Below are 54,450 nucleotides of genomic sequence, written 5' to 3' on the forward strand. Positions count from 1 at the left end.
GGCTTTCATGCCAAAGTACCACTGATTGCCCTTCTTGGTTTGATGCATTTCCGGATCGCGCTTGCCGCTTCGGTTCTTGGTCGAGGACGGCGCGGCGATAATCGTGGCATCAACGACCGTGCCTTCCTTGAGGATCAAACCCTTCTCCGCCAGCACGGCATTGATGGCAGCGAAGATGCGCTCGGTCAGATGGTGCGTTTCCAGCAGGCGGCGAAACTTGAGCAGGGTGGTGGCATCTATACATGCGCAGCATGCGTTCCACGCCAATCGGCGGCCGGCCTCGTCCGGTTCCCTTCGGGTAGAACGGCTCGATCTCGGCCACCAGCGCCGACCAAGGCGTTACCGCGTCGATTTCGGCAAGAAACCGGTCGCGCCGCGTCACTTTCTTCTTGGCCGCGTATTCAAGTTCGGAAAAGCTCGCTTGCATCGTCACGTGCCTATCAAATGTCAGTACTTCCATTCTCGCATGTCAGGGTCAAGTTCGGCCCATCGATTTGCGAATAAATCAGTGTGTCCCTAAAGTTAGACGTTGAACAGGAAGTGGATCACGTCCCCGTCTTGGACCACGTACTCTTTTCCTTCGGAACGCATTTTGCCGGCTTCGCGCGCGCCTGCCTCGCCGCGGTAACGGATGAAGTCGTCGAACGCGATCACCTGCGCGCGGATGAAACCGCGTTCGAAGTCGGAGTGGATAACGCCAGCTGCTTGCGGCGCGGTGGCGCCGATTGGGATCGTCCAGGCGCGGACCTCCTTGACGCCGGCGGTGAAATAGGTGTGTAGGCCCAGCAACCGGTAGGCAGCCCGAATCAAGCGGTTGAGCCCAGGCTCGCTCATCCCCATCGCTTCGAGGAAGATCGCTTTGTCTGCGTCGGGCAGGTCGATGATCTCCGCTTCGATCGCGGCGCAGATCGCAACCACTTCCGCCCCTTCTTGTGCGGCGTGTTCACGGACGGCCCGCAAGTGGGGGTTGTCGTCACCGAAACCGTGCTCGTCAACGTTCGCGGCGTAGAGGACCGGTTTCGCAGTAAGCAGACAAAAGGGTTTGAGCAGCGCCCGCTCCTCGTCGCTCAAAGCGAGTGCGCGAATGGGGCGGCCCGCATCGAGTTGCGCGTGGCACCGTTCCAAGACCGGTAGGAGTGCTTTCGCCGTTTTGTCCCCCGCTTGCGCCGGTTTGCGGGTGCGGTTGAGTGCTTTGTCGACCGTGGCGAGGTCGGCAAGCGCCAGTTCCGTGTCGATCACTTCGATGTCACGCAGCGGATCGACGCTCCCTGAGACGTGGACGATGTTGCTGTCTTCGAAACAACGAACGACATGGACGATCGCGTCGGTCTCGCGGATATTGGCCAAAAATTGGTTGCCAAGCCCTTCCCCTTGCGACGCCCCTTTGACCAAGCCCGCGATATCGACGAATTCGACGATCGCCGGCACCACCCGTTGCGGTTGGACGATTTCGGCCAGTTGCTGCAGCCGGGGATCGGGGACCTCCACGACGCCGACGTTCGGTTCGATCGTGCAAAAGGGGTAATTGGCCGCTTCGATACCCGCTTTGGTGAGCGCGTTGAAGAGCGTCGATTTTCCAACGTTGGGCAGCCCGACGATGCCGCATTTCATGACCGGTTCTCCTGGGTCGTCGTGAGCGAGGGGGTGGGTGGTGCGAGCGCGTGAATTCGTTGCTGCGCCCGCGACCAGTCGCCACGGGCGATCAAGGGCCAACAGGCCAGCGTTTCGGTGACTACCTGGTCGAGCAGCGGGCGCTCTTCGGCGCGGGGCGGATGGAGGACGTAGTTCGCCACTTGGTTGCGATCGCCCGGATGGCCGATCCCTAGGCGCAAGCGCCAGAAGCGGTCGCTGCCCAATTGGGCGCGAATGTCTTTCAAGCCGTTGTGGCCCGCGGTGCCGCCGCCGAACTTGAGGCGGGCGCGTCCGGGCGGAAGGTCGAGTTCGTCATGAACGACGAGGATCGCTTCCGGCGGAATGCGAAAAAAACGCGCCACTGCCGCGACCGCTTGCCCGGAGCGGTTCATAAAGGTGGTGGGTTTGAGTAGCCGCACCGTATCGGAGCGCGCAACTTCGCCGAAAAAGCGCGTTTCTGGGTGAAAAATTGCGCCCAATGCGCGCGCCAACTGCTCCACCCACCAAAAACCGATGTTGTGGCGCGTCGCTTCATATTCTCGGCCGGGGTTCCCCAGCCCAACGACCAATTGCAAAGGAGCTTGGCCACTCATGCCGCGACGCGCGTTACGAAGGTTCCGTACGGGGGCCGATTACGCTTCCCCGGCGGTTTCGCCTTCGCTGCTGGTTTCGTCACCACCCACCTTCACCGCAGTGGCAACAACCGGGTCTTCGTCCCCATGGCGCACCACCATGACGCCTGGCGGGAGGGTAAGTTGGGAAACGTGCACCGAATGGCCCGGTTCGAGCTGCGAGAGGTTCACCTCGATGTACTCGGGGATGTCTTTCGGCAAGCAACGCACGTCGAGTTCGGTCATGACGTGGTTGACGATGCAGTGGTGGAGCTTCACCGCAGGCGATTCCGCTTCGCCAACGAAGTGCAACGGCACCTTGATGTGGATCACTTCGTCAGCGGCCACACGCTGAAAGTCGACGTGGAGCACGAGCGGTTTGAACGGGTGGTACTGGACGTCACGCAACAGCGCTGAGGTTTGGGTGCCGTCGATCTCAAGCGTGATCACCGCGGTATGGAACGCTTCGTTCGCCAAGAGGTGGTAGAGCTCGTTGTGGTTGAGCGCAATCGGTTGCGCCGGTTGGTTGCCCCCGTAGACGATTGCGGGAACGAGGCCCGTGCGACGCAGGCGGCGGCTCGCACGCGTACCCTGGTCGTCGCGACGCTGGGCTTTGAGGCTGAATTGCATCATACTCTCCTTACATACAGTGACAAACCCCACCTCGCTGCCGCGACCAGCAGACGAGGTGTTTCCCAAAAAATCAATCGGTGAAGAGCGAACTCACGGACTCTTCGTTGCTGATGCGCAGGAGCGTGTCGGCAAGAAGCGGCGCGATCGTGATCTGGCGGATCTTGGCGCACGCTTGCGCGTCCTCTTTGAGTGGGATGGTATCGGTGACCACGACTTCGTCGAGTACCGATTCGCTGATCCGGCTGGGTGCGGCGCCGGAAAGGACCGGGTGGGTGCAGTAGGCGATCACCCGTTCGGCACCGTGTTCCTTGAGCGCAGCAGCGGCTTTACAGAGGGTTCCGGCGGTATCGACGATGTCGTCGACGATCACGCAGGTGCGCCCTTTGACGTCGCCGATGATGTTCATCACTTCAGCCACATTCGCTTTCGGGCGCCGTTTGTCGATGATCGCCAGATCACAGTCGAGCCGCTTTGCAAAAGCACGCGCCCGCACCACGCCGCCGATGTCGGGTGAGACGACGATGAGATGGTCGTAGCGCTGCTTTTCGATGTCGTTGATCAGAACGGGTGTCGCGTAGATATTGTCGACGGGGATATCGAAAAAGCCCTGGATCTGGTCGGCATGCAGATCCACCGTGAGCACCCGTTGGACGCCAACGGCTTGGAGCATGTTCGCGACCACTTTTGCGGTGATCGGAACGCGCGCCGAGCGCGGGCGACGGTCTTGCCGGGCGTAACCGAAGTAGGGGATCGCGGCGGTGATGCGCCAGGCGGAGGCGCGTTTCAGCGCATCGGCAAGCACCACCAGCTCCATCAAATTGTCGTTGGTGGGCGTGCACGTCGGTTGGAGTATGAAGACGTCTTGTCCGCGGACGTTTTCGAGGATCTCGACGTTGATCTCGCCGTCGGAAAAGCGACCGACAACCGCCGAACCCAAAGGAATCCCCAAGCGCCGCACTACGTCTGAAGCCAGTTTCGGGTTGGCATTGCCGGTAAAGACCATCATGCTGCCGCGTGGCATTTTCACCCTCATCAAGTAAAACGGGTAGGCGTTTAGCCTACCCGCAGGGAATGTGGCTGGGGAGGAAGGATTCGAACCCTCGAATGCCGGAATCAAAATCCGGTGCCTTAACCAGCTTGGCGACTCCCCAAAAAACTGGAATTCGGTTCCGCCCACTGCCACAATGGGTGACGCGCTAACGTCTGGCAACGCTTGAGTGTGCCGAAAGGCGGATCCGGCAAGCGGGCATTTGTTACCACAAAGCAACAACCGCCTGAACCGGACATCCGTGCGTCACCAAACTGAGCGAGCCACTGCAAGGCGCGATCGACTTCTGGGTGAAGCGCGCGCGCAACCGGCTCCAAATCGTTTCTCAGCGTGGCGTGCGCGAGAGCCGATATTGTGCAATACGGTGTGTCGCGTGTCAAGAGGGGAGAGGCAAAAATCGAAGCGGTAGCGACCGCAACCCCAGGGTCGAGGATCCAAACCGTCTCGGTCGAAAGCGGGTACGGAGTGAGCTTTTCCCCAATTCCTTCGCCGAACGCGCTTTCGCCGAAGAGAAAAAACGGGACGTCTGCACCCAGTTCGGCACCCAGCGCACAGAGCGCTTCGCGCGTGCGGTTGAGTCCCCAGAGTCGATTGAGCGCCAACAGTACGGTTGCTGCGTCGCTGCTTCCGCCCCCAAGGCCGCCGCCGAGCGGAAGGTGCTTTTCCAGACGGATCGTTGCGCCCCATTCAGGACGGCCGAACCGCGCGCGCAACAAGTGCGCGGCGCGTACCGTGAGGTCATGTTCGGGGGGGAGTTCGGCCAAAGCGGTGGGGCTATTGGGCGGCAGTTCTCGGACGATCTGCCCGTCGTCACGGCGTGTGATCGTCAGCCAATCGCACCAGTCGACCAGCTGAAAGAGGGTTTGCAGCAGGTGGTACCCATCGTCCCGGCGCCCGACTACGTGCAGAAATCGGTTGATTTTGGCTGGCGCCGGGACGCAGACGGTGCGGGTGCCCTGGGGTGGTACCGGGATGATGGGCTCTGGCTGCTGGGGGACGGAGGTCATGATCCGTCTCCTTGCCGCGTCGCGACGACGAGAATCAGACGGGTATCGCCGCGGCTGATTTCGATGCGGCGTGGCCAGCCGTTGGCGTCGCGTTCCGACCACCGCCAGGTCCAGCCGAGCGCCTGTGCCGACTCGTGCGCAATCGGTTCGACGGCGGGGGGATTCGCATCGACCGGGCACCAGCCCCAAACCGCGGCGCGCCATATCGCCCACGGCGGAAGGGCAAAACCAAGGAGCGGTGCGACGAGCGTTTCGGGGTTGGGTGCGCTGCGTGGCGGTTGCCCCGGGACGGTGAGTGTTGCGTCGTGGCCGGTCACGGTAAGCCGCGCGACTTCGTTTCCCGTGGGGGAGAGGAGTTGCCACGTCTCCTCTTCGTGGGCGGTTCGTTGCCAGACGAAACGCCCGGTCACGCCTTCTCCTTCGTGTTGCGCCGCAAACCGCCCTTCGACGACGAAGCGCGCCGGGATCGAAGCAACCGTCGCGGTGGACACGTTTTCCAACCCGGGGACATGAGGCGACGGGAGGGTGGCGCACCCTACGATCCAGGCCACAAGCAATCCGACGAACGATGCGCGAGACGGCGCCCAAGTTCGACGGCTCATGGCGTGGATCCGTCGCGCTTTATGGGGGGTGGTGCAGGGGGTGGGGGCGGCCCCCCTTTGCAGCGCCGCCGAATCGCCGCTTGCGCAAGGAGACTTGCCGAGACCGGCGCCGTGAGGAAGACGAAGAGTGTGATGAGGAGTTCGGCAAAACCGGGACGCCCCTCTTGCCATGCAGCGATCATCGACGCGATCAGCAGCATCCCGATCCCCAGCGTCGATGCTTTGGTGGGCGCGTGCAGCCGTTGGAAGGCGTCCCGGAAGCGATTGAGGCCGATCGCGCCGACGAACGTGAAGAACGTACCGGCGAGCACGCATCCGGCGATCAGCCATTCCCACGCTTGCGAAACCATTCGACGCTCCTATTCGATCACGGCGTGGCGGGCCAGGTACCGCGCTGCAGCGGTGGTACCGACGAAGCCGAGCGCGGTGATCATCAACGCGGCTTCGAAAAGAAGCGGCATAGGGTGGCGCAAGTCCCAAACCAGAAGGAGGCTTGCGGCGTTGAGGTAGAGCGTATCCAACGCCAGGAGGCGATCGACCGCGTCCGGTCCGCGCCACAGCCGCCAGGCTACCAGGAGGAGGGAAAGCAGCATGACGAAGAGCGCGCCGTCAAGGAGCGTGTTGAGCCAGGGCGAGAAAGCGGGCGTCATCGGGTCGTCTCCTCAATATCGAGCGAAAAGATCGCGATGAGCGGCAGTTGGTAGCGGGTATCGATTTCGTGGAGCGCTGCCGCTGGGTCTGCGCAGTCGAGTACATGGATGAGGAGCGAGCGCTCGGCAAACGCCACGGAAACCGTTCCGGGCGTGTTGGTGACGATCGTTGCCAACAGGGCATTGGCGCGCGCGTGATCGGTGCGCAGCGGCAACACCAGCCACGCCGATCGCGGTTTGGCGTTGGGGCTGAGCACCAGACGCGCCACGCGGATGTTCGCGACCACGATATCCCAAAGGACGATTGCGGCCAACCGCAGCGCAGGCAGCCAGCGGATGGTGACAGGGCTCTCCAAGAGCGGCCGAAGCGAAAACGGAATCCCCCACCCCAGAAGGCAAGCGGCAAGAAGATGCGCTGCGCTCAGGCTGTGGTTGAGCAGCAACCACGCACCAGCCAGGAGTAGCGAAAGGATCGGCGCCGGGAACCAGCGTGAAGCAGTCAGGGTGCGGTTCATGGCGCCTCCCGCGGTTCGGTCTGGGGAAGGGTGCCGTCATAAGGCCGTGTCCATGGGGCATATCCGTGCGCTTGCTCCAAGACGACGCGGGCGTAGGCCGTCTGGTCGGCGGCCTGAACCGCTGCGGCGTAGGTGAAGCGGTAGAGCGGTTCGGCCCAGAGCGTCATCGCGGCGACGACAACCACCAGCGCTACGACCGGTTGCATGAGCACGCGACTGTCACCGGAGGGCCAGACCGTGATGCGCTTCGGGTGGGTATGCCAGAAGATGGTCACGCCCGCACGGGCAAGCGCGATGAGCGTGAGTGCCCCCACCGCGATGAGGGTGAGCCACACGGCGCTTTGCCCCGGGTGGTCTAGACTTGCTTCCAGCAGGTAGAGTTTGCCCAAAAAACCCGGAAGGGGCGGAATACCGATCGCGGAGGCGGCCGCAAGGAGCATGACGAGACCGAGCGCAACCGGGTCGCGCAACGCCGGCGCCGGCTGGATCGCGTCCCCGATTTCACCCCGTTGTGCGGCGATGAGCGCAACGACTAGGAAGAGGAGCGCGACGGTGACGGTGCTCTGGACGAGGTAAAAGAGCGCGGCGGCAATTCCCTTCGGGGTGGCCAACGCGACGCCGATGAGGCTTGTGCCCACCGACGCGACGGTCAAAAACGCGATCTGTCGCGACAGGGTGCGGGCCGCAAGCGCCCCGGCAACACCCAGCAATCCCGTGACGATCGCAGTAGGAAGCAGCAACCCAAACGCCGCGCTACCCAGAACGCCCCACTCGCCGCCCCAGACCGCCCAATGGACGCGAATGATCGCGTAGATGCCGACCTTGGTCATGACCGCAAAGAGTGCGGCAACGGGCGGAGACGCCGCACTGTACGCTGCGGGTAGCCACAGATAGAGTGGCGCAGCAGCGGCCTTGAGCGCAAAGACGACAAGAAGCAATGCCGCCGCCACGCGCGCCAAAAAGAGGGGTTGCGGTTCGAGTGCTGCGGTGCGGTGCGCCAGATCGGCAAGGTTGAGGCTGCCGTAAGCGCCGTAGAGGAGCGCCAACCCCAAAAGAAAGAGCGCTGAGGCGGTGAGGTTCACGACCACATACCCAAATGCGACCCGAAGGCGCGCCGCGCCAAGGCCGTGGGTGAGGAGCGCATATGAGGCAATGAGCAGCACTTCGAAAAAGACGAAGAGGTTGAAAATGTCGCCCGTGAGAAACGCGCCGTTGAGCCCCGCCCACTGGATATGGAATAGGGGGTGGAACGCCCGACCGCGGTGGTCCCAACTGCCGATCGCAAACACCAGCGCGCTACTGGCAACCAGCGCGGTAAGGAGGAGGAAAAGGGCGGATAAGCGGTCCGAGACCAACGCGATTCCAAACGGCGCGGGCCAGTCCCCTAACGTGTAGACGCGAATCGCACCGTGTGCCGCATCCCAGGAAAGCAGCGACGCCCCCAACAGGGTGATCGCCGCACCGCTCAAACTGAGCCAGCGCTCGCGGCGTAACGACGTTTCGGGGTGGTCGCTCCCCGGCGGATGGTCGCTGCTGCGCGCAGCGCCGAGGAGCAACAGGACCCCCCACCCCAGCGGCCATACGATCAGCAGGATCGGTAAATGGGTGAAGAGGGCGGTCGCAGCGTCGCTCACCGCGCGTCCTCCGTGTGCTTCGGGGTAAGGTGCGTGCGCTCGTCACCCGTCACCGCAAAACGGCGAACCGCCAACGCGAGTAGATAAGCAGTGGTGGCAAAGCCGATCACGATCGCGGTGAGGATCAGCGCTTGCGGTAGCGGATCGGTGCTGAGACGACGGCCCGCGTCGAGTACCGGGGGGGCGTCGATCCAGAGGCCGCCGGCGACGAAAATGAACAGATTGACTGCGTAACTCAGGAGCGTCAAGCCCAAAGCGGTGGCAAACGCGCGCGGTTGCAAGAGCAGGTAGACGGCTACGGTGGTGACGATCCCAATCGCCGAAGCAACCAACCCTTCCAGCGTCATCGTCCATTCTCCTTGGTTTCGCGGTCATTGCGGCGCGCCGCAGCCAAAGGGGTGAGGAGTAACAGCGTTGCCCCGACCACCGTGACATAGACGCCAAGGTCGAAGAGTGCTGCCGAGGCAAGAGGGAGTTCGCCTAAGAGCGGCAGCTGTGGGTGACCGTGTGCGCTGGTGAGGAAGGGGCGTCCAAACGCCCACGCAGCGGCGCCCGTGGCGGCTGCGATCGCGATTCCGGCGCCCACCGTACGCGCGAACCGCCACCCGTCTTGGGCGCGCACCCATTGGTTTGCTGCGGCAAACCCGTGCGCGAGAGAGACGAGCAGAAGCGCCGCAGCGGTGACCAACCCGGCGATGAACCCACCACCCGGTTGGTTATGGCCGCGCAAGAAGAGATAGACGCTCAAAAGAAGCGCCGCAGGCAGCATCACGGTCGTTGCGACGCGCAGAAGGTGGGGATGGGGCTCGAGCCACTGCGATGTCTGTCGGGTGCAGTGCTGCGCTCGCGACGTGCCAAAGAAGAGCGCCCACGCCCCCAACGCGGCGACCCCAAGCACGGTGATCTCGCCAAAGGTATCGTAGCCGCGGAAATCGACGAGAATCACATTGACGACGTTGCGGCCGCCGCCTCCAGGAAGCGCCTCGGCCAAGAAATACCAACTGATCGATTCGCGCGGCGTCACAAGGAGCCACCAAGCCAACACGCCGACGGTGACACCAGCAGCGACAGCGATCGCGGCGTGCACAAGCCGTCGCTGAAACGGGATCGCCGGGGTGCGTTTGGGTAGGAACGAAAGCGCCAGAAACAGCATCACGGTGCTCACCACTTCGACGGCGATCTGCGTCATCGCCAGATCGGGTGCGGACAAGAGTGCAAACGCCACGGCGCTCACCAGCCCAATCACACCGGTCAGAAGCACTGCGACGGTGCGGTGCGCATGCCAGAAAAGGAGCGCACCCGCCGAAAACGCGACGAGCAACCAGAGCGGGAACGCGACGAGCAGCGTCGAGAACGTGGGTTGCGGTGCTGCTGGCGTGCTGGCCGTCTGCGGCCACGGTACGGTGAAATGAACGAGCGCAAGCGCGCTCACCCAGACGAGCGCAACGATCATGGTGAGCGAACCGGTCTCGGTACGGCGGGTGATCCAGGCCGCGGTGCGCACCATCCGAGCAACGAGCGCGGCAAAGAGCCAGCGGCCGGCGCGACGCCCGAAGAGACGGTCGATGTCGAGGCGATGGAGGAAGCGGTTGGTCATCAGAAGAGCGTACGCGATGCCGCCACCAGCCAGTGCCACTGCGCTCATCGCAACGTGAAGCCCGGGATGGTGCCACAACGCAAGGTGGAGTTCTGGCACGGGGGCCCCGGCTGCTGCTGCGGCAACCCGCGTGATCAGCGGTTCCGCAAGCCACGGCATCACCCCAAAGAGCAGGCAGAGGAACGCAAGAAGCGCCACAGGCGCCCGCATCCCCCACGCCGGTTCGTGCGGGTGGGGGTTGGGGAGCGGCCCCGGTTCGCCGTTGAAAAAGGTGTCGTGAATGAAACGGAACGAATAGGCGACGCTTGCCGCTGCGGCAACGGTTGCAAGGATCGGGACGAGCGGGTGGGGCGCGGTGAGCGTTGCGGTGAAGAAGAGCTCTTTGGACAGGAAACCGTTGAAAAAGGGGATCCCGGCCATCGCCGCTGCGGCGATGATCGCAAAGAGGCCGGACCACGGCAGATAGCGCATCATGCCATTGACGTGGCGCAGATCGCGCGACCCCGTTTCGTGGTCGACGATCCCTGCGCTCATGAAGAGGGCCGCTTTGAACAACGCGTGGTTGAAGATGTGCAAGACCGCAACGACCACCCCTTCGACGGTACCCAGACCGATCATCGTCATGATCAACCCCAAGTGGCTGATCGTCGAATAGGCAAGGAGCCCTTTGAGGTCATGCTTGAAGATCGCGACCACGGCGCCGAGCGTCAAGGTCGCCAACCCCACAGGTAACGCGACCGTTTCGAAGAGAGCAGAACCGGCAAAGAGCGGGTGCAGACGCAGCAACAGGAAGAGGCCTGCTTTGACCATCGTCGCCGAATGGAGGTACGCCGAGACGGGGGTCGGAGCCGCCATTGCGTCGGGCAGCCAGAAGTGGAACGGAAACTGCGCGCTTTTGGTTAGGGCTCCGAACAGAACCATCACAAGCGCCCATGGAAAGAGCGGATGGTTTTGTATTGCCTTGCCGTGCGCCACGAGCGCGCTGATCTGGTGGGTGCCGCCGATTTCGCCTAGGAGCAGCGCACCGGCGGCAAGGACCACGCCGCCCACGCCGGTGACGATCAGCGCTTGTCGGGCGCCGCGCCGCGCTGGCGACTGTTCGCTCCAGTAACCGACCAACAGAAACGACGCAAGACTCGTAAGCTCCCAGAAGACGACGAGGAGCAGCAGGTTGTCCGCGAGCACGATCCCGAGCATCGCGGCCATGAAGAGCATCAACGTCGCGTAGAACTTCCCGGGCGGATCTGTGGGGCCGAGGTAGTAGCTGGCGTAGGTGATCACCAAAAGCCCGATTGCCAGGATCAACGTGGCAAAGAAGAGGCTCAACGCGTCGGCCCGCAGTTGCCAATTGAGCCCCAGTGAGGGGACCCACTGCGCCGCTTCGGCCACGGCACCGCCCGCCCAGATGGGTGCCGCTTGGGTGAGCAGCGCGCCCAACGCCAGCGCGGCCACAGCCGCGGCAAGAGCGGCTGTTGCCCGTCTCCCTAGCCGAGCGCCCGCCCACGCGCACGCCGCAGTCCCTAAGAGCAGAGGCAGCACAATGACCAGCGTCAACATCGGTTATCGCACCGGAAATTGCCGCGCCAGGCGTTTGCGCCACGCAGCGGCGCGCGCTTCGTCGCCAAGCGCCTGGTACACGGCGACGAGGTGGTCACCGATTTCCGGGTCGGGCGCGCGCCGCCAGGCGGCTTCGATCAGCCGCCGCGCGGCTTCATAATCCCCTAGCTGGTAACGCAACCACCCTTCGCTGTCCATGATGAAGCCGTCGTTCGGCTTGAGGGCGCGCGCTGCGCGCAGCAACCGTTCGGCCTCGTCGAGCGACCGATTCGTGTCGGCAAGGAGGTAGCCGAGCGCGTTGATCGCATGAACGTCCAACGGCCGCATCGCCAAAAGCTTACGCAGATACCCTTCGGCGCTGTCGCGCGCGCCCAGGCGTTCGAGTAGGATCGCATAATCGTAGAGGAGCTGCGGCGCATCGCCAAACGTTGCAAGCGCGTCGATGAGGACCGCACGCGCCGCTTCCCACTCCTTTGCTTCTTGCCACAGCCGCGCTTCGCGTAGCGCCGCCTCGACGCCCGAAAGGGGGGCATGGGCTTCCAAGCGCGACAGCGCCTCATCGACGCGCCCCAACCGGGCCAGCGCTTGCGCAGTGAGCGCAACCGCCGATTCGGCGAGTTCCCTCGGTAGCGCCCGTGGGTCGAGAAGAGCAAGGGCGCGCCGCGGTTGCCCGCGGGCAAGCCACAGTTGTGCCGCTTTGAGGCGCGCTTCGGGGTGCTCTTTGGCCAGGCGCAGCAGCCACCGCGCACTCTGTTCGGGTTCGATCCCTTGCGCGCCAAACGTCACGAGCGCGTCGATCAGCCGCGGATCAGTGGCGCCGCGCTCGACCCACGGCGCAAGTAGCGCAACCGCCCGCTGCGGGTGGTCGGTTTCGGCAAGCAACGCGGCAAGCGCCAACGTCACCGTAAGCGCTTCCGGTTGGCGCTCCTGCGCGCGCGCAAGGATCGGAATCGCCGATTCCGGGGCAAAACGGTCGAGCGCCACCTGCGCCAGTTGCGCGAGCGCCGGCGGCCAGTCGGGGCGCAGCGCAAGCGCGCGGTGCGCGGCAGCCCACGCGCGGTCGAGATCGCCCGCTTGCCGCGCGGCTTCGCTGACGATTAGGTGCGCCGCTGGCTCTTCGCGGTAGGGCGCGGCCGCTTGTTCGATCAAGCGCAGGATCTGCGCGGGGTTACCCAACTCGGCCAACGCAGCGGGGAGCCCCAGCAGATTGCGCTCGCGCTGTTCGGCGTCCTTTTGCAGGATTTCGGCGACCCGTTCGCTGATCTGCGCTTCGAAACGGGCGTTGAGCCGTTCACGGTGCGCGGTGAGTTGCCGAAGCCGCGCGTCGTCCGGCGCCAGCCATTGCCACAGCGTGAGAATGCGGTCGAACTGCGCCGCGTCGCCTGCAAGGAGCGCCGTTTGCGCCCAGCGGTCGAGCACGGCGGGGATCGGCTGCGCTTCGGCCGCGCGCCCGTACGCCTCGAGCGCTTGCCCCCACTGCCCGTTTCGGAGCGCCAATTCCCCGACGAGCCACGCAAAGATGAAATCGCCGTCAAGCGGGGCGTGCAACGGATCGACACGAATTTGCTCGGTGGCGTCGGACGAACCAGGGGGAGCTGCCGCGGTGTCGCTTTGCGCCGCGGCAAAGGGGGCGACCGCCAAGGGCAGAGCAGTCGATAACACGGTCAAAAGCGCGCGAAGCGTCATCGGGTTTCTCGATCGAATCGGGTTGCCCGATAGGATAGCAAAAGATCGCCACGGTTCCCGCACCCCGGGCCCGGTTTGTCCGTACCTCGTGAAAGCGTGGGCGCTTGCTGCTGGCTACTGGGCGCGCAGCGCGGTGGCGATCGTGGTCAAGTTGTGGCGCATCAGGTCGAGATAGGTGGCGGGCCCCGGCGGAGGGGCAAAGGTCTCAGGGTAGAGGGGGCCGGCAACGGTAAGTCCGAGGCGCTCGGCAAAGCTTTGCGCCACCCGGCTGGTGCGGTGGGCTTCGGTGAAGAGGACGCGGATCCCTTCGCGCGCCGCGCGCGCCTTGAGCGTCAGCAGGCGTTGCGGGGTGATCTCGCCGTGCGGCACTATGGTGTCGATTCCGATCAGTTCGATACCGAACGCGGCGTTGAGGTAGCGGTAGGCGTCGTGCATCACGAACGCCTTGCGGTGCGTGGCGGGCAGGTCGGTGAGACGGGCACGCCCCTCCGCAGCCAGCGCGCGCAGCGCCTCCAGGTAAGGGTGCGCGTGCGCAGTGATCGACGGCTGCGCGCTGGGGATAAGGACGATCAGGTTGGGGAGTGCCTGCGCAAGGGCCTCGGCGACCCGTTCGGGATCGAGCCAAAAGTGGGGATCGTACGGGGCTGAGTGAGCGTCGTGCCGGTGGTGTTCCAGCGCGGCGTCGTGATCGGGATCCGGTGTGTGGTCCGGCTCTTCGGCATGATCGTGATCGGGCGCGACGGCGGTGGGGCGGGGCAAGCGTTGTTCTGGCGCAAGGAGGTCGCCCAGCGCCAGGCGCGGCGTGTCGGGAACGAGCCGGGCGCAGTCGCGAACGAACGCGGCGTCGGTGCCCAGCCCCATCGCGACGATGGCCACCGCTTGCCGCAGAAGGGGAAGATGCGCGGGGTGCAGATTGATGCTGTGCAGATCCTGCTGGGGTTGCGCGATCGCATGCACCACGGCGTGCGTGCCGATCAGATTGCGCACCCAGTCGGCAACGAGCGGGTGGCTCGCGACGATGAGGGGTTTTGGCGTGCGCTGGGCTTGTGCGCGCGATGGGTTCGCAAGCGGCAGGGTTGCCAGCGCGCCCAACCACTGCGCACAATAGGCGAGAAAATGGCGGCGCGTGGGGGCGCCGCGGTCGTGTTCGTTTCTATGCATTTTCAGCATTCCCGTTGAGTCGTGTGATTCGGACGTCATGCCACGCGGTGTTTGGGCGACGGGTGGCGGCGTCGCCACAGGCCGTACGGGGCAAAGAGGAGCGAAACGAGGTAACCCAGTGAAAGGGTCGCCGCAACGGCGGGTCCCGGCGGCCAATCGCCGACGAGCGCGGCGCACAGTCCCACGGTGCTGCCTGCGGTGCCAATCGAGGCGGCAGTGACGAAAGTCGGTAGTAAACGATTGGTCCACAAACGGGCGGTGAGCGCCGGCAGCATCAACAACGTAAGTCCCAAGAGCGCGCCGAGCGCTTGGAAGACCGCGACCATCATCGCGACGATCACCGCAAGCGTAAGATAGTAAGTGCGGGCCGACGCACGTGGGTCGAGGCGGCGAAAGGTCTCGGCGTCGAACCATTCGAACGCGATCATGCGCCGACCAACGAGCAGCGTGAGCAGAGTTAGCGCGGCGATTGCGACGATGAAGCCGAGCGTTGCGCGGTCGAGCGCCAGTACCGAACCAAAGAGAAGGTGCATCACGTCGGTGGGGTTGCCTTGTGCCGTGATCAAAAGGATTCCAAGCGCGAGCGCCGAGAGTTGAAACCCGGCAAGTGTCGCGTCTTCGAAGAGCGCCGTGTTGCGGCTCGCCCACCCGGCCGCCCACGCCACGGCAACGCCGGCGACGAGGCCGCCAGCGGTGATCGCGGGCAGCGAAAACCCAGCAAGCAGGTAACCGGTAGCGACACCGGGCAAGATCGCGTGGCTCATCGCGTCGCCCATCAGACTCATGCGGCGGGTGACCAGCAGCACCCCGCACGGCGCCGCCGCGAGCGCGGCAACGGCCAGCGCCAGCCACGCCTGGCGCAACCACGGGTCGGTCAGCAACAGAGGGAGCGCTTCCCACGGTGCGGCGAAGGCCATCACGCTTCCTCCGCGGCAAGCGAATCGGCGCACCACGGCGCATCGTCGCGCGGTGCGATCGGCTGCGCGGCGCGGCGATGCCATGCGTCCCAGTCGATCGTCTGGGTGGGTGCAAACGCCACCAGCTCGCGCGCAAGCAGCATCGTCCACGGAAAGTCGCTGCGCGCGATCGTTTCGTCGTGTAGAACCGCCAAGACCGTTACGCCGCGTTCCCGCCACTGGGCCAGGATTTGGCGCACCCAGGCGGTCGTCTGCGCGTCCATCGCGGTGAAGGGCTCGTCCAGGAGAATCAGTTTCGCGTCGCGCACGAGCAGCTGCGCAAAACGGACCCGTTGCTGCTGTCCGCCCGAGAGCGCCGCAACCGGGCGTTTCGCGAGTTCGGTCAGTCCCATTTCGGCAAGCGCGGCGTGGACGCGGTTGCGTTCGGCGCGCCCGAGCGGCCGCCAACAACCGACCTCGGGCCAGAGCGCAAGCGCCACTGCATCGAAGACCGAAAGCGGAAAATCGACGCGCCACGTGGGGTGCTGCGGCAAGTAGGCGACGCGACCGCGCCACGTTTCCGGGAGGCGCACCGCGCCCGTGATCGGGGGCAACACCCCAGCGATCACCTTGAGGAGCGTCGATTTACCTGCGCCGTTCGGGCCAAGCACCGCGACGTGGCTGCCCGCTGGTATCGTTGCGGTAAGGTGGTGGATCGCGGGGTGGCGGTCGTAGCCGGCGGTGAGATTGTCGAGGTGCAAGGCTTCGCGCGCGGTATCGGGCGGGTTCATCGCGGAAAACCGATCAGTGACAGTGCGCGCATTGGCCGCGGACTACGAGTTCGGCTTCGTGGGCAACGAAACCGTCCGGAAGCGGCGGCCACTGCGTCGGGTGGGGCGGAAGACACCAAGTGCGTCCACACGTGGTGCAGAGAAAGTGGGCATGCGCCGGGTTGTTGCTCGCGACTTCGAAGCGGGCGGCGCGGTCGCTTGCGGCGATGCGCCGCACCAACCCTTTCGCGACGAGCCAGTCGAGCGCGCGATAGACGGTGACACGATCGGGCGCTTTGGGGGTTGCAGCAGCCGCTGCTGCAAAGAGTTCGTCAGGGGTGAGCGGTTGCTGGGCTTCGCGTAAGATAGCGAGTGCCCACCACCGGGCGGCGGTGACCCGGCCATAGCGGGCGAGTGTCTGCGTGATGGGGTCTGGTGGCATGCGGTGCGGAGTCATTTTTGCAATTCTATTGCATTTGCATGATGTGTCAAGAGTCAAGGAGTCGATCGATGACAAACGCTTGGGTCTTCGAACCGATGGTCGCGTCCGTTCCCGTGGCCGATGGGCGACTGTTCCCGGTTCGCCGAATCTTCTGTGTCGCCCGCAATTACGCGGAACATGCGCGCGAAATGGGCGCCGATCCGAACCGCGAAGCGCCGTTTTTCTTCCTCAAGCCCAACGATGCGGTCTTTCCGGTGACGGATGCCGCTGCGCGTTGGCCCTATCCATCGATGACCGAGGAGGTCCATCACGAGGTGGAGCTGGTGGTGGCGTTGGGGCGTGGCGGACGCAACCTCAGTGCAGTGCAGGCGGAGCAGGCGATCTGGGGTTATACCGTCGGGCTCGATATGACCCGGCGAGATCTGCAAAGCGCGGCAAAAGCACAAGGGCGGCCGTGGGATGTGGCGAAGGGGTTCGACGCCTCGCTGCCCCTTGCGCCGCTCGTTCCGCACCCGGGCGTTGTCTTGAGCCGCGGCGCCGTTCGGCTTTGGGTCAATGAGATGCTGCGTCAAGCGGGGGATATCGCGCAGATGATCTGGACGATTCCCGAGTTGATCGCCACCCTTTCCCGTTACTGGCGGTTGGCTGCCGGGGACCTCATCCTCACCGGCTCACCGGCTGGGGTCGGAGCGGTGGTGGTGGGCGACCGCGTGACCGCTGAGGTCGAAGGGGTGGCACGCTTCACGATGACGGTGGTTGCCGAGAGTGACGCGCCCGCGCCATGAGGACGCTTCCTGCGCCCACCATCGCCAGTGAGAGCCATTGCGCGGTGGTGAGAAGGCTGCCGAACGCGGAGAAGATGCCGGGGTCGGGGTTGCGGAAAAATTCGCAGAAGAAACGGACGCTGCCGTAGCCGACGAGAAACGCGGCTGCAACCATCCCGGTGGGACGCGGTCGGCGTGCAAACCACCAAAGAAAGAGAAAGAGGACGATCCCCTCCCCGAAGGCTTGGTAGAGTTGCGAGGGGTGGCGGGGAATCGTATCGACGTGGGGGTAGATCATCGCCCACGGTAACCCTTCGGGCGCGGGGCGTCCCCAGAGTTCGCCGTTGATGAAGTTGCCGATGCGACCCAACCCCAGCCCAGGCGGAATGAGGGGGGCGACGAAGTCGGCAACCTGCCAAAAACTTTGGCCGGTGCGGCGCGCGTACCAGAGCATCGCGACGATGGCGCCGAGTAGCCCGCCGTGAAAGCTCATCCCCCCTTTCCAGATCGCCGCGATCTCGAGGGGGTGGGCAAAGTAGTAGGCGGGTTGGTAGAAGAGCACTTCGCCCAGTCTGCCGCCGACGATGATGCCGATGACGCCCGCGGTGAGGAGCTGTTCCAGTCGCGCGGGGGACCAGAGGTCGGTGACCCCGAGCCGTTTCGCATGGCGAAGCCCCAGCCCATAGAACGCCACAAAACCGGCCAGATACATGAGGCCGTACCAACGGACGGTAAGCGGGCCCAGGTGAATCGCAACCGGGTCGATTTCGGGATAGAGGAGTGCCATCGCGTTTCCTAGCGCAAAAGCGTTAGAATACGTGAAAAGCCTTGAAGCAGGAGAGCACCATGCCGCAGTACCGTTCGCGAACGACGACCCATGGGCGCAACATGGCAGGCGCCCGCGCATTGTGGCGCGCCACCGGCGTCAAAGAGAGCGATTTCGGCAAACCGATCATCGCGATCGCCAACAGCTTCACCGAATTCGTCCCGGGGCACGTCCATCTGCGCGACCTGGGTCGGATCGTTGCCGAAGCGATCGTCAAAGCGGGCGGTATCGCGAAAGAGTTCCACACGATCGCAATCGATGACGGAATTGCGATGGGGCACGGCGGGATGCTCTATTCGCTGCCAAGCCGCGAGCTCATCGCCGATTCGGTCGAATACATGGTAAACGCCCACTGCGCCGATGCGCTGGTCTGCATCTCCAACTGCGACAAGATCACCCCGGGGATGTTGATGGCGGCGCTGCGTCTCAACATTCCGACGATCTTCGTCTCTGGCGGTCCGATGGAGGCGGGAAAAGTGACGATCGGGGGTAAGACGGTGGCGCTCGACCTGGTCGATGCGATGGTCAAAGCGGCCGAAGACCAGGTAAGCGACGAAGAGGTGGCCGCGATCGAACGCAGCGCCTGTCCCACCTGCGGTTCGTGCTCGGGGATGTTTACCGCGAACTCGATGAACTGTTTGACCGAAGCGTTGGGGCTGGCGCTACCGGGTAACGGCACGCTCGTTGCGACGCACGCTGATCGCGAGCGGCTCTTCCGCGAGGCGGGGCGGCGGATCGTTGAATTGACCAAACGCTATTACGAAGCGGACGACGACACCGTGCTTCCGCGCTCGATCGCCACCTTTGCCGCGTTCGAAAACGCGATGGCGCTCGATGTTGCGATGGGCGGCAGCACCAACACGGTGCTCCACCTCTTGGCGGCGGCGCGCGAAGCGGGTGTCCCGTTTACGATGGCCGATATCGACCGCATCAGCCGTAAAGTTCCGTGTCTGTGCAAGGTGGCGCCGGCGGTGCCCGATGTCCATATCGAAGACGTCCATCGTGCCGGCGGCGTGATGGGTATTTTGGGCGAACTGCAGCGTGCGGGGCTTTTGGACGATTCGGTGCCCACCGTGCACAGTCCCACGCTCCGAGCGGCGCTTGCGCACTGGGACGTCAAGCAGACGGACGACCCGGAGGTGTTGCGCTTTTACCGCGCCGCGCCAGGCGGAATTCCAACAACGAAAGCCTTTTCTCAGGCTAACCGCTATCCTGAGCTCGATCTCGACCGCGCGCGCGGCGTGATCCGCGATCGCGCCCATGCCTTCACCCAAGACGGTGGGCTTGCGGTGCTCTACGGGAACCTCGCGCCGAACGGATGCATCGTCAAAACCGCGGGGGTCGACGAGTCGATCTGGGTCTTCACAGGGCGGGCACGGGTCTTCGAAAGCCAAGAGGCGACGGTCGAGGCGATCCTTTCCGACCAGATCGTGCCGGGCGACGTCGTAGTGGTCCGCTACGAAGGGCCGAAAGGGGGGCCGGGCATGCAGGAGATGCTCTATCCCACGAGTTACCTCAAATCGAAAGGGTTGGGCAAGGTTTGTGCGCTCATCACCGATGGCCGCTTTTCGGGCGGAACTTCGGGGCTTTCGATCGGCCACGTTTCGCCCGAAGCGGCGTGCGGCGGTCCGATCGCGCTCGTCGAGGAGGGGGATACGATCGAGATCGATATCCCCAACCGGCGGATCCACCTTGCGGTGAGCGACGAGACGCTCGCCAAGCGCCGTGCCGCGATGGAAGCGCGCGGCGCAAACGCGTGGAAGCCGGTAGCACGCAATCGTCCGGTCTCGGCGGCGTTGCGTGCCTACGCCGCGCTCACGACCAGCGCCGATACGGGTGCGGTTCGGGACGTGACGCAACTGGAGCGGTGAGATGGAGCCCTTGCTTGCCGGGCTCGAAGAGAAGATCGAGCTGTTGGCGCAACAACTGACCGCGTCGCGGCAGGAGAACGCCCAACTGCGGCTCCAGGTGGCCGCACTGCAACAAGAGAACCGCCGTCTTCAAGCGACTGTGGCCACGGCGCGCACCGAAGTGGCCAAACAGCACGAACGGGTTGCGGCGCTGCGCGCCGAGATTCTGGCGTGGCTTGCGCGTGAGGAGCGGGACGATGGCTGAAGTGCGGGTCGAGGTGGCGCTGCGCGGCAAGACCTACCGACTGACCTGTGACGAAGCCGACGCGCCGCTATTGCAGGATGCGGCGCGCTTGCTTGACGAGCGGCTCGCGCGGTTGAGTGGTGAGGGGTTGAGCGGGGAAAAGCTGCTTCTTTGGGCGGCGTTTGAGATCGCAACGGAGCTCATCCGCACCCAACGGCACGAAGGGTTTGACATCGCGGCGTTTCAGCGTAGAATCGAGCGTATGGGTGCGCGGCTCGATCGGCTCTTGGCGGAGTGCCAGCCGCCTTTGCCGCGCTGAACCGAGTGCTCCCTGCGGCGTTCGAGAAGGCTGTACGATCCTTGAACCAATAACGTGACGATTGGTCGCCGACCCAGACGTCGCCGGTGTGCGTGTGCTTTGGGTAGGTACGCGCCTAATGGCGACGGGAACGCGACCCTCCTGAACCGCAGGTTCAGGTCACTCAGCCGGACCGGCGCTGCGGGGCTTTTTTTCTTGCGCAAATGGACTTCTGGTGGCTTGCTTACCCGGTGCTTGGGGTATTCGTTGGGCTTTTCGCCGGTCTGTTGGGCGTGGGCGGCGGCGCGATCATGGTTCCGGTTTTGACCACGCTCTTTGCCTATCAGGGGTTTTCCCCTGAGGTCGTGGTCCATATGGCGCTTGGCTCGTCGATGGCCGGGATCGTCCTCACCTCGCTTGCAAGCGCCCGAACCCACTACCAACACCAGGCGGTACGCACCGACGCCCTCATCCCAATGGCAAGCGGCGTGCTGTTCGGTACCTTCGCCGCCGCTTTCGTCGCGTCCCTGATTCCCAGTCGCTTCCTCGCGATTTTTTTTGCCTGCTTTATCGCCTACGTCTCATTGCAAATGTTTCTCAATTTGAAACCGAAGCCGACGCGCCAACTTCCGGGCTGGCTGGGGCTCGGATCCGCCGGGTTCGTGATCGGCGCCGTTTCTGCGCTGGTCGCGATCGGCGGGGGGACGCTCACGGTGCCGTTCCTCACATGGTGCAACGTCCCGGTGGCGCACGCGATCGGCACTTCGGCCGCGCTGGGGATCCCCATTTCGCTCACCGGAACGATCGGCTACGCGATCAACGGGTGGCATGACCCCAACGTGCCGCCCCTTTCGTTGGGCTACGTCTATTTGCCTGCGGTGATTGGGGTGAGCGCAACGAGCATCGTGACCGCGCCAATCGGTGCGCGTTGGGCGCACCGCTTGCCCGTTCCGGTGCTGAAACGGATTTTCGCCGGGGTTCTGCTCTTGCTGTTGGCAAAGATGTTGTGGACCCTCTACGGGAGCGGGGGATGAGCGGGTTGTTGCTCGGGCAGACGGTCGCTGTACCCGAGGGATACGCGCCTCAACTGCTGACACCGATCGCGCGGGCCATTGGGCGTGCGACGTTGGGTGATGCACTGCCGCAGTGGGTCGGTGAAGACCGCTGGTATGGGTACGAATGCTCGTGGCTCGACGTGAACGGAAAACCGCAAGCAGCGGTGATTGAAATCGGGGTGCCTGCCGATTCCCCCTATTTGATCGAATCGAAGTCGCTCAAGCTCTACTTGAACGGTTTTAACCAGATACGCTGTGGCTCTGGGGATGCGCTTGCTGCGCGCATTGAGGCGGATCTTACCGCGGTAGCCAACGCGCCCGTTCGCGTTCTGCTCCACCCGCTTGCGCACTTTTCTCGCGCGGTCGCGTCCGATTTCGCCGACCCCGAAGCGCTCTGTTTGGATACGGTCCCTGCAACCGATTTCTGCTACCACTACGATCCCACGCTGCTTGCCCTCAGCAGTTCCGTCCCTTCGGAGCAGCGCTTCGTGATGCAGACGTTCCGTTCGCTCTGTCCTGTCACTGCTCAGCCCGATTGGGCGAGCCTCTACCTGCGCTGTTTTGGGCCGAGCGTCGATCCGGCGGCGCTTTTGCGTTACCTCGTTGCGTTTCGCTGTCACGCGGAATTCCATGAGCAGTGCATCGAGCGAATCTATACCGATCTGTGGCGTCTGGGCATGAGCGAGCTGTTGGTCTGGGGGCGCTTTTTGCGTCGCGGCGGACTTGAGATCAACCCGCTGCGCGCAAGTAGCGAAGCGTGGCTGCCGCGTCACTGGGTGGCCGATTCGCGGCAGTGAGCTACTTGGGATGTAGCAAGGGTTGCTTTCCGCATCCTTTTGCGCGTACAATGTCTTGAAATTTTTTTCATTGACCGAAAGGAAGGAGCCATGATGAAAAAAATCGCGCAACTGTTGGCGGTAGCGGGTGTGCTTGCCGTTTCTGCGGCACCGGCGATCGCGGATCAAGCTCTGGCGCAAGCGAAAGGGTGCATGGCGTGCCATGCGCTCGACAAGAAAATGGTCGGTCCGGCCTATAAGGATGTCGCGAATAAATACAGCGAAGCCGATGTGCCCAAGCTCGTTGAGAAAGTGAAGAAGGGCGGCTCTGGCGTCTGGGGACCGGTGCCGATGCCGCCGCACCCTCAAGTGGCCGAAGCGGATATCGAAAAGATCGTCCGCTGGGTGCTCACCCTCAAGTGATCGCGGTGCGCGCGTTTCGGCACCGCACCGAAACGCCCGTGGCGCGCCCAAAACCCGCCATCGCGATACCCGCGAGGGCGGGTTTTTCATTGGTTGATCTGGTCGGCAAATTCCAGCGCTTGAAGGAGCGCCTGGTTGTGCACGGCGCTGGCGACCCCTAAGCTTTCGGCCTGGGCGATCAAGCGGGCGGGTGAGGCGCTTTCGCTCGCTTCGGCAAGCGCCAAGAGCGGCGCATAGGGCCCATCTCGCTGAATGAGCGCCGCTTTGACCGCTTCCGGTAAGGTGAGCGGCTCCAGCGACGCTTCTGGGGGTTCCCCCGTCAATTGCGGCAGGATCGAGAAAAGCCCGCAGAGAAAAAGCGCTTCGGCCTCGTCGGCAGCGAAAAACTCTGCGGCGAGCCGTTCCAGATAGCGCGCGCGCGTCAATGCCGTCTGCGCAAGCGCTGGCATTTCGGGGTGTTCGTGGCTATGGACCAAGAGCACCGAGAGCCAGCGCAGCAGCGGTCGGTAGCCGAGAATGCTCACCGCATGGCGAAACGAGGTGATCTCCATCCTTAGGCCCATCGCGGGCGAATTGAGGTAGCGCAGCAGCCGGTAGCCGAGCGCGACATCCCGCTTGAGCACGGTCTCTAACGCTGCGATCTCGGCGTCTTGTTGCAGGAGCGCGATGAGCTGCAGCACCGTGGTGCGCGCCGGAGCCGGTTCGCGCTGGGTATTGGGGAGCGCCTCTTTGAGGAAGAACCACCCGCACACGCCGGCAAAACGGTCTAACGCCGTTTGCGCCGCAGCACGCGACGGCACCCCCCACGCCAACGCAACACCGGGCGCAGCCTCAGGGCTTTGGCATTTGCGCCAGTCGACGAGTGAAAAGCGCCACGGCCCGTCGGGGTAGGCGCTCACCCCATCGTACCAGGCAAGACAAAGCGGTGTCTCTTGCTGGACACAGTGGTCGATCAGCTGTTGCGTGGCCGGAATGGTGAGCGCCTGTTGGGGGATTTCGAGGAAGGTGTTCTCTGGCCATGCCCACGACAAAAGTTTGACGCTGGGTGGTAGCCGCATCAGCGACAACAGCACGGCGTGCGACTGGGGCCAGGACGGCGCAAGCGCCGCAAGCGTCTGGAGCGCCTGCTCCGTGGTGCTCGCGTGCAGGCAGAGGCGGTTCGCGGTGATCTGAAAGCGGCGATTGAGCGCCGGTTCGCGGGTGAGGTAAGCAAGAGCTGGGGTCATGGCGCTGGGGATTGAAAGGTGAACGCGTCGGCGAAAAAGGCGTCTTCCGGCAGGTTCGCGGCTCGGAAGCGGGCGCGTGCGGCTTCAACCATGGCGGGGGAGCCGCAGACGTAGGCGTCGTACGCCGTGAGGTCGCTGAGCTCAGCAACGACTGTGTCCGGTACCAATCCGGTTCGCCCCGTCCAGTCGGGGGCCCGCTCCGGCTCCGAGATCACCGGGCGATAATCGAGCCACGGATAGGATTCGGCAAACGCCCGCAACCAGGCATCGCGGTAGAGCCCAGCGGGGGTACGCGCACCGAAATAGCAGCGCACCGGTTCCTGAGGGGGAGCACCGGCAGCCAGTTCCTGCAGAAGCGATTGGATCGGCGCAAAACCGGTCCCTCCTGCGACGAAAAGAAGCGGCCGCGCGCGCGATTTCAGGGTAAAACTTCCGAACGGCCCTTCCAGGCGCCACACCGTTTTGGGGGCGGTTTCGGTGAAGACTTTCGGCGTGAAACGGCCGCCAGGCACCAACCGGATGTGGAGTTCGAGAAAACCGCCGTGGTCGGGTGCCGACGCGATCGAAAAGCTGCGGCGCGCGCCGTCAGGGAGGAGCACATCGACGTACTGGCCGGCGCGAAAGCGAAAATCGAGGCTTGCCGGCAGTTTGAGCGTGACGATCGCAACGTCGTCGATCTTTTCGATCGTTTCGACGCGCGCTGGGAATTTGTGAATGGGCAGATCGTCGGCGCGGCGCAGCCCCCGCACTTCGATCGTCAAATCGGATCTGGGGTAGGCCTTGCAAAGCAGGGCCCAGCCGGCTGTGCGTTCGTCGTCGGTCAAAACGCCCGGTGCGATCCCCTTCAATTCCACGGTGCCGTTCACAACGCGCGCGCGGCAGGCGCCACACGCCCCGTCACGGCAGCCGTACGGCACAGTGAGGCCTGCGCGCAGCGCAGCGTCGAGCACCGTTTCGTCGGGCGCAGCGGTAAAGGTGGCGTCGGGATGGTTGGCGATCTGGATCGTATGCGTCATAAAACGTCGCGTGCGATAATCGGAATGCTTTATTGTACGGGAAGAGGGACGCGAACGTGACGGTCCGGGTGTTGATCGTGGGCGGGGGGGATGTGGCGTTGCGCGCAGCGCGCGCGTTGGCGCCGCGCGTCCAGTTTTGGGTGGTGGTGCGGGATCCCGCAAAAAGCGCCGCGTGGCGGGCGCTGGGTGCGCGCGTGCAGGTGGCCGATCTCGACTGCTGGCGGTCGTTGGCGCGAATCGGTGCGGCAGTGGATCAGGTCTGGGTCTCGGCACCGCCTGCGGGGGATGCGCGGGGTGACCCCCGCACCCGTCATCTGCAGGCAGCGCTGCGGCGAAGCACCGCCCGAAGCAAGCCACGCGGCCCGGCGCGGCGTTACCATCTCGCTTCCCGTCCGCGTGTGGTCTATCTCAGCACGAGCGGGGTCTATGGGGACCGAAAGGGGGCGTGGGTGCGCGAAAGCGACCCGGTCGCCCCCCAAACGGCGCGCGCAGCGCGGCGGGTCGCGGCGGAGCGGTTGTGGCGCGATTGGGCGAAACGGGGGGGTTGGGCGGTGCGGCTGCGCGTACCCGGGATTTATGCCGCCGAACGCTTGCCGGTGGAGCGGTTGCGGCGCGGCGATCCGGCGATTTGCGCCGAATCGGATAGCGTCAGCAACCACATCCATGCCGACGATCTGGCGCGGTTTCTTTGGATCGCTGGGTGGCGCGGCAAGAACGGGCGGGTCTATCACGCCTCGGACGATCAACCGCTACCGATGGGGGCGTGGTTCGATGCGGTGGCCGATGCGGTTGGACTCCCCCGCCCACCACGTCTTCCCAGGGAAGCGGTATTGGCACGCGTCGGCCCGATGATGGCGTCGTTTCTGGCCGAAAGCCGACGGCTGCGTAACGACCGCCTCAAACGGGAACTCCGGCTGCGTTTGCGCTATCCCACGGTTTTTGCTTGGCTTACGAAAGCGATCTGGAAAGAAAGGGGGGAATCGTGCTCTACGGCGTCGTGAAGTCGCTTCATATCATCTTGATGACTTCGTGGTTCGCGGGGCTCTTTTATTTGCCGCGAATCTTTGTCAATCTGGCGATGGAGGAGCACGCCGTGGCACGCGACCGGCTGCTCCTCATGGCGCGCAAACTTTTTCGCTTCATGACGCCGCTTGGGGTTTTGGCGGTGCTCTTTGGTCTCTGGCTCTGGTTCGGCTTCGGTTTTTCCGGAGGTTGGTTGCACACGAAGACGACGCTGGTGGGATTGTTGATCGCCTACCACGCCTATTGTGGCGTGCTGCTCAACCGTTTCGAGGCAGGCGCCAATACCCGCTCCCACCTCTGGTATCGGTTTTACAACGAGATCCCGGTGGTGATCCTGACCTTCGTGGTCTTTCTCGTCGTGTTGAAGCCGTTCTAAGGCCGGGAAGGGCGTCGTGTCGAATCGGTTGCGCGCCTTTGCGCCGTGCCCGCGCGGGATGGAGCCGTTTCTGAGTGACGAATTGACCGCGGCGGGGGCTATCGAGATCGCAATGCGCCCGGGCGGTGTCGCTTTTACCGGGGATTGGCCGGTTCTCATGCGGGTAAGCCTCACCAGCCGGATCGCAACGCGGGTGTTGGTCGCGTTGGGGGGCGGTGCGTTGCCGCACGGCAGGCGGCGTGGCGAAGAGGGGGCGGCGCTCTACCGCTTGGCGCGAACCATTGCGTGGTCGAAATGGATATCGCCCGATGCGCGGCTGCGTGTCGATCTCACCGTGACGCGAGCGGCATGCACCGACGCGGTTCCTTTTCTCACGCTGCGGGTGAAAGACGCGATCTGCGACGCACTCCGCGCCCAGTGCGGTCGCCGCCCCAGCGTCGACAAACACGATCCGACGTTCCGGGTCGTGGTCTTTCTCGACGAACGGGGGGCGACCTTCTATTGGGATACGAGCGGCGCGCCGCTTACGCAGCGCGGGTTCAAGTCAGCAAAGACCCTGGCACCGCTCAAAGAGAACCTGGCTGCCGGGATTTTGCAGGTGATCGGGTGGACACCCACGTTGCCGCTGATCGACCCGATGTGTGGCAGCGGGACGTTCTTATTGGAAGCGGCGATGCGCGCCTATGCGATTCCCCCGGGGCTTTTTCGCGCGTTTGCGTTCGAACAGTGGCACGGGCTCGACCGTCAGGCCTGGGCGCAGCTTCGCAACACCTTACGGATCGAGACCGCCCGGCACATCGCGACGCTGCGGGCAAACCGCACGGAGCCGCGCCTCTTTGCTGCCGACGCCGATCCGCGGCAGATTGCCGCAGCGCAGCACAATTGGCAGAGGCTCGAAGCCGCAGTGGAAACGCCGCTACCGATCGAGTGGGAGGTTGCCGCAGCAGAGGCGCTCGAGCCGCCGTCCGAAGTACCGCCGGGCTATTGGGTGTCCAATCCCCCTTATGGCGTCCGTTTGGCCGAAACCGAAGCGCTCGCGGCGTGGTACCCGCTCTTGGGCAACGCTCTCAAACGGCGCTGGGCGGGTTGGACGGCCCACTTCTTGACTGCCGACCCACGATTCGCCAAGCGCATCGGCTTACGGCCAGCGGCGAAGTGGCACCTCGACAACGGGCAATTGCGCTGCGTGCTGCTGCGCTATCCGATCGTTGCCGGTTCGCTCAAAGAGGGCGCTCGTTGCCCCGTTGCATGAGCAGCGGGTGGGTGCTGAGCGTGGCAGAGGCCCCCTTTTACACGATATCGAGCCCTTCTGGGACTTCCACTTCCGGTTTGTCGGGGCGTTTGCTGTGGAGTTTGATCTGGATGCGCAGGTCATTGACCGAATCGGCGTAACGCAGTGCGTCTTCGTACCGGATCAGCCCCGCTTCGTAAAGGTCGAAAAGGGCCTGGTCGAAGGTCTGCATCCCCAGCTCACGCGATCGCTTCATCACCTCTTTGATTTCAGGGACGTTCCCTTTGAAGATCAGTTCGGCAATGAGCGGTGTGTTGAGGAGGATCTCAACCGCAGCGACGCGCCCAGAGCCAGTTGCGCGCGGCAGGAGCCGCTGCGAGACGATCGCTTTGAGGTTGAGCGACAGGTCCATCAGCAGCTGTTGTCGCCGGTCTTCGGGGAAAAAGTTGATGATGCGATCGAGCGCCTGGTTGGTGCTGTTTGCGTGCAGCGTCGCCAAGCAGAGGTGCCCCGTTTCGGCAAAGGCGATCGCAAACTCCATCGTTTCACGGTCGCGGATCTCGCCCATCATGATCACGTCGGGCGCTTGCCGCAGCGTATTTTTGAGCGCCACTTCCCAACTGTCGGTGTCGATTCCAATCTCGCGCTGCGACACCAGGCATTTCTTATGGGAGTGGACGAATTCGATCGGATCTTCGATGGTGATGATGTGGCCGCGGCTGTGCTCGTTGCGCCAATCGATGAGCGCCGCAAGCGAAGTCGATTTCCCCGTACCGGTGCCGCCGACGAAGATCACGAGCCCGCGTTTGACCATCGCTACCTCTTTGAGGACAGCGGGCAGGCGCAGTTCATCTAGGGTTGGGATGGTGTCGGGGATCGTGCGAAAGACGAGCGACACCCCCCCTTTGGCGCGGTAGGCGTTTACCCGGAAGCGGCCGATGTTGGCGGGGGATATCGCGAAATTGCACTCTTTCGTGGCTTCGAATTCGGCGGCTTGGCGGTCGTTCATCACCGCGCGGGCGATCGCCTGCGTATGGGCGGCAGTAAGCGGCTGGCTCGATTGCGGCTGAAGCGCCCCGTCGATCTTGATCGCGGGGGGGAAATCGGGGGCGATGAAGAGGTCGGAGCCGTTGCGCTCTTTGACCCGCCGGAGAAGATCGATGGTGAAGGTCAACGCTTGGTCGCGCTGCATCGAGGGGCTCCTTGGGGGATCAACGGAATGCGTCTTTGTTCACGGCATAGGCGCGCGCTTCGTCGGGCGCAACGAGATGGCGCGCGACCAATTGTTGCAGCGACTGGTCGAGCGTCTGCATTCCCAACGCTTGGCTCGTCTGGATGATCGAGTACATCTGCGCGATCTTGTTTTCGCGGATGAGGTTGCGAATCGCAGGCGTGCCGATCATGATTTCGTGCGCGGCGACGCGCCCGCTGCCGTCACGCCGCTTCAAAAGCACTTGCGCAATCACCGCGCGCAGCGATTCGGAGAGCATCGCGCGCACCATCTCTTTTTCGGCAGCGGGGAAGACGTCGACGATTCGGTCGATCGTCTTTGCCGCTGACGAGGTGTGTAGCGTCCCGAAGACCAGGTGGCCGGTTTCGGCGGCAGTCAGTGCGAGCCGAATCGTTTCGAGGTCCCGCATCTCCCCCACCAGGATCACATCCGGGTCTTCGCGCAGCGCCGAACGGAGCGCGTTCTCGAACGAGAGGGTGTCGCGATGGACCTCACGCTGGTTGATGAGCGATTTTTTCGCTTCGTGCACGAACTCGATCGGATCTTCGATGGTGAGGATATGAAGCGGCTGCGTGGTGTTGAGGTAGTCGATCATCGCCGCCAGCGTCGTTGATTTCCCAGAACCGGTGGGGCCGGTGACGAGCACGATGCCGCGCGGCTGGTCGCAGATCGTCTTGAAGACCGCCGGGGCGTCGAGCTCTTCGAGGGTGAGCACTTTGCTGGGAATGGTGCGAAAGACTGCGCCCATGCCGCGGCTTTGCATGAAGGCGTTGACCCGAAAGCGCGCCAGTTTCGGAATCTCAAACGAGAAGTCGGCTTCGAAATGGGCTTCGAACGCTTTGCGTTGCGCGTCGGTCATGATGTCATAGACGAGCGCCTTGACGTCGGCGTCGGTAAGCGCCGGCAGATTGACGCGCCGGATGTCGCCGTGGATGCGCAGCAACGGCGGTAACCCCGCCGAAAGGTGAAGGTCTGATGCTTTGTTCTTGACCGCAAATGCAAGCAGTTCGGCGATGTCCATCGAGCAGTCTCCCGCATCTGGTCCCGCTATGGTAGCGCAATTTGTCGGTGCTATACTCGTTGCGGTCGCAAACGATCGACGAAACGGAGCAGTATGCACGGTATGAGTGAGGACGCCGCAGCCGCGATCGCCGCACGGGTCGCCGCGGTGCGGGCGCAAATCGCCGAAGCGGCAGCGCGCCTGGGGCGGGATCCGGCAACGGTGACGCTGGTGGCGGTGAGTAAAACGCAGCCAGCTGCCGCGATCCGTGCCGCGTTTGCCGCAGGGTTGCGCGTCTTCGGCGAAAACTACGTGCAGGAGGCGGTCGCCAAACAGGCGGAACTTGCCGATCTGCCGATCGAATGGCATTTCATCGGACCGATTCAACGCAACAAAACGCGGGCGATCGCCGCGGCGTTCGACTGGGTCCATTCGCTCGACCGCCTGGAAGTGGCGCAGCGCTTTGCCGAGCAGCGGGATCCCGCGCGCGGCCCGCTCAACGTGATGGTGCAGGTGAATGTGAGTGGGGAGGCGAGCAAAGCCGGTGTCGCGCCAGAAGCGGTGGTGGCGCTTGCGAAAGCGATCGCGCACCTGCCGCAGCTCAACCTGGTGGGATTGATGACGATCCCCGAGCCGAGCGCCGATCCCGAACTGCTTGCGCGCCGCTTTCGAACGGTGCGGGAACTGCGCGACACGTTGCAGCGCGAAGGCTTGCCCGTATGGGCGCTGTCGATGGGGATGAGTAGCGACTGGTCAGTGGCGCTTGCCGAAGGGGCGACCCATCTGCGCATCGGTAGCGCCCTTTTTGGACCCAGGCCGCGCAAAACACCACGGCCGAAGGGGGGTGGAGACGCGTCAGGAGAAGGAGCAAAAACATGCGGTTGAGTTTTTTGGGGGGCGGCAATATGGCCGAAGCGATCCTGGGTGGGCTGGTTGATCGACGCGTGACCGACGCGAAACGGATCCACGTCGTCGATCCCAACCCCGATCGCCGCGCGGCGCTCGCGAGTCGCTACGGTGTGCAGGCGCTTGCGGTGGTGGATGACCCCTTTTTCGAAACCGATCTGATCGTGCTTGCCGTCAAACCCCAGGTGGTTGCCGCTGCGCTCGCGCCGCTTGCGGGGCGGGTCGGGCGCACGCCCGTCTTGTCGATCATGGCGGGGGTGCCGATCGCGCGGATCGCCGACTTGCTCAGGGAAGCAGCGCCGATCATCCGCGCGATGCCCAACACCCCGGCGTTGGTGGGGGCAGGAATGAGCGGGCTCTATGCCCCGCCGACGGTAAGCGCGACCGCACGGCAGTCGGCGCAGAAGGTGATGGAAGCGGTGGGTGAGGTGGTCTGGGTGGAGAGCGAAGCGGTAATCGACGCGGTGACCGCGGTCTCCGGCAGCGGTCCAGCGTACGGGTTCCTCTTCATGGAAGCGCTCGCCCGCGCGGGTGTCGAGCTGGGGTTACCCGCCGACGTGGCGCGCCGTTTGGCGGTCGGGACCCTACTGGGCGCTGCGAAACTTGCCGACGCGAGTGCGGACCCCTTGGACGTGTTGCGTGCCCGTGTCACTTCACCGGGCGGAACTACTGCCGCGGCGCTGGAGGTGTTGCGCGCGCGCGAGTGGGACCGCATTCTCGAGACTGCGGTTGCAGCGGCGTACCAGCGCGCGCAAGCGCTCGCGAAAGGAGCGTAAATGGCGTTCGGGCAACTCTTCGACCTCATTTTCGGAACGGTTTTCAACGGGCTTTCGGCCCTCTTTTGGATTGCGTTCTTGATGCGCTGGCGGCGAATTTCGTTCTTTCTGCCGGGTGGCGCGTTCGTGCTCACCCTCACCGAATGGGCGGCGCGGCCGGTGCGACGCCTGTTGCCGCGGGCGCGGCTTGACTGGAGCTGCGTGCTCTTGGCGTGGGTGAGCCAAATGGTGTTGATTGGCCTCAAGTTCGCGGTGTTGGGCCATCTGCCCAGCCTGCCGCTTTTTGGCGCTCTGGGGGTGATGGTGGTGGGCGGGGCGCTCGAGACCCTCTATGTCCTGGGGTACCTGGTTTTTTGGGTCGTGCTGGTTTCGGCGTTGCTCACCTGGTTACAGCCCAATGCTCCGCTTGCGCCGGTGCTCCACGCGCTTGCCGATCCCTTCCTCGATCCGATCCGCCGTTTCGTGCCGACGATCGGCGGGGTCGACCTCAGTCCGGTGATCCTCTTCCTTGCGCTCAACCTGCTCGCGATCGTTGGCGGTGAGCTCCGATTCATGGTCGTGCGCGGCTTGTTGGCGGCATCCGTGGGGGGATGACGTGCCGGGTTGGCAGATGCATCCAGAAGGGGTGTTGTTGTTCCTACATGTGCAGCCCGGCGCAAAGCGCAGCGCTTGGGCCGGGCGCCACGGCGATGCGCTCAAAGTGCGGATCGCGGCGCCCCCTGTGGAGGGGAAGGCGAATGCAGCGCTCAGCGCTTTTTTGGCCGAAACCTTTGCCCTGCGTCCGAGCGCAGTGACTTTGGTCGGTGGCGACACGTCTCGAACCAAGCGGGTGTTGTTGCGTTGTGACGCGAACGAGCGTGCCGCGATTCTGACCCGTTTGGGTGAGCTGTTCCCGCATTGACCGTGGTGGTGGGACACACGGCAATGCGGCACGCGACGTGGCGCGGGTGGCAGCACCTGTTGCGTCCCGGGGACTGGGGGGCTCTCGCGATTGGCGTCGCGGCGGTGGTCGCGTCGCTGACGTGGCTATTGCAGGCGGGGGCACCCACCCACGCGGTGGTGCGTGTGGCGGGCCGTGTCGTCGGAACGTATCCCCTCGACCACCCCCAAACCATTGAGGTAGTCGGCGCGTTGGGTGTCACGGTGATCGCAATCGCGCCGGGGCGTGCGCGGGTGGTGCGCGACCCGGGACCACGGCAGATCTGCGTCCAGCAAGGGTGGCTGACGCGCGCTGGGAGCGCTGCGATCTGCGCGCCCAATGAGGTGACCGTGGAGCTCACCGGACGCACGCGCCTTTACGATTCGCTCAATTTCTGAACGGTTCGGCTGCGCGTTCGAAGACGAAGACGCCGCGCCGCATCAGGTGGGTGACGCGACCCGTGAGCGGCAGACCCCACCACGGCGTGTTGTGCGCAGGCCCAACGAGCGACTGGGCGTCGACGATCCACGGTTCGTCGGGATCGAAAAGCATAAGGTCTGCCGGGGCGCCGACTGCAAGCCGCCCCCATTCGTCGTTATCGACGAGCGCGGCGGCGCGACTGCTCACTGGGGCAAGCGTCTGGGCAAGCGAAAGCCCCTGCGATTCGCCCCAGCGCAGTACGAGCGGCAGGAGCGTTTCGAAGCCTGCGGCCCCGGGGGCGCTCTCCGAAAAGGGGTAGGCTTTCGCGTCACGACCCACGGTCGTGTGGTTTGAGGTGATGACGTCGATCGTACCGTCGGCAACTGCAGCGGCGAGCGCTTCCCGGTCGCGGCTGCTGCGCAGCGGCGGAATCACATGGGCGTTGGTATCGAACGCTCCGATGTCGCGTTCGGTCATCGTCAAATGGAGCGCCGAGACGCTTGCCGAGATGGGTAACCCTTCCTCTTTCGCGCGGCGGAGCAGCGCGACGCTGCGTTCGCTCGAGAGATTGACCACGTGGAGCCGAACCCCTGCTTCGGCCGCGAGTTCGATAAGCCGCGTGAGCGCGACCGTCTCCGCCGCGACGGGAATCGGCGGTAGCCCCAGGCGGGCGGCAACGACGCCGTCGTGGGCGCCACCCGGTAGGCTGAGGTCGGGGTCGGTGGCGGTGAGCCAGACGGGCAGGTCGAAGCTGGCGGCGTACTGCATCGCCCGCAGCAATGCCAGCGTGTCGCGCATCGGGCGATCGCCTTGCGAGAACGCGATGCAACCAGCGGCAGTAAGGCGCGCCATCTCCGCGAGTTGCTCGCCTTTGAGGCCGACGGTGAGTGCCCCCAGCGGCAGAGTGTCGGTGATCGCGGCGCGACGCGCGCGCTCGAGCAGCATTTCGACCAACCCCGGTTCGTCAAGCGGCGGGGCGGTATCGGGCGCCACCACCAGGTGGCCGATCCCGCCGGCGGCAGCACCGCGCAATTCCCGCTCCAAGCGGGTTTGTTGCTCGAGCACCGGACCGGTGAGGTGCGCGTAGGTGTCGACCAAAGCCGGGGCCAGCACGCGCCGCTCTGCGTCCCAGATCCGATCCGGGGTAAAACCGGGGATTGTCGGAGCGGTAGGAGAATCGGCTGGGTGTTCTTGAATCGCCACGATGCGGCCGTCGGCGATCGCAACCGCTCCGTACCCTTCCCGCCCCGACGCGGGGTCGACGAGGTAGGCGTTGGTGATCATCCACTTCATGTAAGACCTCCCGGGGCAACGCCCGCCAATAGGGTGAAGACGGCCATGCGAATCGCAATCCCAAACGTGACTTGTGGCAGGATCACCGCTTGGGGGCCGTCGGCGACGCTCGAGGCGATCTCCACGCCACGGTTCATCGGGCCTGGGTGCATCACGATCGCGTCGGGTTTCGCCCGTTTGAGCCGCTCGGGAGTGAGCCCCCAGCATTCGTGGTATTCGGCAGTGGTGGCGATGAAGGAGCCGTGCATGCGCTCATTTTGCAGCCGCAGCATCATGATCACGTCGACGCCGTCGAGCGCCTCGTCGAGGTCGTGGGTGACCCGTACGCCCAGTTCGCCGAGCGCTTTCGGCAGCAGCGTTTTCGGGCCGGCGACGCGCACTTCGGGAACGCCCAAGGTGGTGAGCGCCGCGATCTCCGAGCGCGCGACGCGGGAGTGGAGGACGTCACCGACCACCGCGACAGTGAGGCGGGTGAAGTCTTTCTTGTAGTGGCGGATGGTGTACATGTCGAGTAGCCCCTGGGTGGGGTGGGCATGGCGGCCGTCGCCGGCGTTGAGCACGCTCACGTGATCGAGCCCCCGTTCAGCGAGGTGTTGCGCGATGCGCACCGGGGCGCCGCTTGCGGCGTGACGGATCACGAACATGTCGGCCATCATCGCGCAGAGGTTGTCGATGGTGTCCAGGAGCGACTCCCCCTTCGCCGTGCTGCTCGTGGCGATATTGAGGTTGATGACGTCGGCAGAAAGACGCGTGGCAGCGATCTCGAAGGTGGTGCGGGTGCGGGTCGAATTTTCGAAGAAAATGTTGAAGACGCTCTTGCCGCGCAAAAGCGGCACTTTTTTCACCGCGCGTTCGGAGACCTCCAAGAACGAGTCGGCCAACGAAAAGATCTGCTGTAGGATCGGTTCGGGTAGCCCATCGAGCGTCAAGAGGTGACGCAGGCGCCCGTCGGGGGTGAGTTGGAGTGACGTCATGCAACGAGCTCCCAACGAAAGGTCTCTTGGTGGGTAACGATGAGTTCGAGCCGCACGTGGGCGGCAAGGGGGGTTGGACTGCGCCAGGGGCAAAAGTCGGCGCAGATCGGTAGTTCCCTACCGCCGCGATCGGCGAGTGCCGCAAGCCGTACGCACGCCGGGCGGCCGTAGTCGAAGAGCTCGTTGATCGCCGCGCGCACCGTCCGTCCGGTGTAGAGCACGTCGTCGATCAGCAGAATCCGTGCCCCTTCGACTGGGAACGGGAGTTCGCTGGGGCGAACGTCACGCCGCCCCAGACCCCGTTGCGCCAGATCGTCGCGGTAGAACGACACGTCGATCACCCCAAGGGGGAGCGTTGGCGCGAGCGCAGCGCGCAGCCGTTTGGCGATCCAGCTGCCGCCCGCGTGGATGCCGACGAACGCGTCGAAGGCATCGCGGTACGGCGCAACCGCGCGCTCGAGTTCGCGGTAGAGCGTCTCCGCGTCAGGGGGTGGCGGTATCGTAAGGCGTTCCGTATGCATGAGCGAGTGCTCCCGAAGGGTGGACGGTGGCGTGACCGTCGCAGAAGGTTTGCAGGATGAGCGCGGCGGCTACGGCGTCGAGGCGCGCTTTGCGCGCTTGCCAGCGGCGTTTGCCCGTTTCGCGCAGGAGCTGTTCGGCGTGTGCCGAAGTGAGTGACTCATCGACCCAGTAGATGGGTTTGGCGTAACGCGCGGTGAGGGTGTTCGCAAACGCAGTGATCGCGGGATGCATCGGGTGGGGGTCCCCAGTTGCGGGTGCGGGCGGCCACCCCACCACGAACCCCTTGGGCTGCCATTCGGCGACGAAAGCGTCGAATGCGTCCCAGAAACGGCCTTCGGGCTGCGCGGCCAGTGTGGTCAAGGGGGTCGCGATCGCAACGGGCAGTGTGGCAACCGCAACCCCAATCCGCGCGTTGCCGTAGTCGATCCCGAGCCAGACGCCAACGCTAGGGGCGCGCGCGCGCTCAGCCATGCCCGGCGCCTCCGACCAAGAAGCCCGGGCGCACGCCGAGCAGCGCGAGCGCTGCCTGATAGCGCGCTTCGGGTGGCGTGGAAAAGATGATCTCAGGGTTGGCGGGGACGGTCAACCAGTCGTTTCGGGCGATTTCGCTTTCCAGCTGACCTTCCCCCCAGCCGGCGTGTCCCAGTAAGACCAGGAAGTCGCGGACCGCGTTCGTGTCGCCCAAGCTCGGCAAGATGTCCCGCGACGAGGTGAGCGCCATTTCGTCGGGTAGCGTCATCGAGCCCGCCCATTCGCCACTGGGGCGATGCAGGACGAATCCGCGTTCGGTCGCGACCGGCCCACCGTAGAACACCGGTGCGTCGGCAACGAGGGGGTTCACCGCGCCCGCTTCGACCCGCTCGAAGAGCTGCCCCAGGGTGATTTCGGTGGGACGGTTGATGATCAACCCCATCGCGCCTTGAGGGTGGTGTTCGACCAGATAGACCACCGTCTGGCGAAAATTGGGGTCGTTGAGCTCAGGCATCGCGACCAGGAAATGGTGTTTATAGCTGACGAAACGTTGTCCCATGGCGGTACTGGATCCTTCTTAGTTGAGGAAAGAGCGCTCCAAGATCGGCGCATAGGGCGTGCGCTCACTGGGGGGCGTTTCGGGAGTGGTGGGTAGCAGCCCCGGGTTCCCCCCCTCGCCGCCTTCCCCGTTGGGCGTAGGAGGATAGGGATCGGGCGGCGACAGTTCGGTGTAATAGTACTCGGGTCGGCCGTCGAGGATCGTGGTCGTGATTCCCGATGGCATCGGCAAATAGGTTTCCGGAACGCCCGCAAGCGCCGTCTGCATGAAGTCGATCCAGATCGGCAGTGCCGCCCGGCCACCGGTCTCCCGTTTGCCGAGCGGTTTGGGCTGGGGGTAGCCCACCCAGGTGACCGCAACGAGGCTCGGGTGGTAGCCGGCGAACCAGGCGTCGACCGCGTCGTTGGTGGTGCCCGTTTTGCCCGCGAGGTCGTTGCGTTTGAGGGCACGTCGCGCTGCGGCGCCCGTGCCCCGTTCGACCACGGTGTGGAGCATCGAATCGATCAACCAGGCATTGCGTGCTGGAATCGCCCGCAGGCGCTCATCCCCGGCCAATGGGGGCTGCGCTTTCCAAAGCAGCGTTCCTTGTCCGTCGCGAATCTCCTCGATCAGGTAGGGCTCGATCAGATACCCCCCGTTTGCGAAGACCGCGTAGGCACGCGCCAACGTCCACGGGCTGGTCTCCCCGGCGCCAAGGACCATGGTGAGATACGGGGGGTGCCGTTTCGGATCGAACCCGAAGCGGGTAATCCACTGTTGCGCGTATTGCGGGGTGATGTCGTGGAGGATCCGCACCGCCGGTAGGTTCTTCGAGTGGGCAAGCGCATCGCGCACCCGCATCCACCCTTCGTATTTGTCGTCGTAATTTTTCGGCGCCCACTCCTTGCTACCCGTGATCTCGGGGCCGAAGACGATCGGGGCGTCCTCGATCCAGCTGCCCGGCATCCACCCCTTTTCGAGCGCAGCCGAGTAGATGAAAGGTTTGAACGCCGATCCCGGTTGCCGAAAACCCTGCGTGGCGTAATTGAATTTGGCGAGTTCGAAATCGTAGCTTCCGGCAAGCGCTCGGACCGCACCGGTGGTGGGGTCGAGCGCCACGAGCGCCGCTTGCGCATCGGGCAGTTGCGTCGCTTCCCATTCCCCTTGCTCGTTTTGCCGAATACGGATCACGGCGCCGGGACGAATCTGGAGCGTCGCGGGCGCACGCGGCGCGAGCGCGCGCTCGAGGAACGCGATCCCTTTGCCGGTCAAAGAGAGAGTTTTGCCGTTGCGCCAGACCGTGATCGCTTTCGGTGCGACGGTGAGGACGACCGCGGCGAGCGCTTCGGGCGCGTCTGGGTAGGCTTCGAGCGCTTCCGCAAGCGCCCCAGGGTCCCGCGACTGTAAGAGATGAAGAGGAACTTCACCTTCCGGCCCGCGAAAGCCTTGGCGCTGGTCGTAGGCGATCAACCCACGGCGCACGGCGGCTTCGGCTTCCCGCTGCCATTTCGGGTCGACCGTCGTGTACACTTGCAGCCCCGCGGTCATCGCGGTTTCGACGCCGTAGCGATCGACGATCATTTGTCGGACCAGTTCGGCGACGTGGCCGCCCCACGGGATCGGGCTCGTGACCGTATCGAACTTGGCGCCGCCCGCAAGCGCGAGCGGTTCTGCCTTCGCGCGTTCGTACTGGGTCGCGTCGATATACCCAGCCTCGCGCATGCGCCGCAGCACATATTCGCGCCGCGCCAATGCGCCATCCGGGTTGCGGTAGGGGTTGAGTTGCGACGGTGCTTTGGGAAGACCCGCTAGGAGTGCGCTTTCGGCGAGCGTGAGCGCTTGGATCGGCTTGCCGAAATAGACCTGTGCTGCGGCCGCGAACCCATAAGCGCGGTGGCCCAGGTAGATTTGGTTCATGTAGAGCGTCAAGATCTGGTCTTTGGTGAGCTCTCGTTCCAATTTGATCGCCAGTAGGATTTCGTAGAATTTGCGCCAATAGCTCTTTTCGCGCGTCAGGTAGAAATTGCGCGCCACTTGCATCGTGATCGTCGAGCCCCCTTGCGCTTTGGCCCCGGTGATGAAGTTTGCGAGCGCGGCGCGGACGATGCCTTGCGGATCGACGCCAGGGTGTTCGTAGAAGTGCTCGTCCTCTGCTGCCAGAATCGCGGCTTTCAAATGATCCGGGACAGCGGTAATCTCGACGACCACCCGCCGTTCTTCCCCGAATTCCGCGATTTTTTCGCCGTTTTTTGCGTAGATGCGTAACGGCATTTTGGGGCGATAATCGACGAGTTGCGTGACGTCAGGTAGCTCCTGCCACGCAAAGAGGATGGTGGTGGCGATCACGGCAAGCGGCGTCATGAGGAGCGCAAACGCGATGGCCGTCCATTTGAGCAAACGCATACTATTGTCTTGACAGCGGGCGGAGATTCGCCGATTATAGCTTTGCTGCCGCAAAAGCGCGTTTTTTATCGATCGAGGGGAGGCGTTGCGTTCGATGCTGCGGTTGGGACGACACCAAAAAACGGGGGAGGGCGTTGGCATCGATTTGGGGCCGTCGGCCGTCAAAGCAGTCAAGCTCGAGCGGCGGCGAGAGGCAGTGGCGCTTGCGAGCGTTGCCACCGTGCCGTGTGAAAGTGGGTGGTATTCAGCCGCTGGCGTAGGCAATCAAAAGGCGGTGGTGCGCGCGCTCATGCAGGTGGGCCAAATGCTGGGGGGCGTCCGAGCGGCAGTGATGGCGCTTCCCGATAGCGCGGTGATGCAGCGCAGCGTCGTCTTTCCCGCCGGTCTGTCCGAACGGGAAGAGGAAGAGCAGGTGCTTGCCGAATTGGCCCGAATGTCCCCTTTCCCAGTCGAGGAGTTGCGTGCTGACTGGCAGGTGGTCGGGCCTGGCGCCGAACCGGAGACCGAACGGGTGGTGATCGTCGCCACCCGCCAAGAACGGGTCGAAGCGATGCAGCTCCTTGCCGAAGAGGCGGGGTTTGCCCTCGCCCACCTGGACGTGGAAGGTCTGGCATTGCGTCGGGCGGCGCTGCGCGCGGAACTGCTCTCTGGCGTCACGGCGCTCATCGATGCCGGTGAAGAGACGATCGAGCTCGTCGTCTGGGTCAATGGCGAGCGGCGCTTCGACCGCAGCCAGTCGTTCGAAGCCGGTCGGGTTCGCCGTGACTTGGCGCGGTTTCTGCGTTCGAACGAGGCGGCTACTCAGATGCTCTCGTCGAATCGATGGAGTGAAGCGGCAAACGCGGAAGTGCTGCAACCCTTTTTGGCGAAATTCGCGTTTGAAGTTGCCAATCTGCTGAAATTTTTTCTCACCGCGTCCGAAGGGGTGGCGCAGATCAATCGGGTCCTGATTGCTGGTGGCGTTGCGGCACTACCCGGTGTGGTCGATGCGGTGCAAAGCATGGTTTCGCCGCCGGTGGCGCTGCTCAACCCCTGGGTGAAGCTCTCTGTCGCAGCGCGTTGGCAGGAGTGGTTGCCGGTTGCGCCGCGATTTGCGTTGGCAACCGGCTTGGCGTGGCGGGGGGTAGCGTGAATTCGATCGACATCGACCTTTTGCCGTGGCGGGAAGCGCTGCGCGAGCAGCGGCGACAGCGCTTCTATCTCGGTTTGGGTGGGGTGGCCCTGTGCGCCGCGCTCGTCGTCGCCGTCGGGTGGTGGTGGCTCGATTCCCTTTTGGCGCGCCAAACGGCGCGCAACCATTTCTTGGAACGAGAGAGTGCTGAGCTCGATCGGCAAATCGCCGAGATTCAGTCGTTGGAATCTCTGATTGCAGGGATTTTGGCCCGGAAAGAGGTGATCGAGTCGCTGCAATTGCGGCGCGTCGAACCGATCGCTGTCGTCGACGCGCTGCCGCGGTTGTTACCCGAGGGTGTGGCGCTCACCCAACTCGAGCGTCATGACGCCGAGGTCACCTTGCGCGGTCTCGCGCGCTCCAACGGCACGGTCTCAGAATTGATGCGCGCGCTGGAGTCTTCTCCCGATTTCCATCGCGTCCGCTTGATCGAAACGCAGGCAACCGAGGTCGACCGGCAAAGTGGCGTTCGATTCGCGCTGGTGGTCGCGATCGACCGAGACGCGATCGAGCAGCGCACAAGCCACACGGAAGGAACGGAACGATGAAGGCGCAATTTGCCCGGTTCGCTGCCCAGTTTCGCGATCTCGACCCGAACGATCCGGGATTGTGGCCGCTTGCGCCGCAGGTCACCGTTTGGGTCGTGGCTTTCGTTTTGGCCCTCTTTTTGGGATGGTACCTGTTGTGGAGCGACCAGATCGCGGCGATCGAAGCGGCGGTCGCCAAAGAGCCGGAGCTCAAAGAGCGGTGGTTGGCGAAGAAGCGGCTTGCAGTGAATTTGCCCCTGCTGCGCAACCAAGTGCAAGCAGCGGAAAAACAATTCGGTGACCTCTTGCAGCGTCTTCCCAGTCGCGCCGAAGTCGACGGTTTGCTGAAAGAGGCCCACCGTTACGGGTTGCAGCGCGGTTTGCGGTTCGAGCTCTTTCGGCCGGGGAATGAAAGTGTGAAAGAGTTCTATGCCGAATTGCCGGTGACGATCCGGTTGACGGGGGATTACCACCGCATCGCCGGGTTCCTCAGCGACGTCTCGTCGATGCCGCGCGTCGTCTCGTTCGCCGACGTGAAATTGACCGTTGCGAATCAACCCGCCGAAAATCCAACCCTGCAGATGGACGCCACGCTTTTTGCGTATCGTTATCTGGATGAGGAGGAGCGTGCAGCGCAGGCCTCGCAGAAGGGTGCCCAGACGGGAGGGAAGCGGCGATGAGCAGGCGTTTTTTGGCCCTCTGCGGTCGGTTCGCGGTGATGGGGGGGATGGCGCTTGCAGCCGGCTGTGGCCTCGTGGTCCCGCCCGACGGAAATGACGACCTGGTGCAGTGGATGGAGCAGTCGGCTGCGCCGCTCAAAGGGCGGGTCAAACCGTTACCGCAGGTGCGCACCGTGGTTCCCCTCACCTACGCGGCCTATGATTTGCCCGATCCCTTTGCCTTGTCGCGCTTCTTGCCGCCACCCCCCAAAGTCGAGGCGGCAGCGGTCGATCCCGGATTGCCCGCACCCGATTGGACGCGCGCACGCGAACCGCTCGAAGCGTTTGCGGTGGAGGATTTGGCGTTGCGCGGGGTTTTGGAGCAGAAGGGGGCGCGGTGGGGGTTGATCGCTGCACCAGACGGTAAATTGTATCGAGTGACGGTCGGCAATTATCTGGGCAAAGACTTTGGCCAAATCGTTGCGATCGAACCCGAAACAACCGATGCGGGGCGGCGGTGGCGGATCGTGCTGCGCGAATTGGTCCGTGACGACGAGGGACGTTGGCGGGAACGGGAACGCGAATTGGTAAGCCAAGGGGGGTAAGGTGCGAAGGGAATGGCGAGGTGTGGCAATGCGGTGGGTTGCCGGCTTCTGTGGACTGTGGCTAGCGCTCTCGGTCTGGGCGGCCCAGCTCACGGGCGTGGAACTGGTCGAGGGGGGGGATGGGCAGGCGAGTCTCCTCCTGCGGTTCGATGGGGCTACCCCTCAACCCGCCCACTTTCAGATGAGCGGACCGGCGCGCGCGATCTTCGACTTCGTCGGGGCCAAGAACGGGTTGGGGCGTTCCGAACAGCGTTTGGCGCGTGCCGGGGTCGAGCGGGTCTATCTGGTGGAGTCGGGACAACGGCTTCGCGTCGTTTTGGTGCTCGACGAGCCGGTGCCCTACGCGCTAACGGCGACCCCCGAAGGGTGGCGCATCGACTGGCGCCGTGCAGCGCTGCCCACGTCGGAACCGGTTGCCGACGCCATTGCAACTGTTGCGCCCGCACGAAGCGCGACCCCTGCAGCACCCGAGTTGGCGTTGGGGACCGCTGAAATTCGCGACGTCGATTTTCGTCGCGGCGAACGCGGTGAGGGGCGTATTGTCGTAACGTTCTCGTCGGCGAAGGTCTCGCCCGATTTGGTTCGCGCAGGTGACCACCTGGAAGTGCGTTTTCCCGACGTCCAGTTACCCGATCCGTTGCGCCGACGTTCGGACGTTCGCGATTTCGGCACACCAGTGGCCGAATTGCGCTTTGCGCAAAAGGGGCGCGATGCGGTGCTCTCGGTTTGGGCAAAGGGAGATTGGCAACCCACCGCGTACCAGGCGGATACGACCTTCGTCCTGGAGATCGCTGAACCGCCCAAAGAAGAGAACGATGCTGTTGCGGCGCTGCTCAAGCCGAAATACCAGGGTGAGCGCTTGACGCTTGACTTTCAAAACGTGGAAGTGCGGGCGCTGCTGCAGGTGCTCGCCGATTTCAGCGGCTTCAATATCATTGCGTCCGACACGGTTCAAGGGACGATCACCTTGCGGCTCAAAGACGTCCCCTGGGATCAGGCGCTCGATATCATCTTGCAGGCAAAAGGGCTCGACAAGCGGCAAAACGGCGCCATCATCTGGGTGGCTCCCACCCAAGAGATCGCGCAGCGCGAACAGGAGCGCTTGGCGGCGATCAACCAGCAGGTGGAAAAAGGGGTATTGCGCACCGAGTCGTTCCAGATCAACTACCACTCGGCGGCTGAGGTGCATCAGATGATCCTAAGTGGTCGCAGCAGCCGTGGCGGGGGGGGAGCGACCGGAAACGCCGCAGCGGGTCAGGGGTTTCTCTCCGCACGAGGTTCGGCAACGTTCGATGCGCGCTCCAACAAGCTCTTTGTGACCGACGTGGAAGAGCGTCTCGCTGCGGTGCGCGCGCTTTTGAAAGAGATCGACGTGCCGCCGAAGCAGGTGGTGATCGAAGCGCGCATCGTCGAAGCGACCACCAATTTCGGCCGGGAAATTGGTGCGCGGCTTGGGTTGGATGATGCGCGCATCCGCAGCCTGGGCGGTGGGGCGCTCTACACCATCGGGCCGTTCAACTGGCCCAATCGGGCGGGGCCCACCGTGTCCAATACCAATTACGGGTCGTTTGCGGTTTCGATCTTCAACCGATCGCTCACCCGCTACCTCAACCTCGAGCTCAACCTTGCCGAAGTCTCGGGGAACGGACGCATCATCTCGAGCCCCAAGATCATGACCGCGAACAACGTCAAAGCGCGGATCAGCGTCGGGGACGAGATCCCCTATGTGACCCCGGGAACCGCTACCCAAACGGCGACGGTCTCGTTCAAAGAGGCGGCGCTCGTGCTCGAAGTGACCCCGCAGCTTACCCCGGACGGGCGGGTGCGCATGGCGGTGGTCGTGGAGAAGAACCGCGCCGATTACACCCGTTCGGTGCAGGGCAACCCCCCCATTCTCAAGAAACAGATCACTACCGACGTGATCGTCGAAAATGGCGGGACGGTGGTGTTGGGGGGGCTTTTCGAAGAGAGCGATCAGCAAAATGAAAACAAAGTGCCGTTTTTGGGAGACCTTCCGCTCATGGGCAACCTCTTCAAGAACACCAACCGGACCGCGCAGCGAACCGAACTGATGATCTTTTTGACCCCACGCATCGTCAGCGACGATCTGCGCTTGCGCTAAGGTACACTACGGCCATGTTCCCAAAAAACCGAGGAAGGTGTGGAACCAATCGTATTGGTGGGGATGATGGGTGCCGGAAAGACCACGGTCGGCAAGGCGTTGGCGGCGCGCCACGGGTTGGCGTTCGTCGATGCCGACGAAGCGTTGGAAGCGCGCACCGGTGTTCCGATCCCGCTCATTTTCGAAATGGAGGGGGAAGCAGGGTTTCGCGACCGCGAAGCGCGGCTGTTGGATGAGTTGCTGGCTCGAGAGAATCTGGTGATCGCAACCGGGGGCGGTGCGGTGACCCGCGCGGAGAACCGACAACGTTTCAAGCGCCGCGGCGTGGTTGTCTATCTGGAAGCACCGCTCGAGGTGTTGTGGGAACGGTTGCAACACGACCGCACGCGCCCGCTCCTGCAGGTGCCCGATCCGAAAGCGCGCCTTGCTGCGCTCCTTACCGAGCGGGACCCCTGGTACCGAGAAGTGGCCGACTTGATCGTTACGACCCGTCATGGTCGCTTGTCTGCGGTGGTGCAGGCGCTTGAAGAAGCGCTGATTGCCTATGGGGTGCCGTTGCCCGCACCGTCGGCGTGAGGGGCTGTGACCCAAACCGAAAAAAGGAGTTGAGCCGTGCGCATCGTCAGCGTCGATTTGGGGGCGCGATCCTATCCCATCTGGATCGATGAGGGGATTTTGTCGCATGGGGAGCTCATGCTCCCCTACCTGCCGCAACCCAAAGGTGTGATCGTCACCAACACCACAGTGGCGCCGCTCTATCTGGCGGGCCTACGCGCGGCGCTCGAACGGCATGGTGTCGCGGTCTCCGCGGTGGTGTTGCCCGATGGTGAGCGCTACAAAAACTGGGAGACGCTCCAGACGATCTTCGATGCGCTCGTCGATGCGCGCGCCGAGCGCGAAACGGCCGTAATCGCGTTGGGGGGGGGCGTGATCGGGGACATGGCCGGTTTTGCTGCGGCATGCTGGCAACGCGGTGCGCCGTTCCTTCAGGTGCCGACGACGCTCTTGGCGCAAGTCGACTCCTCCGTCGGTGGCAAAACCGCGATCAACCACCCCCGCGGCAAAAACCTGATCGGTGCGTTCTACCAGCCGCGTGCGGTGTTGATCGATACGGCGACCTTGCGCACGCTTCCGGCGCGCGAATTGCGTGCGGGGCTTGCCGAGGTGATCAAATACGGACTGATTCGCGACGCCGCGTTCTTCGAATGGCTGGAACACCGCATCGAGTCGCTCTTGGCGCTCGATGCCGAAAGCATCGCGATCGCGGTCGAGCGCAGCTGCCGGAACAAAGCAGAGGTGGTTGCAGCGGACGAAACGGAACGGGGCGTTCGCGCCACCCTCAACTTGGGTCACACCTTCGGGCACGCGATCGAGACCGCAACCGGTTACACGCAATGGTTGCACGGCGAGGCGGTTGCCGCAGGGATGATGATCGCCGCCGAAGTGTCGCTTCGCTTGGGGTGGCTCACGGAAAACGACTGCGCCCGGATCGAAGGGCTACTCATCCGTGCTGGCCTTCCGGTACGGGGGCCGGCACTCGATACCGACCAGGTCTGGCAACTGATGACGGGTGACAAGAAGGTTGTCGGCGGCAAAATCCGCTTCGTCCTGCTCAAGGGAATCGGGGAAGCGGTGGTGACCGCCGACGTCCCCAAAACCGTCGTCGATGCGGCTTTGGCCGCGCGGTTGGGCTGAGCGCATCCCGGCTAGAGGGTGCGTCAGACCATATCCCGTTGCTCGGTATTGCACACGGTGTCTTGCTGAGGCAAGGTAGTTCGTTTTGTCAAACACTGAGGCACGGCGCCCCGGGCGAATGCTTGTCGCTCGTGGCGCTTTCTTGTAGAATCTTTCTGTCAAGTCCTCTAGTCTTATAAAAGACATAAGACATATTTTGTTTGTGCGAGACCATAGCGAGGTGATCGTCATGTTGGAAGCCTACCGTGCCCATGTGGCCGAGCGTGCTGCGCTCGGCATTCCCCCGTTGCCGCTTTCCAAGGAACAGACCGAAGCGCTCGTGGCGCTCCTGCGTAACCCGCCCGCAGGCGAAGAGGCGTTTCTGCTCGAACTGCTCACCTACCGGGTGCCGCCCGGGGTGGACGACGCCGCGAAGGTGAAAGCCGAATTCTTGACCCGCATCGCGCGGGGTGACGAGATCAATCCCCTCATCAACCGTGAGCGTGCCACCGAACTGCTTGGCACGATGCTGGGTGGCTACAACGTGGCGCCGCTCATCGAACTGTTGAAGGATCCGGTGGTGGGGCAAATCGCTGCGCATGGGCTCAAGCACACCTTATTGATGTTCGATTACTTCAACGACGTCAAAGCGCTTGCCGACGCGGGGAACGCGAACGCCAAAGCGGTATTGCAGTCGTGGGCAGAGGGAGAATGGTTCACCAGCCGCGAGCCGGTGCCCGAGCGCATGACGATCACCGTCTTCAAAGTTCCCGGCGAAACCAACACCGACGACCTCTCGCCGGCGCCGGATGCCTGGTCGCGGCCCGACATTCCGTTGCACGCGTTGGCGATGCTCAAAAACCCACGCCCTGGGATCGAACCCGATGAGCCGGGTGTCCGCGGCCCGATCAAACTGATCGAATCGCTCAAAGCGAAAGGGCATCCGGTTGCCTATGTCGGCGACGTGGTCGGTACCGGCTCGTCGCGCAAATCGGCCACCAACTCGGTGATCTGGTGGACCGGTAAAGACATTCCGTTCGTCCCTAACAAACGCTACGGCGGGGTGTGCTTGGGCGGAAAGATCGCCCCGATCTTCTTCAACACGCAAGAAGACGCTGGCGCGTTGCCGATCGAGATCGACGTCACGCAGATGGAGATGGGGGACGAAATCGAGCTTGCGATCAACCACGAAACGGCCGAAGTCAAAGCCTACAAAAACGGGCAACTGATTGCGGAATCGAAACTCAAGAGCCCCGTCTTGCTCGACGAAGTGCGTGCCGGTGGCCGGATCAACCTGATCATCGGTCGGAACCTCACCGCAAAAGCGCGCGAAGCGTTGGGGTTGCCCTCTTCGACCCTCTTCCGGCTGCCGCAGCAACCCAAAGAGAGCGGCAAGGGGTATACGCTGGCGCAGAAGATCGTCGGCCGCGCTTGTGGTCTGCCAGAAGGGAAAGGGGTGCGCCCCGGGACCTACTGCGAACCCCGGATGACCACGGTTGGTTCGCAGGACACCACCGGCCCGATGACCCGCGACGAACTGAAAGACCTGGCTTGCTTGGGCTTTTCGGCCGACTTGGTGATGCAGTCTTTCTGCCATACCGCGGCCTACCCGAAGCCGGTCGACGTCAAGATGCACAAAGAGCTGCCCAAATTCATCACCGAACGGGGCGGGGTCAGTTTGCGTCCCGGTGACGGCGTGATCCACTCGTGGCTCAACCGGATGTTGTTGCCCGATACCGTCGGGACAGGCGGTGACTCGCACACCCGCTTCCCGATCGGGATCTCGTTCCCGGCTGGGTCGGGTCTTGTCGCGTTCGCTGCGGCAACGGGGTCGATGCCGCTCGATATGCCTGAATCGGTGCTGGTGAAATTCAAGGGCGAAATGCAGCCGGGCATCACGCTGCGTGACCTGGTCAATGCAATCCCCTACCACGCGATCCAGCAGGGGCTCCTCACAGTCGAGAAGAAAGGGAAGAAAAACATCTTCAACGGTCGGATCCTGGAGATCGAAGGGCTGCCGCACCTCAAGGTCGAGCAGGCGTTTGAGCTCACCGACGCCTCAGCCGAGCGTTCGGCCGCGGCCTGTACCGTCAAGCTCGACAAAGAGCCGATCATCGAATACCTCAAGAGCAACATCACGCTCTTGAAGTGGATGATCGCCAACGGCTATGAAGACAAGCGAACCTTGGCGCGGCGCATCGAAAAGATGGAAGCGTGGCTCGAAAATCCGGTGTTGTTGGAGCGCGACGAAGATGCGGAATACGCTGCGGTGATCGAGATCGACCTCAACGAAATCACCGAACCGATCGTCGCATGCCCGAACGACCCGGACGACGTCAAGCTCCTCTCCGAAGTAGCTGGCGACAAGATCGACGAGGTCTTCATCGGCTCGTGCATGACCAACATCGGCCATTTCCGTGCCGCGGCGAAAGTGCTCGAGGGGAAAAACGACATCCCCACGCGCCTCTGGATCGCGCCGCCCACGAAGATGGACGAGATGATCCTGCGCGAAGAGGGGGTCTATGGGGTGCTTGGGCGCGTCGGCGCCCGGCTCGAAATGCCCGGCTGCTCGCTCTGCATGGGCAACCAGGCGCAGATCAAGCGCGGCAGCACCGCGATGTCCACGTCCACCCGCAACTTCCCGAACCGTCTGGGGCTCGATACTCGGGTCTATCTCGGGTCTGCGGAGCTCGCGGCGGCATGCGCGCTCTTGGGGCGTATCCCGACGGTCGAAGAGTATATGGCGCTGATGCAACCGGTAAGCGCGCAAGCGCCCAACATCTACCGCTACATGAACTTCGATCAGATTCCGGAATTTGCCGAAGTCGCCAAGCAAGTCGCGGCGTAAGGTTCGGTTCTTCGGGTTCTGTTCCTTAAGAAGGGGGCTTTGGCCCCCTTTTTTGTGGAGTCGGCGTCAAGCATCGCATCTGTGCACGATACCGGGTGTTTCGCCTACAATGGACCCGATGGAACAGAGTTCTGAATCTTCCGCGCAATCGGTCCTTGCGTCGCTCTGGGAGCGGATGAACGCGCAGGGCGAATTTCCTGCGCTGGCGCGCAGCGTCGGGTTGGTGGTGCAATTGGCCGAATCGAACGACGCGCGTGTCGATCATTTGGCAAGCGTGATCCTGCGCGACGTTTCGCTGGCGTCGCGGATCTTACGCTTGGCAAACAGCGCTACCTACCGCCGTAGCGGCATGCCGGAGGTCACGACGGTGTCGCGGGCGCTCGTACTCCTGGGATTGGAGACGGTGCGCAACCTGGCGCTCACCTCAGTGGTCCTGCAGCGGCTAGGCGAGGCGCGGGGGACGATCGCAGCCGAATGGGCGCGCGCGTTGGTGAGCGCGCTTTTTGCCGAACAGCTTGCGCCCAGTTTTCGAATCAAAGGGGAACGTGCCTTTTTGACGACGCTCTTTCGCCACTTGGGCCGCTTGCTCGTCCACCACTATTTTCCCGAGGAGGCGGCGCAGATCCGGGCGCTCGTTGCCGCCGGGATGGCGGAAGCGAAAGCAGAGCATCAGGTGCTGGGGGTGCATTGCGCGACCTTTGGTCAGTTCGTCGCCAAAGCGTGGGGGCTGCCCCTTGCGGTGCAGGAGGCGATCGCGCCTACGGTTGGTGCGCCGCCCGTTACCTTGACCCAGGAACAGGATGCCGTGCGCTGGCTCACCGCCGCAGCCGAGGCGGCTGGCGCGCAACTGGCGCAAGGAAAGACGCTCGCGGCGCTTTATGGTGAGCTGACGCACCGCTATCCGTTTCTCAAGTCGATCGATGCGTCACAGTGGCAGGCGAGCACCAAACGGTGCGAAGAGGCGGCCGCCCAATGGTGGCGTGCTCTCGTAGGAGCGGGGGATCCCTTTACGGTATTTGCCGATCCCGGGACGCAGCCGGACCACGGGCGCAAGGCGCCACACCGTGCACACTCGCCAGAGGCGCCCGCGGATGCATCCGCCGGACCGACAGCGAAAACCGACCACGACAACGATGATTACGCACCCGACCCGCAAACGCCCGTCGATGAAGCACAGGCGATGCGGCGGATCCTGGTCGGAATCGAGGAGTATTCACAATCGCTGCTCGAAGGGCAGCCGTGGGCCTCGGTTGCGGTAATGGCGTGCGAAATCGCTTGGCGGGCGCTGCGCTGTGAACGGATTCTTCTCTTTCTCTGCGAAGGCGATCGGCTCGTGCCCGCATTCGGGATCGCACCCGAATGGCGCGACCTGCGTGCGGCGCTTTGGCACATCCCGCTGTCCGGCCCCGGGCACGTGTTTCAGTTGGCGGTGGCGCGGGGGCTCGACATCGAAATCGAGATGCGCAGCGACCCCGCGATTGCCGCGAAGTTTCCCGACGCGATGCGCCGCCTGCCGCGCGGCGAAAGTGTCTTGCTGCTTCCCTTGCGCACGCGCGACGAGACGTTCGGGCTTGCCTATCTCGACAAGCCGCTGCCCCGGCAATTCCAGCTCTCACCCGAACTCAAACGGGTGATTCGACTGTGGCGCAACCAGGTGGCGCTGGGCTGGGCGCAAGCGCGGACGAAAGCGCGGACGAAAGCGCAAGAAGCGGTTTAGCCGTCGGTTGCCGGGATCAGCAAAATTTCCACCCGCCGGTTCTGCGCCCGCCCTTCCGGCGTGGCGTTCGAGGCGATCGGGCGCGAACTACCGAACCCAACCGCGACGATGCGTCGCGGATCGACACCGCGTTGCATCAGGTAGCTCGCGACTGCCTGCGCGCGGTTTTCCGAGAGCGTCTGGTTGAACGCCGCGCTGCCGGTGGCGTCGGCGTGCCCCTCGATGCGGATGAGGGTGTTGGGGTATTGCTGCACGCTCTGCGCGAGTTGGTCGAGTACCGTGAGGAAACGCGGTTGTAATTGCGCGCTCCCGGTGGCGAAGGTGATCGCCTCCGGCGCTTGCAGCCGGATGGTGTCCCCTTGCCGTTGGATTTCGACGCCGGTATTGGCAAGCTGCTGCCGCAGTTGCGCCTCTTGCTGGTCCATTTGATGGCCGATCGCGCCGCCGACTACGGCACCCACCGCGGCACCGATCAACGCCCCTTTGGTCCGGTCTCCTTTCCCTGCGACGACGTTCCCGAGAACCGCACCGGCAACGGCGCCGGCGGTTGCTCCTTTCGCGGTATTCGCTCGTTCCCCGGTATAGGGGTTGGTCGTGACGCAACCGGCAAGCAACGCTACCGACGCGAGCACGGCTGCTCCAGCACGCGCGGTACGGGTGGTCAAAAATCGGGTCATCGGTGCACCTCCTTCGGTCCTTTCAGTTATGGGTAGGGGTTGAATCACGGTAGCGGTGACAAAAACGCATCTCTTCCCCGTACGGGAAAAAATCTTCGACAATGCCTGCCCGAATCCGTTCTTGCGCATTTTGCCAGAATTGCGGGGTCAAGAGGTCGCGGTGGTGTTTGAGGAAGATCTGCCGGATCTTCGGATCGCCCAGCAAGAAGGTCGCGAACTCTTCGGGAAAGACGTCACGCGGCCCTGCGGAATACCACGGCTCGTCGCTCATCTCCATTTCAGGATAAGGCGCAGGCGGAATCGCGCGGAAGTTCATCTCGGTCATATATTCGATCTCGTCGTAGTCGTAGAAAACGACCCGACCGTAGCGCGTCACGCCGAAGTTCTTCCACAGCATGTCACCGGGGAAGATGTTCGCGATCGCGAGCTCGCGAATCGCATTGCCGTATTCGATGATCGCCGCTTCGGCTTCCTCTGGGGTGGCGGTTTCCAGGTAGAGGTTGAGCGGCGTCATGCGGCGTTCGATGTAGAGGTGTTTGATCACCAATTGGTCGTCGATCACTTCGATCAGACTGGGCGCCTCTTGCCGCAATTCGACGAGCAATTCGGGAGAGAAACGCGCAAGCGGCAACGCCACTTGGGAAAATTCCAGCGTATCGGCCATTCGGCCGACGCGGTCGACTTGCTTCACCATGTGGTATTTGCGGCGCACGGTGGCGTGGTCGATGTTTTTCGAACTGCCGAAGCGGTCTTTGATCACTTTGAAGACGTACGGGAAAGAGGGTAGGGTGAAGACGAGCATCACCATCCCTTTGATCCCCGGCGCGATGATGAACTGGTCGTTGGAGTGGCGCAGGTGGGCGATGAGATCGCGGAAGAACATCGTTTTGCCCTGCTTGCCCAACCCAAGCATCGTATAGAGTTCGGAGCGCGGTTTGTTGGGCATGATCGAGCGTAGGAATTGCACGTAGCCCGACGGGACTTCCATATCGACCAGGAAGTAGGCACGCGACAGCGAAAAGAGCACGGAGATGCGCCACGCTTCGAAGAGCGCGGTGTCGATGATCAATTTGCCGCTGTCGCCGTGGCGAATCGCCAGACAGAAGGGGATTTCGTCGTGGCCGTTGATCCCTTTGCCGATCACGTACGCCGTTTTGTTGCGGTAAAACGGGGAATAGAGCACCTGAATCTGGGCGTTCACTTCCATTTTCGGCCACCGGCCACCCAGGTGCGTCTCCAGCGCGCGTAGGACAAAGCCGATGTCGCGGTCAAGGTCCTCGAAGGGGCGCTCCCAGTCGAAATCTTCGACGATGCGACGGATCGTTGCCCGTAGCCCCCCCTCTTTCGGGTAATAGCTCGTGTAGACGGGCGGGAACGACTCGATGTATTCGGTCGAGATCGCAGGGCGCGCGAAGATGTATTGGTTGTTGAAGTAGCTTCGGTCCAGGATTTTGGTGGTCACCGAATTGAAAAAGGTCTCTGCGAGCTCAGGCTGTTTGTGGTCGATCAGGTGGTCGATGTAGAAGAGTTTGACCGCACGCCAGGTGGCGTCGTCGAGCGTAGCGATGGGAAACTGCGTTTTGAGCCGTTCGACCGTTTCGGCAACGCGCTGATCGTAGAATTCGACGCGATCGCGCACCAATTCGAGCTGCTTTTGCCAGTCACCCGCTTCAAAGAGCTCTTTGGCCCGGGCGCTTACCGCGCGAAAGATACGGTAGTGCTTGTCGAACCCTTCGATCATCGTTCGTGCCATGCCTTGGGCGATGAGTTCGAGTTCATCGGGCATCGGCCGATCCATCTTCGTCTCCCTTGTCTGGTTGGAGTTTTCGCGAAGTATAGCGCGGCAAAGGCGTTTTGACGGATAATAAGGGTTCCTAACACAGGGAGTGAAAGCACCATGAGCTATCAAAAGATCCAAGTGCCAGAAGGGGGTCAAAAAATCGTAATGGGGCAGCCGATCCCCGACAACCCAATCGTACCCTTCATCGAAGGGGACGGGATTGGGGTCGATATCACGCCCGTGATGCGTGCCGTGGTCGACGCTGCTGTGGAGAAAGCCTACGGCGGGAAGCGTAAGATTCACTGGATGGAAGTCTATGCCGGTGAAAAGGCCACGCGCATCTACGGTCCCGATCAGTGGCTTCCTGAAGAGACCCTGGAGGCGCTCAAGGAATACGCGGTGTCGATCAAAGGGCCGATGACCACTCCGGTTGGTGGCGGAATCCGGTCGCTCAACGTGGCGTTGCGGCAAGAGATGGACCTCTACCAGTGCGTGCGCCCAGTGCGCTATTTCAACGGGGTGCCGTCGCCGCTCAAGCACCCGGAGCTCGTCGATATGGTGATCTTCCGCGAAAACACCGAAGATATCTACGCGGGAATCGAATGGCCGGCGAAATCGGAAGGGGCGCAGAAGGTCATCAAGTTCCTTCAAGAAGAGATGGGGGTGAAGAAGATCCGCTTTCCCGAGACCTCTGGGATCGGCATCAAGCCGGTCTCGATCGAAGGGACGAGCCGTCTGGTGCGCGCCGCAATCCAATACGCGATCGACAACGACCGCAAATCGGTGACGCTGGTGCACAAAGGCAACATCATGAAGTTCACCGAAGGGCTCTTCCGCGACGTCGGCTATCAGGTGGCGAAAGAGGAGTTCGGTGCGCAACCGATCGACGGCGGCCCTTGGTGCCAATTCACCAACCCGAAGACCGGGCGCGAAATCGTCGTCAAGGATTCGATCGCCGATGCGTTCCTGCAGCAGATCCTTTTGCGCCCTGCCGAATACGACGTGATCGCAACGCTCAACCTCAACGGCGACTACATCTCCGACGCGCTCGCCGCGCAGGTTGGCGGAATCGGGATCGCGCCGGGCGCGAACATCGGTGACCATTACGCGGTCTTCGAAGCCACCCACGGCACCGCGCCGAAGTATGCCGGGCTCGACAAGGTAAACCCGGGCTCGCTCATCCTCTCTGCCGAGATGATGTTGCGCTTCTTCGGCTGGAAAGAGGCGGCGGACCTCATCATCGCCGCGATGGAGCGCACCATCAACGACAAGATCGTCACTTATGATTTCGCCCGTTTGATGGACGGCGCCACCGAAGTCTCCTGTTCGGGCTTTGGTAAAGCGATGATCGAACGGATGTGAGCAACCGACGACTGACGGAAATTCGCTTGCTGTAAGTTTCGCGTAAGCATTCATCCGTACGCTTTATGCCATCGTCGAGGTCACCCTGGGCGATGGCTTTTTTCGTTAACCACAAAGGAGGTTGAGATGGACAAGTCACCCGACGCCTACTGGAAAGCGACACTGCGCCTCATTGGCACAGTGCTCGTGATCTGGTTTGCGGTCTCCTACCTAGCGGGGATCTTGTTGGCCCCGGTGCTCAATAGCATCCATCTGGGCGGATATCCGTTGGGCTTCTGGTTCGCCCAGCAGGGCTCGATCTATGTC

The 54,450-nt window shown here is 63.4% G+C and carries 56 protein-coding genes, 1 tRNA gene, 1 other RNA gene and 1 pseudogene (1 of these 59 only partly in view); 27 read left to right on the top strand and 32 right to left on the bottom strand.

Annotated elements, in window-relative coordinates; translation table 11 throughout:
- From KUL93_RS11405 to KUL93_RS04250, 19 genes and pseudogenes are all read right to left on the bottom strand, one after another.
- Positions 1 to 427, bottom strand: a pseudogene (locus tag KUL93_RS11405) (transposase); the annotation flags it as partial.
- 95 nt (positions 428 to 522) lie between these two features.
- Positions 523 to 1,611, bottom strand: a complete 1,089-nt coding sequence (gene ychF / locus KUL93_RS04165) for a redox-regulated ATPase YchF (protein ID WP_217125840.1) — start codon at positions 1,609 to 1,611, stop codon at positions 523 to 525.
- A complete protein-coding gene (gene pth / locus KUL93_RS04170; protein WP_217125841.1) occupies positions 1,608 to 2,225 on the bottom strand; it encodes an aminoacyl-tRNA hydrolase in 618 nt (205 codons plus the stop codon). Before pth ends, ychF begins: the two co-directional genes overlap by 4 nt.
- A 39-nt stretch (positions 2,226 to 2,264) precedes the next feature.
- Positions 2,265 to 2,873: a 50S ribosomal protein L25/general stress protein Ctc gene (locus KUL93_RS04175; RefSeq protein WP_346731646.1), complete on the bottom strand. Its 609-nt coding sequence runs from the start codon at positions 2,871 to 2,873 to the stop codon at positions 2,265 to 2,267.
- A 73-nt stretch (positions 2,874 to 2,946) separates the two neighbouring features.
- Complete coding sequence (locus KUL93_RS04180) at positions 2,947 to 3,897, bottom strand: ribose-phosphate pyrophosphokinase (RefSeq protein WP_217125843.1); 951 nt, start codon at positions 3,895 to 3,897, stop codon at positions 2,947 to 2,949.
- A gap of 53 nt (positions 3,898 to 3,950) precedes the next feature.
- A tRNA-Gln gene (locus KUL93_RS04185) sits at positions 3,951 to 4,027 on the bottom strand.
- Positions 4,005 to 4,931, bottom strand: coding sequence for a 4-(cytidine 5'-diphospho)-2-C-methyl-D-erythritol kinase (gene ispE / locus KUL93_RS04190; RefSeq protein ID WP_217125844.1), 927 nt, complete (start codon positions 4,929 to 4,931; stop codon positions 4,005 to 4,007). The genes KUL93_RS04185 and ispE overlap by 23 nt, the downstream gene beginning before the upstream one ends.
- Positions 4,928 to 5,533, bottom strand: coding sequence for an outer membrane lipoprotein LolB (locus tag KUL93_RS04195; RefSeq protein WP_217125845.1), 606 nt, complete (start codon positions 5,531 to 5,533; stop codon positions 4,928 to 4,930). Before KUL93_RS04195 ends, ispE begins: the two co-directional genes overlap by 4 nt.
- Positions 5,530 to 5,883 (bottom strand): Na+/H+ antiporter subunit G, encoded by a 354-nt coding sequence (locus tag KUL93_RS04200; protein ID WP_217125846.1) that lies wholly within the window; start codon positions 5,881 to 5,883, stop codon positions 5,530 to 5,532. The genes KUL93_RS04195 and KUL93_RS04200 overlap by 4 nt, the downstream gene beginning before the upstream one ends.
- A 9-nt stretch (positions 5,884 to 5,892) precedes the next feature.
- A complete protein-coding gene (locus tag KUL93_RS04205; RefSeq protein WP_217125847.1) occupies positions 5,893 to 6,183 on the bottom strand; it encodes a monovalent cation/H+ antiporter complex subunit F in 291 nt (96 codons plus the stop codon).
- Positions 6,180 to 6,698, bottom strand: coding sequence for a Na+/H+ antiporter subunit E (locus KUL93_RS04210; RefSeq protein WP_217125848.1), 519 nt, complete (start codon positions 6,696 to 6,698; stop codon positions 6,180 to 6,182). Before KUL93_RS04210 ends, KUL93_RS04205 begins: the two co-directional genes overlap by 4 nt.
- Positions 6,695 to 8,332: a monovalent cation/H+ antiporter subunit D gene (locus KUL93_RS04215; RefSeq protein WP_217125849.1), complete on the bottom strand. Its 1,638-nt coding sequence runs from the start codon at positions 8,330 to 8,332 to the stop codon at positions 6,695 to 6,697. The genes KUL93_RS04210 and KUL93_RS04215 overlap by 4 nt, the downstream gene beginning before the upstream one ends.
- Positions 8,329 to 8,679, bottom strand: coding sequence for a Na+/H+ antiporter subunit C (locus KUL93_RS04220; RefSeq protein ID WP_217125850.1), 351 nt, complete (start codon positions 8,677 to 8,679; stop codon positions 8,329 to 8,331). The genes KUL93_RS04215 and KUL93_RS04220 overlap by 4 nt, the downstream gene beginning before the upstream one ends.
- Positions 8,676 to 11,486 (bottom strand): hydrogen gas-evolving membrane-bound hydrogenase subunit E, encoded by a 2,811-nt coding sequence (gene mbhE / locus KUL93_RS04225; protein WP_217125851.1) that lies wholly within the window; start codon positions 11,484 to 11,486, stop codon positions 8,676 to 8,678. Before mbhE ends, KUL93_RS04220 begins: the two co-directional genes overlap by 4 nt.
- Before the next feature lie 3 nt (positions 11,487 to 11,489).
- Positions 11,490 to 13,172, bottom strand: a complete 1,683-nt coding sequence (locus KUL93_RS04230) for a tetratricopeptide repeat protein (RefSeq protein WP_217125852.1) — start codon at positions 13,170 to 13,172, stop codon at positions 11,490 to 11,492.
- A gap of 114 nt (positions 13,173 to 13,286) precedes the next feature.
- A complete protein-coding gene (locus KUL93_RS04235; RefSeq protein ID WP_217125853.1) occupies positions 13,287 to 14,333 on the bottom strand; it encodes a metal ABC transporter substrate-binding protein in 1,047 nt (348 codons plus the stop codon).
- Positions 14,334 to 14,368: 35 nt separating this feature from the next.
- Entirely contained in the window at positions 14,369 to 15,250 is an 882-nt protein-coding gene (locus KUL93_RS04240; RefSeq protein ID WP_217125854.1) for a metal ABC transporter permease, read from the bottom strand.
- The gene (locus KUL93_RS04245; RefSeq protein WP_217125855.1) at positions 15,250 to 16,020 is read right to left on the bottom strand and encodes a metal ABC transporter ATP-binding protein; all 771 of its coding nucleotides are present in this window, start codon (positions 16,018 to 16,020) and stop codon (positions 15,250 to 15,252) included. Before KUL93_RS04245 ends, KUL93_RS04240 begins: the two co-directional genes overlap by 1 nt.
- Positions 16,021 to 16,033: 13 nt before the next feature.
- Positions 16,034 to 16,456: a Fur family transcriptional regulator gene (locus tag KUL93_RS04250; RefSeq protein ID WP_217125856.1), complete on the bottom strand. Its 423-nt coding sequence runs from the start codon at positions 16,454 to 16,456 to the stop codon at positions 16,034 to 16,036.
- Between the two features lie 53 nt (positions 16,457 to 16,509).
- Here KUL93_RS04250 and KUL93_RS04255 point away from each other — a divergent pair, with 53 nt between their 5' ends.
- Positions 16,510 to 17,226 (top strand): fumarylacetoacetate hydrolase family protein, encoded by a 717-nt coding sequence (locus tag KUL93_RS04255; protein WP_217125857.1) that lies wholly within the window; start codon positions 16,510 to 16,512, stop codon positions 17,224 to 17,226.
- On the opposite strand, the gene lgt is transcribed toward KUL93_RS04255, so the two are convergent.
- A complete protein-coding gene (gene lgt, locus KUL93_RS04260) occupies positions 17,183 to 17,992 on the bottom strand; it encodes a prolipoprotein diacylglyceryl transferase (protein WP_217125858.1) in 810 nt (269 codons plus the stop codon). The two genes, KUL93_RS04255 and lgt, sit on opposite strands and share 44 nt — an antisense overlap.
- A 59-nt stretch (positions 17,993 to 18,051) precedes the next feature.
- Between lgt and ilvD the strand changes: the two genes are divergently transcribed.
- From ilvD to KUL93_RS04295, 7 genes are all read left to right on the top strand, one after another.
- The gene (gene ilvD, locus KUL93_RS04265) at positions 18,052 to 19,902 is read left to right on the top strand and encodes a dihydroxy-acid dehydratase (protein ID WP_217125859.1); all 1,851 of its coding nucleotides are present in this window, start codon (positions 18,052 to 18,054) and stop codon (positions 19,900 to 19,902) included.
- A 1-nt stretch (position 19,903) separates the two neighbouring features.
- Positions 19,904 to 20,146 carry a hypothetical protein gene (locus KUL93_RS04270; RefSeq protein WP_217125860.1) on the top strand — a complete coding sequence of 81 codons (243 nt, stop codon included), beginning with the start codon at positions 19,904 to 19,906 and terminating at the stop codon, positions 20,144 to 20,146.
- Positions 20,139 to 20,444, top strand: a complete 306-nt coding sequence (locus tag KUL93_RS04275; protein WP_217125861.1) for a cell division protein ZapA — start codon at positions 20,139 to 20,141, stop codon at positions 20,442 to 20,444. The genes KUL93_RS04270 and KUL93_RS04275 overlap by 8 nt, the downstream gene beginning before the upstream one ends.
- Before the next feature lie 6 nt (positions 20,445 to 20,450).
- A non-coding RNA gene (gene ssrS, locus KUL93_RS04280) (6S RNA) lies at positions 20,451 to 20,635 on the top strand.
- 12 nt (positions 20,636 to 20,647) lie between these two features.
- A complete protein-coding gene (locus KUL93_RS04285; protein ID WP_217125862.1) occupies positions 20,648 to 21,457 on the top strand; it encodes a sulfite exporter TauE/SafE family protein in 810 nt (269 codons plus the stop codon).
- Complete coding sequence (locus KUL93_RS04290; RefSeq protein ID WP_217125863.1) at positions 21,454 to 22,275, top strand: hypothetical protein; 822 nt, start codon at positions 21,454 to 21,456, stop codon at positions 22,273 to 22,275. Before KUL93_RS04285 ends, KUL93_RS04290 begins: the two co-directional genes overlap by 4 nt.
- Positions 22,276 to 22,368: 93 nt before the next feature.
- The gene (locus KUL93_RS04295; RefSeq protein WP_346731647.1) at positions 22,369 to 22,677 is read left to right on the top strand and encodes a c-type cytochrome; all 309 of its coding nucleotides are present in this window, start codon (positions 22,369 to 22,371) and stop codon (positions 22,675 to 22,677) included.
- An 86-nt stretch (positions 22,678 to 22,763) separates the two neighbouring features.
- Here KUL93_RS04295 and KUL93_RS04300 read toward each other — a convergent pair whose 3' ends face one another.
- Both KUL93_RS04300 and KUL93_RS04305 read right to left on the bottom strand, forming a co-directional pair.
- Positions 22,764 to 23,903 carry an EAL and HDOD domain-containing protein gene (locus KUL93_RS04300; RefSeq protein WP_217125865.1) on the bottom strand — a complete coding sequence of 380 codons (1,140 nt, stop codon included), beginning with the start codon at positions 23,901 to 23,903 and terminating at the stop codon, positions 22,764 to 22,766.
- Positions 23,900 to 24,919, bottom strand: a complete 1,020-nt coding sequence (locus KUL93_RS04305) for a 2Fe-2S iron-sulfur cluster-binding protein (protein ID WP_217125866.1) — start codon at positions 24,917 to 24,919, stop codon at positions 23,900 to 23,902. Before KUL93_RS04305 ends, KUL93_RS04300 begins: the two co-directional genes overlap by 4 nt.
- 56 nt (positions 24,920 to 24,975) lie before the next feature.
- On the opposite strand from KUL93_RS04305, the gene KUL93_RS04310 reads away from it, so the two are divergent.
- The 3 genes from KUL93_RS04310 to KUL93_RS04320 are packed head-to-tail and all read left to right on the top strand — an operon-like array spanning position 24,976 to position 27,570.
- A complete protein-coding gene (locus KUL93_RS04310; protein WP_217125867.1) occupies positions 24,976 to 25,920 on the top strand; it encodes an NAD-dependent epimerase/dehydratase family protein in 945 nt (314 codons plus the stop codon).
- Between the two features lie 20 nt (positions 25,921 to 25,940).
- Entirely contained in the window at positions 25,941 to 26,318 is a 378-nt protein-coding gene (locus KUL93_RS04315; protein ID WP_249419252.1) for a CopD family protein, read from the top strand.
- A 16-nt stretch (positions 26,319 to 26,334) separates the two neighbouring features.
- Entirely contained in the window at positions 26,335 to 27,570 is a 1,236-nt protein-coding gene (locus KUL93_RS04320) for a THUMP domain-containing class I SAM-dependent RNA methyltransferase (protein ID WP_217125869.1), read from the top strand.
- Positions 27,571 to 27,607: 37 nt separating this feature from the next.
- Here KUL93_RS04320 and KUL93_RS04325 read toward each other — a convergent pair whose 3' ends face one another.
- Both KUL93_RS04325 and KUL93_RS04330 read right to left on the bottom strand, forming a co-directional pair.
- Entirely contained in the window at positions 27,608 to 28,741 is a 1,134-nt protein-coding gene (locus KUL93_RS04325; protein WP_217125870.1) for a PilT/PilU family type 4a pilus ATPase, read from the bottom strand.
- Positions 28,742 to 28,760: 19 nt separating this feature from the next.
- Entirely contained in the window at positions 28,761 to 29,801 is a 1,041-nt protein-coding gene (locus KUL93_RS04330; RefSeq protein ID WP_217125871.1) for a type IV pilus twitching motility protein PilT, read from the bottom strand.
- A 102-nt stretch (positions 29,802 to 29,903) separates the two neighbouring features.
- Between KUL93_RS04330 and KUL93_RS04335 the strand changes: the two genes are divergently transcribed.
- The 5 genes from KUL93_RS04335 to KUL93_RS04355 are packed head-to-tail and all read left to right on the top strand — an operon-like array spanning position 29,904 to position 32,779.
- Complete coding sequence (locus KUL93_RS04335) at positions 29,904 to 30,665, top strand: YggS family pyridoxal phosphate-dependent enzyme (protein ID WP_217125872.1); 762 nt, start codon at positions 29,904 to 29,906, stop codon at positions 30,663 to 30,665.
- A complete protein-coding gene (gene proC, locus KUL93_RS04340) occupies positions 30,656 to 31,462 on the top strand; it encodes a pyrroline-5-carboxylate reductase (protein ID WP_217125873.1) in 807 nt (268 codons plus the stop codon). Before KUL93_RS04335 ends, proC begins: the two co-directional genes overlap by 10 nt.
- Positions 31,463 to 32,056, top strand: a complete 594-nt coding sequence (locus KUL93_RS04345) for a YggT family protein (protein ID WP_217125874.1) — start codon at positions 31,463 to 31,465, stop codon at positions 32,054 to 32,056.
- 16 nt (positions 32,057 to 32,072) lie between these two features.
- Positions 32,073 to 32,363: a DUF167 domain-containing protein gene (locus KUL93_RS04350; protein ID WP_249419254.1), complete on the top strand. Its 291-nt coding sequence runs from the start codon at positions 32,073 to 32,075 to the stop codon at positions 32,361 to 32,363.
- A gap of 23 nt (positions 32,364 to 32,386) precedes the next feature.
- Positions 32,387 to 32,779 carry a NusG domain II-containing protein gene (locus tag KUL93_RS04355; protein ID WP_217125876.1) on the top strand — a complete coding sequence of 131 codons (393 nt, stop codon included), beginning with the start codon at positions 32,387 to 32,389 and terminating at the stop codon, positions 32,777 to 32,779.
- Here KUL93_RS04355 and KUL93_RS04360 read toward each other — a convergent pair.
- From KUL93_RS04360 to KUL93_RS04385, 6 genes are read right to left on the bottom strand one after another with little or no spacing between them, the layout of a single operon-like run.
- Positions 32,769 to 34,094: a dihydroorotase gene (locus KUL93_RS04360; RefSeq protein ID WP_217125877.1), complete on the bottom strand. Its 1,326-nt coding sequence runs from the start codon at positions 34,092 to 34,094 to the stop codon at positions 32,769 to 32,771. The two genes, KUL93_RS04355 and KUL93_RS04360, sit on opposite strands and share 11 nt — an antisense overlap.
- On the bottom strand, positions 34,091 to 35,068 hold the full coding sequence (locus KUL93_RS04365) for an aspartate carbamoyltransferase catalytic subunit (RefSeq protein WP_217125878.1): 978 nt from the start codon (positions 35,066 to 35,068) through the stop codon (positions 34,091 to 34,093). Before KUL93_RS04365 ends, KUL93_RS04360 begins: the two co-directional genes overlap by 4 nt.
- Positions 35,065 to 35,589, bottom strand: a complete 525-nt coding sequence (gene pyrR / locus KUL93_RS04370) for a bifunctional pyr operon transcriptional regulator/uracil phosphoribosyltransferase PyrR (protein ID WP_217125879.1) — start codon at positions 35,587 to 35,589, stop codon at positions 35,065 to 35,067. Before pyrR ends, KUL93_RS04365 begins: the two co-directional genes overlap by 4 nt.
- On the bottom strand, positions 35,552 to 36,061 hold the full coding sequence (gene ruvX / locus KUL93_RS04375; RefSeq protein ID WP_217125880.1) for a Holliday junction resolvase RuvX: 510 nt from the start codon (positions 36,059 to 36,061) through the stop codon (positions 35,552 to 35,554). The genes pyrR and ruvX overlap by 38 nt, the downstream gene beginning before the upstream one ends.
- Positions 36,054 to 36,620 (bottom strand): YqgE/AlgH family protein, encoded by a 567-nt coding sequence (locus KUL93_RS04380; protein WP_217125881.1) that lies wholly within the window; start codon positions 36,618 to 36,620, stop codon positions 36,054 to 36,056. The genes ruvX and KUL93_RS04380 overlap by 8 nt, the downstream gene beginning before the upstream one ends.
- Positions 36,621 to 36,638: 18 nt before the next feature.
- Positions 36,639 to 39,002 carry a penicillin-binding protein 1A gene (locus tag KUL93_RS04385; protein WP_217125882.1) on the bottom strand — a complete coding sequence of 788 codons (2,364 nt, stop codon included), beginning with the start codon at positions 39,000 to 39,002 and terminating at the stop codon, positions 36,639 to 36,641.
- Positions 39,003 to 39,096: 94 nt separating this feature from the next.
- On the opposite strand from KUL93_RS04385, the gene pilM reads away from it, so the two are divergent.
- The 9 genes from pilM (at position 39,097) to KUL93_RS04425 (ending at position 50,325) form a co-directional block, all read left to right on the top strand.
- Positions 39,097 to 40,134: a type IV pilus biogenesis protein PilM gene (pilM, locus tag KUL93_RS04390; protein WP_249419256.1), complete on the top strand. Its 1,038-nt coding sequence runs from the start codon at positions 39,097 to 39,099 to the stop codon at positions 40,132 to 40,134.
- Complete coding sequence (locus KUL93_RS11695) at positions 40,131 to 40,721, top strand: PilN domain-containing protein (protein ID WP_217125884.1); 591 nt, start codon at positions 40,131 to 40,133, stop codon at positions 40,719 to 40,721. Before pilM ends, KUL93_RS11695 begins: the two co-directional genes overlap by 4 nt.
- The gene (locus KUL93_RS04400) at positions 40,718 to 41,380 is read left to right on the top strand and encodes a type IV pilus inner membrane component PilO (protein WP_217125885.1); all 663 of its coding nucleotides are present in this window, start codon (positions 40,718 to 40,720) and stop codon (positions 41,378 to 41,380) included. Before KUL93_RS11695 ends, KUL93_RS04400 begins: the two co-directional genes overlap by 4 nt.
- On the top strand, positions 41,377 to 41,964 hold the full coding sequence (locus KUL93_RS04405) for a pilus assembly protein PilP (protein WP_217125886.1): 588 nt from the start codon (positions 41,377 to 41,379) through the stop codon (positions 41,962 to 41,964). Before KUL93_RS04400 ends, KUL93_RS04405 begins: the two co-directional genes overlap by 4 nt.
- Positions 41,965 to 41,992: 28 nt before the next feature.
- A complete protein-coding gene (locus KUL93_RS04410; RefSeq protein ID WP_249419258.1) occupies positions 41,993 to 44,086 on the top strand; it encodes a type IV pilus secretin PilQ in 2,094 nt (697 codons plus the stop codon).
- A 39-nt stretch (positions 44,087 to 44,125) separates the two neighbouring features.
- On the top strand, positions 44,126 to 44,662 hold the full coding sequence (locus KUL93_RS11580) for a shikimate kinase (RefSeq protein ID WP_346731644.1): 537 nt from the start codon (positions 44,126 to 44,128) through the stop codon (positions 44,660 to 44,662).
- A gap of 36 nt (positions 44,663 to 44,698) precedes the next feature.
- On the top strand, positions 44,699 to 45,781 hold the full coding sequence (aroB, locus tag KUL93_RS11585) for a 3-dehydroquinate synthase (RefSeq protein WP_346731645.1): 1,083 nt from the start codon (positions 44,699 to 44,701) through the stop codon (positions 45,779 to 45,781).
- A 229-nt stretch (positions 45,782 to 46,010) separates the two neighbouring features.
- Complete coding sequence (gene acnB / locus KUL93_RS04420) at positions 46,011 to 48,608, top strand: bifunctional aconitate hydratase 2/2-methylisocitrate dehydratase (RefSeq protein ID WP_217125888.1); 2,598 nt, start codon at positions 46,011 to 46,013, stop codon at positions 48,606 to 48,608.
- Between the two features lie 118 nt (positions 48,609 to 48,726).
- Positions 48,727 to 50,325, top strand: a complete 1,599-nt coding sequence (locus KUL93_RS04425) for an HDOD domain-containing protein (RefSeq protein WP_217125889.1) — start codon at positions 48,727 to 48,729, stop codon at positions 50,323 to 50,325.
- Here KUL93_RS04425 and KUL93_RS04430 read toward each other — a convergent pair.
- Entirely contained in the window at positions 50,322 to 51,002 is a 681-nt protein-coding gene (locus KUL93_RS04430) for a YiaD family glycine zipper/OmpA-like lipoprotein (protein ID WP_217125890.1), read from the bottom strand. The two genes, KUL93_RS04425 and KUL93_RS04430, sit on opposite strands and share 4 nt — an antisense overlap.
- A 22-nt stretch (positions 51,003 to 51,024) precedes the next feature.
- Positions 51,025 to 52,800: a bifunctional isocitrate dehydrogenase kinase/phosphatase gene (aceK, locus tag KUL93_RS04435; RefSeq protein ID WP_217125891.1), complete on the bottom strand. Its 1,776-nt coding sequence runs from the start codon at positions 52,798 to 52,800 to the stop codon at positions 51,025 to 51,027.
- Positions 52,801 to 52,899: 99 nt separating this feature from the next.
- Between aceK and icd the strand changes: the two genes are divergently transcribed.
- A complete protein-coding gene (gene icd / locus KUL93_RS04440; protein ID WP_217125892.1) occupies positions 52,900 to 54,144 on the top strand; it encodes an NADP-dependent isocitrate dehydrogenase in 1,245 nt (414 codons plus the stop codon).
- Positions 54,145 to 54,270: 126 nt separating this feature from the next.
- Positions 54,271 to 54,450: the 5' portion of a DUF4212 domain-containing protein gene (locus tag KUL93_RS04445; RefSeq protein ID WP_217125893.1), read on the top strand. 75 nt of this gene lie beyond the right edge of the window; the window shows 180 of its 255 coding nt (coding positions 1-180); the start codon lies at positions 54,271 to 54,273; its stop codon lies off the right edge, out of view.

The sequence above is a fragment of the Hydrogenophilus thiooxidans genome (genome assembly GCF_019049855.1).
Lineage (GTDB): Bacteria > Pseudomonadota > Gammaproteobacteria > Burkholderiales > Rhodocyclaceae > Hydrogenophilus > Hydrogenophilus thiooxidans.

What these genes read in the sequence shown, in the direction of transcription:
- ychF (WP_217125840.1), bottom strand. Translation starts at nt 1,611, where the DNA reads ATGAAATGCGGCATCGTCGGGCTGCCCAACGTTGGAAAATCGACGCTC.
- pth (WP_217125841.1), bottom strand. Translation starts at nt 2,225, where the DNA reads ATGAGTGGCCAAGCTCCTTTGCAATTGGTCGTTGGGCTGGGGAACCCC.
- KUL93_RS04175 (WP_346731646.1), bottom strand. Translation starts at nt 2,873, where the DNA reads ATGCAATTCAGCCTCAAAGCCCAGCGTCGCGACGACCAGGGTACGCGT.
- KUL93_RS04180 (WP_217125843.1), bottom strand. Translation starts at nt 3,897, where the DNA reads ATGCCACGCGGCAGCATGATGGTCTTTACCGGCAATGCCAACCCGAAA.
- ispE (WP_217125844.1), bottom strand. Translation starts at nt 4,931, where the DNA reads ATGACCTCCGTCCCCCAGCAGCCAGAGCCCATCATCCCGGTACCACCC.
- KUL93_RS04195 (WP_217125845.1), bottom strand. Translation starts at nt 5,533, where the DNA reads ATGAGCCGTCGAACTTGGGCGCCGTCTCGCGCATCGTTCGTCGGATTG.
- KUL93_RS04200 (WP_217125846.1), bottom strand. Translation starts at nt 5,883, where the DNA reads ATGGTTTCGCAAGCGTGGGAATGGCTGATCGCCGGATGCGTGCTCGCC.
- KUL93_RS04205 (WP_217125847.1), bottom strand. Translation starts at nt 6,183, where the DNA reads ATGACGCCCGCTTTCTCGCCCTGGCTCAACACGCTCCTTGACGGCGCG.
- KUL93_RS04210 (WP_217125848.1), bottom strand. Translation starts at nt 6,698, where the DNA reads ATGAACCGCACCCTGACTGCTTCACGCTGGTTCCCGGCGCCGATCCTT.
- KUL93_RS04220 (WP_217125850.1), bottom strand. Translation starts at nt 8,679, where the DNA reads ATGACGCTGGAAGGGTTGGTTGCTTCGGCGATTGGGATCGTCACCACC.
- mbhE (WP_217125851.1), bottom strand. Translation starts at nt 11,486, where the DNA reads ATGTTGACGCTGGTCATTGTGCTGCCTCTGCTCTTAGGGACTGCGGCG.
- KUL93_RS04230 (WP_217125852.1), bottom strand. Translation starts at nt 13,172, where the DNA reads ATGACGCTTCGCGCGCTTTTGACCGTGTTATCGACTGCTCTGCCCTTG.
- KUL93_RS04235 (WP_217125853.1), bottom strand. Translation starts at nt 14,333, where the DNA reads ATGCATAGAAACGAACACGACCGCGGCGCCCCCACGCGCCGCCATTTT.
- KUL93_RS04240 (WP_217125854.1), bottom strand. Translation starts at nt 15,250, where the DNA reads ATGGCCTTCGCCGCACCGTGGGAAGCGCTCCCTCTGTTGCTGACCGAC.
- KUL93_RS04245 (WP_217125855.1), bottom strand. Translation starts at nt 16,020, where the DNA reads ATGAACCCGCCCGATACCGCGCGCGAAGCCTTGCACCTCGACAATCTC.
- KUL93_RS04250 (WP_217125856.1), bottom strand. Translation starts at nt 16,456, where the DNA reads ATGACTCCGCACCGCATGCCACCAGACCCCATCACGCAGACACTCGCC.
- KUL93_RS04255 (WP_217125857.1), top strand. Translation starts at nt 16,510, where the DNA reads ATGACAAACGCTTGGGTCTTCGAACCGATGGTCGCGTCCGTTCCCGTG.
- lgt (WP_217125858.1), bottom strand. Translation starts at nt 17,992, where the DNA reads ATGGCACTCCTCTATCCCGAAATCGACCCGGTTGCGATTCACCTGGGC.
- ilvD (WP_217125859.1), top strand. Translation starts at nt 18,052, where the DNA reads ATGCCGCAGTACCGTTCGCGAACGACGACCCATGGGCGCAACATGGCA.
- KUL93_RS04270 (WP_217125860.1), top strand. Translation starts at nt 19,904, where the DNA reads ATGGAGCCCTTGCTTGCCGGGCTCGAAGAGAAGATCGAGCTGTTGGCG.
- KUL93_RS04275 (WP_217125861.1), top strand. Translation starts at nt 20,139, where the DNA reads ATGGCTGAAGTGCGGGTCGAGGTGGCGCTGCGCGGCAAGACCTACCGA.
- KUL93_RS04285 (WP_217125862.1), top strand. Translation starts at nt 20,648, where the DNA reads ATGGACTTCTGGTGGCTTGCTTACCCGGTGCTTGGGGTATTCGTTGGG.
- KUL93_RS04290 (WP_217125863.1), top strand. Translation starts at nt 21,454, where the DNA reads ATGAGCGGGTTGTTGCTCGGGCAGACGGTCGCTGTACCCGAGGGATAC.
- KUL93_RS04295 (WP_346731647.1), top strand. Translation starts at nt 22,369, where the DNA reads ATGAAAAAAATCGCGCAACTGTTGGCGGTAGCGGGTGTGCTTGCCGTT.
- KUL93_RS04300 (WP_217125865.1), bottom strand. Translation starts at nt 23,903, where the DNA reads ATGACCCCAGCTCTTGCTTACCTCACCCGCGAACCGGCGCTCAATCGC.
- KUL93_RS04305 (WP_217125866.1), bottom strand. Translation starts at nt 24,919, where the DNA reads ATGACGCATACGATCCAGATCGCCAACCATCCCGACGCCACCTTTACC.
- KUL93_RS04315 (WP_249419252.1), top strand. Translation starts at nt 25,941, where the DNA reads ATGACTTCGTGGTTCGCGGGGCTCTTTTATTTGCCGCGAATCTTTGTC.
- KUL93_RS04325 (WP_217125870.1), bottom strand. Translation starts at nt 28,741, where the DNA reads ATGCAGCGCGACCAAGCGTTGACCTTCACCATCGATCTTCTCCGGCGG.
- KUL93_RS04330 (WP_217125871.1), bottom strand. Translation starts at nt 29,801, where the DNA reads ATGGACATCGCCGAACTGCTTGCATTTGCGGTCAAGAACAAAGCATCA.
- KUL93_RS04335 (WP_217125872.1), top strand. Translation starts at nt 29,904, where the DNA reads ATGAGTGAGGACGCCGCAGCCGCGATCGCCGCACGGGTCGCCGCGGTG.
- proC (WP_217125873.1), top strand. Translation starts at nt 30,656, where the DNA reads ATGCGGTTGAGTTTTTTGGGGGGCGGCAATATGGCCGAAGCGATCCTG.
- KUL93_RS04345 (WP_217125874.1), top strand. Translation starts at nt 31,463, where the DNA reads ATGGCGTTCGGGCAACTCTTCGACCTCATTTTCGGAACGGTTTTCAAC.
- KUL93_RS04350 (WP_249419254.1), top strand. Translation starts at nt 32,073, where the DNA reads ATGCATCCAGAAGGGGTGTTGTTGTTCCTACATGTGCAGCCCGGCGCA.
- KUL93_RS04355 (WP_217125876.1), top strand. Translation starts at nt 32,387, where the DNA reads ATGCGGCACGCGACGTGGCGCGGGTGGCAGCACCTGTTGCGTCCCGGG.
- KUL93_RS04360 (WP_217125877.1), bottom strand. Translation starts at nt 34,094, where the DNA reads ATGAAGTGGATGATCACCAACGCCTACCTCGTCGACCCCGCGTCGGGG.
- KUL93_RS04365 (WP_217125878.1), bottom strand. Translation starts at nt 35,068, where the DNA reads ATGACGTCACTCCAACTCACCCCCGACGGGCGCCTGCGTCACCTCTTG.
- pyrR (WP_217125879.1), bottom strand. Translation starts at nt 35,589, where the DNA reads ATGCATACGGAACGCCTTACGATACCGCCACCCCCTGACGCGGAGACG.
- ruvX (WP_217125880.1), bottom strand. Translation starts at nt 36,061, where the DNA reads ATGGCTGAGCGCGCGCGCGCCCCTAGCGTTGGCGTCTGGCTCGGGATC.
- KUL93_RS04380 (WP_217125881.1), bottom strand. Translation starts at nt 36,620, where the DNA reads ATGGGACAACGTTTCGTCAGCTATAAACACCATTTCCTGGTCGCGATG.
- KUL93_RS04385 (WP_217125882.1), bottom strand. Translation starts at nt 39,002, where the DNA reads ATGCGTTTGCTCAAATGGACGGCCATCGCGTTTGCGCTCCTCATGACG.
- pilM (WP_249419256.1), top strand. Translation starts at nt 39,097, where the DNA reads ATGCTGCGGTTGGGACGACACCAAAAAACGGGGGAGGGCGTTGGCATC.
- KUL93_RS04400 (WP_217125885.1), top strand. Translation starts at nt 40,718, where the DNA reads ATGAAGGCGCAATTTGCCCGGTTCGCTGCCCAGTTTCGCGATCTCGAC.
- KUL93_RS04405 (WP_217125886.1), top strand. Translation starts at nt 41,377, where the DNA reads ATGAGCAGGCGTTTTTTGGCCCTCTGCGGTCGGTTCGCGGTGATGGGG.
- KUL93_RS04410 (WP_249419258.1), top strand. Translation starts at nt 41,993, where the DNA reads ATGCGGTGGGTTGCCGGCTTCTGTGGACTGTGGCTAGCGCTCTCGGTC.
- acnB (WP_217125888.1), top strand. Translation starts at nt 46,011, where the DNA reads ATGTTGGAAGCCTACCGTGCCCATGTGGCCGAGCGTGCTGCGCTCGGC.
- KUL93_RS04425 (WP_217125889.1), top strand. Translation starts at nt 48,727, where the DNA reads ATGGAACAGAGTTCTGAATCTTCCGCGCAATCGGTCCTTGCGTCGCTC.
- KUL93_RS04430 (WP_217125890.1), bottom strand. Translation starts at nt 51,002, where the DNA reads ATGACCCGATTTTTGACCACCCGTACCGCGCGTGCTGGAGCAGCCGTG.
- aceK (WP_217125891.1), bottom strand. Translation starts at nt 52,800, where the DNA reads ATGGATCGGCCGATGCCCGATGAACTCGAACTCATCGCCCAAGGCATG.
- icd (WP_217125892.1), top strand. Translation starts at nt 52,900, where the DNA reads ATGAGCTATCAAAAGATCCAAGTGCCAGAAGGGGGTCAAAAAATCGTA.